35 protein-coding genes (2 of these 35 cut by a window edge) are annotated in these 57,671 nt (G+C 66.8%); 11 read left to right on the top strand and 24 right to left on the bottom strand.

Annotation, left to right across the window (positions count from 1 at the left end; translation table 11 throughout):
* Positions 1-1,989, bottom strand: partial view of a tetratricopeptide repeat protein gene (locus ACLMAL_RS28205; protein ID WP_412001858.1) — the 5' portion only. It extends 159 nt beyond the left edge of the window; the window shows 1,989 of its 2,148 coding nt (coding positions 1-1,989); its start codon is at positions 1,987-1,989; the stop codon falls past the left edge of the window.
* A 43-nt stretch (positions 1,990-2,032) separates the two neighbouring features.
* Here ACLMAL_RS28205 and ACLMAL_RS28200 point away from each other — a divergent pair, with 43 nt between their 5' ends.
* Positions 2,033-2,197 carry a hypothetical protein gene (locus ACLMAL_RS28200; RefSeq protein ID WP_412001860.1) on the top strand — a complete coding sequence of 55 codons (165 nt, stop codon included), beginning with the start codon at positions 2,033-2,035 and terminating at the stop codon, positions 2,195-2,197.
* Between the two features lie 4 nt (positions 2,198-2,201).
* Here the strand turns inward: ACLMAL_RS28200 and ACLMAL_RS28195 are convergent, their stop codons facing one another.
* From ACLMAL_RS28195 to ACLMAL_RS28185, 3 genes are read right to left on the bottom strand one after another with little or no spacing between them, the layout of a single operon-like run.
* Positions 2,202-3,389 (bottom strand): hypothetical protein, encoded by a 1,188-nt coding sequence (locus tag ACLMAL_RS28195; protein ID WP_412001853.1) that lies wholly within the window; start codon positions 3,387-3,389, stop codon positions 2,202-2,204.
* Positions 3,386-4,357 carry a glutamate ABC transporter substrate-binding protein gene (locus tag ACLMAL_RS28190; RefSeq protein WP_412001852.1) on the bottom strand — a complete coding sequence of 324 codons (972 nt, stop codon included), beginning with the start codon at positions 4,355-4,357 and terminating at the stop codon, positions 3,386-3,388. Before ACLMAL_RS28190 ends, ACLMAL_RS28195 begins: the two co-directional genes overlap by 4 nt.
* Positions 4,354-5,625, bottom strand: coding sequence for a hypothetical protein (locus ACLMAL_RS28185; protein ID WP_412001851.1), 1,272 nt, complete (start codon positions 5,623-5,625; stop codon positions 4,354-4,356). The genes ACLMAL_RS28190 and ACLMAL_RS28185 overlap by 4 nt, the downstream gene beginning before the upstream one ends.
* Before the next feature lie 148 nt (positions 5,626-5,773).
* Here ACLMAL_RS28185 and ACLMAL_RS28180 point away from each other — a divergent pair, with 148 nt between their 5' ends.
* The gene (locus tag ACLMAL_RS28180; RefSeq protein ID WP_412001850.1) at positions 5,774-6,184 is read left to right on the top strand and encodes a nitroreductase family deazaflavin-dependent oxidoreductase; all 411 of its coding nucleotides are present in this window, start codon (positions 5,774-5,776) and stop codon (positions 6,182-6,184) included.
* 4 nt (positions 6,185-6,188) lie between these two features.
* Here ACLMAL_RS28180 and ACLMAL_RS28175 read toward each other — a convergent pair whose 3' ends face one another.
* Both ACLMAL_RS28175 and ACLMAL_RS28170 read right to left on the bottom strand, forming a co-directional pair.
* The gene (locus ACLMAL_RS28175; RefSeq protein WP_412001849.1) at positions 6,189-7,562 is read right to left on the bottom strand and encodes an FAD-dependent oxidoreductase; all 1,374 of its coding nucleotides are present in this window, start codon (positions 7,560-7,562) and stop codon (positions 6,189-6,191) included.
* 34 nt (positions 7,563-7,596) lie between these two features.
* Positions 7,597-7,866, bottom strand: coding sequence for a hypothetical protein (locus tag ACLMAL_RS28170; protein ID WP_412001859.1), 270 nt, complete (start codon positions 7,864-7,866; stop codon positions 7,597-7,599).
* A 197-nt stretch (positions 7,867-8,063) separates the two neighbouring features.
* On the opposite strand from ACLMAL_RS28170, the gene ACLMAL_RS28165 reads away from it, so the two are divergent.
* The 3 genes from ACLMAL_RS28165 (at position 8,064) to ACLMAL_RS28155 (ending at position 10,933) form a co-directional block, all read left to right on the top strand.
* Entirely contained in the window at positions 8,064-10,223 is a 2,160-nt protein-coding gene (locus tag ACLMAL_RS28165) for an MMPL family transporter (RefSeq protein ID WP_412001848.1), read from the top strand.
* Between the two features lie 85 nt (positions 10,224-10,308).
* A complete protein-coding gene (locus ACLMAL_RS28160; RefSeq protein ID WP_328402051.1) occupies positions 10,309-10,578 on the top strand; it encodes a metal-sensitive transcriptional regulator in 270 nt (89 codons plus the stop codon).
* Positions 10,579-10,624: 46 nt separating this feature from the next.
* Positions 10,625-10,933, top strand: coding sequence for a DUF2892 domain-containing protein (locus ACLMAL_RS28155; RefSeq protein WP_412001847.1), 309 nt, complete (start codon positions 10,625-10,627; stop codon positions 10,931-10,933).
* Positions 10,934-10,974: 41 nt separating this feature from the next.
* Here ACLMAL_RS28155 and ACLMAL_RS28150 read toward each other — a convergent pair whose 3' ends face one another.
* Positions 10,975-11,835, bottom strand: a complete 861-nt coding sequence (locus tag ACLMAL_RS28150) for an SDR family oxidoreductase (RefSeq protein WP_412001846.1) — start codon at positions 11,833-11,835, stop codon at positions 10,975-10,977.
* Between the two features lie 400 nt (positions 11,836-12,235).
* Here ACLMAL_RS28150 and ACLMAL_RS28145 point away from each other — a divergent pair, with 400 nt between their 5' ends.
* Complete coding sequence (locus ACLMAL_RS28145) at positions 12,236-13,621, top strand: bifunctional lysylphosphatidylglycerol flippase/synthetase MprF (RefSeq protein WP_412001845.1); 1,386 nt, start codon at positions 12,236-12,238, stop codon at positions 13,619-13,621.
* Positions 13,622-13,634: 13 nt separating this feature from the next.
* Here ACLMAL_RS28145 and ACLMAL_RS28140 read toward each other — a convergent pair whose 3' ends face one another.
* Positions 13,635-14,069, bottom strand: coding sequence for a MarR family winged helix-turn-helix transcriptional regulator (locus tag ACLMAL_RS28140; protein WP_412001844.1), 435 nt, complete (start codon positions 14,067-14,069; stop codon positions 13,635-13,637).
* 115 nt (positions 14,070-14,184) lie between these two features.
* On the opposite strand from ACLMAL_RS28140, the gene ACLMAL_RS28135 reads away from it, so the two are divergent.
* Complete coding sequence (locus ACLMAL_RS28135) at positions 14,185-15,051, top strand: NAD(P)H-binding protein (RefSeq protein WP_412001843.1); 867 nt, start codon at positions 14,185-14,187, stop codon at positions 15,049-15,051.
* A 104-nt stretch (positions 15,052-15,155) separates the two neighbouring features.
* Here ACLMAL_RS28135 and ACLMAL_RS28130 read toward each other — a convergent pair whose 3' ends face one another.
* The gene (locus ACLMAL_RS28130; protein ID WP_328402061.1) at positions 15,156-15,803 is read right to left on the bottom strand and encodes a pentapeptide repeat-containing protein; all 648 of its coding nucleotides are present in this window, start codon (positions 15,801-15,803) and stop codon (positions 15,156-15,158) included.
* A gap of 176 nt (positions 15,804-15,979) precedes the next feature.
* Entirely contained in the window at positions 15,980-17,233 is a 1,254-nt protein-coding gene (locus tag ACLMAL_RS28125; protein ID WP_412001842.1) for a phthiocerol/phthiodiolone dimycocerosyl transferase family protein, read from the bottom strand.
* Positions 17,234-17,616: 383 nt separating this feature from the next.
* On the opposite strand from ACLMAL_RS28125, the gene ACLMAL_RS28120 reads away from it, so the two are divergent.
* Both ACLMAL_RS28120 and ACLMAL_RS28115 read left to right on the top strand, forming a co-directional pair.
* The gene (locus tag ACLMAL_RS28120) at positions 17,617-19,449 is read left to right on the top strand and encodes an AMP-dependent synthetase/ligase (RefSeq protein WP_412001841.1); all 1,833 of its coding nucleotides are present in this window, start codon (positions 17,617-17,619) and stop codon (positions 19,447-19,449) included.
* Between the two features lie 92 nt (positions 19,450-19,541).
* The gene (locus ACLMAL_RS28115) at positions 19,542-20,399 is read left to right on the top strand and encodes an SDR family oxidoreductase (RefSeq protein ID WP_412001840.1); all 858 of its coding nucleotides are present in this window, start codon (positions 19,542-19,544) and stop codon (positions 20,397-20,399) included.
* On the opposite strand, the gene ACLMAL_RS28110 is transcribed toward ACLMAL_RS28115, so the two are convergent.
* Positions 20,400-20,900 (bottom strand): GtrA family protein, encoded by a 501-nt coding sequence (locus ACLMAL_RS28110; protein WP_412001839.1) that lies wholly within the window; start codon positions 20,898-20,900, stop codon positions 20,400-20,402.
* A gap of 115 nt (positions 20,901-21,015) precedes the next feature.
* Here ACLMAL_RS28110 and ACLMAL_RS28105 point away from each other — a divergent pair, with 115 nt between their 5' ends.
* Complete coding sequence (locus ACLMAL_RS28105) at positions 21,016-23,388, top strand: beta-ketoacyl synthase N-terminal-like domain-containing protein (protein WP_412001838.1); 2,373 nt, start codon at positions 21,016-21,018, stop codon at positions 23,386-23,388.
* A 12-nt stretch (positions 23,389-23,400) separates the two neighbouring features.
* On the opposite strand, the gene ACLMAL_RS28100 is transcribed toward ACLMAL_RS28105, so the two are convergent.
* From ACLMAL_RS28100 to gmd, 8 genes are all read right to left on the bottom strand, one after another.
* Positions 23,401-24,750, bottom strand: a complete 1,350-nt coding sequence (locus tag ACLMAL_RS28100; protein WP_412001837.1) for a cytochrome P450 — start codon at positions 24,748-24,750, stop codon at positions 23,401-23,403.
* A gap of 11 nt (positions 24,751-24,761) precedes the next feature.
* Positions 24,762-26,051: a flavin-containing monooxygenase gene (locus tag ACLMAL_RS28095; protein ID WP_412001836.1), complete on the bottom strand. Its 1,290-nt coding sequence runs from the start codon at positions 26,049-26,051 to the stop codon at positions 24,762-24,764.
* The gene (locus ACLMAL_RS28090; protein ID WP_412001835.1) at positions 26,048-27,613 is read right to left on the bottom strand and encodes a glycosyltransferase family 87 protein; all 1,566 of its coding nucleotides are present in this window, start codon (positions 27,611-27,613) and stop codon (positions 26,048-26,050) included. The genes ACLMAL_RS28095 and ACLMAL_RS28090 overlap by 4 nt, the downstream gene beginning before the upstream one ends.
* Before the next feature lie 57 nt (positions 27,614-27,670).
* Positions 27,671-28,849, bottom strand: coding sequence for a nucleotide disphospho-sugar-binding domain-containing protein (locus ACLMAL_RS28085; RefSeq protein ID WP_412001834.1), 1,179 nt, complete (start codon positions 28,847-28,849; stop codon positions 27,671-27,673).
* Positions 28,850-28,853: 4 nt separating this feature from the next.
* Positions 28,854-30,047, bottom strand: coding sequence for a class I SAM-dependent methyltransferase (locus ACLMAL_RS28080; protein WP_412001833.1), 1,194 nt, complete (start codon positions 30,045-30,047; stop codon positions 28,854-28,856).
* Positions 30,040-30,993: a GDP-mannose 4,6-dehydratase gene (locus ACLMAL_RS28075; RefSeq protein WP_412001832.1), complete on the bottom strand. Its 954-nt coding sequence runs from the start codon at positions 30,991-30,993 to the stop codon at positions 30,040-30,042. Before ACLMAL_RS28075 ends, ACLMAL_RS28080 begins: the two co-directional genes overlap by 8 nt.
* Position 30,994: 1 nt before the next feature.
* Positions 30,995-32,215, bottom strand: a complete 1,221-nt coding sequence (locus tag ACLMAL_RS28070; protein WP_412001831.1) for a class I SAM-dependent methyltransferase — start codon at positions 32,213-32,215, stop codon at positions 30,995-30,997.
* A gap of 102 nt (positions 32,216-32,317) precedes the next feature.
* Entirely contained in the window at positions 32,318-33,340 is a 1,023-nt protein-coding gene (gmd, locus tag ACLMAL_RS28065; protein ID WP_412001830.1) for a GDP-mannose 4,6-dehydratase, read from the bottom strand.
* A gap of 85 nt (positions 33,341-33,425) precedes the next feature.
* Between gmd and ACLMAL_RS28060 the strand changes: the two genes are divergently transcribed.
* Positions 33,426-34,184: a polyprenol monophosphomannose synthase gene (locus ACLMAL_RS28060; RefSeq protein WP_412001829.1), complete on the top strand. Its 759-nt coding sequence runs from the start codon at positions 33,426-33,428 to the stop codon at positions 34,182-34,184.
* Here ACLMAL_RS28060 and ACLMAL_RS28055 read toward each other — a convergent pair.
* The 5 genes from ACLMAL_RS28055 to ACLMAL_RS28035 form a co-directional block, all read right to left on the bottom strand.
* Positions 34,162-34,887, bottom strand: a complete 726-nt coding sequence (locus ACLMAL_RS28055) for a hypothetical protein (RefSeq protein WP_412001828.1) — start codon at positions 34,885-34,887, stop codon at positions 34,162-34,164. The two genes, ACLMAL_RS28060 and ACLMAL_RS28055, sit on opposite strands and share 23 nt — an antisense overlap.
* Positions 34,887-35,300, bottom strand: coding sequence for a hypothetical protein (locus ACLMAL_RS28050; protein WP_328402094.1), 414 nt, complete (start codon positions 35,298-35,300; stop codon positions 34,887-34,889). Before ACLMAL_RS28050 ends, ACLMAL_RS28055 begins: the two co-directional genes overlap by 1 nt.
* A 15-nt stretch (positions 35,301-35,315) precedes the next feature.
* Positions 35,316-37,163, bottom strand: coding sequence for a thioesterase domain-containing protein (locus tag ACLMAL_RS28045; protein WP_412001827.1), 1,848 nt, complete (start codon positions 37,161-37,163; stop codon positions 35,316-35,318).
* A gap of 148 nt (positions 37,164-37,311) precedes the next feature.
* Positions 37,312-49,167, bottom strand: coding sequence for an SDR family NAD(P)-dependent oxidoreductase (locus ACLMAL_RS28040; protein WP_412001826.1), 11,856 nt, complete (start codon positions 49,165-49,167; stop codon positions 37,312-37,314).
* A gap of 73 nt (positions 49,168-49,240) precedes the next feature.
* On the bottom strand, positions 49,241-57,671 hold the 3' portion of the coding sequence (locus tag ACLMAL_RS28035; protein WP_412001825.1) for an SDR family NAD(P)-dependent oxidoreductase. Its footprint extends 13,463 nt past the window's final position; the window shows 8,431 of its 21,894 coding nt (coding positions 13,464-21,894); its start codon lies beyond the right edge, outside the window; the stop codon is at positions 49,241-49,243.

The raw sequence follows: 57,671 nt of genomic DNA, 5'->3' as shown, positions 1-57,671 counted from the left end.
CGAAGGCACTTTGCCCGCAGCCAGCCAGGCCAGTGCGGCGTCGAGCACCCGCATCCGAATCTGCGCCCCACGGCGTTTGGAGTCCAGCCGCAGCCGCTCGACCCGAGCGCCCGCGTCCCGCAGCAGCGATTCGGACAGCTCGGCCGCCGCACGCCCGGTCAGCATTGTTTCCACTGCCGCGATCCGGGCCTCGGAGTGCAGCGCCGATGCGGCGTCCACCTGGTCGAGTGCAGCCACCGCGCCCTCGCGGTCGCCGCGAGCCCGACGCAGGCGAGCAAGGCCGAATACGGCACTGGCAAACGAGTGATCAGTGCGCCACACCGTGTCGTAATAGCGCGATGCCTCCTGGGTCGCCGCCTCCGCACCGGCCAGTTCGGCGACGGCCGCCAATGCCAGTTTCGGCGCAGCCTCACCGGGCAGCGCGGCGTATACGGCATCGAATTCTGCCCGGGCCGTATCGAAATCCCCGGCGAGAAGCCGCGCTTGTCCGCGATACCAGGCCAAACGCCAATCGCCGGGCAGGGTTTCGGCAAGCCCGTCCAGTCGTCGTTCGGCCCCCGCCGAATCTCCCACCTCGAGTGCCGCGCGCACCAGTCGCAGCGGGATCTCCACCGACTCACCGCGCTTGGTGACGACCGCCCGCAGCCCCGCCTCGAAGGCGCTCGCCAATTCCGCAGGCGTACTCCCGGTTGTGGTGGCCAGGAGCGCGGCGCCGCTGTCGCCGGGGTCGACGAGCGGAACCGGCAGCGCCGCAACGACTGTGCCCGGTGCCACCACGGCGTCCGCGCCGACGCCGAACATCGCACGCGGCGGCCCGAAATACGCCGACATGCCCGGTCGTGGCACCCCGTCATCAGTGCTGAGCACCTCGCGCAGCACACCGGTGAGCTGGTCGGCCATCTCCTCCATCGAGGAGAATCTGGCTTCCGGTTCGGCGTCGGTGGCGCGCAGTAGGAACCGGTGCAGCGAATCGTATTTCGACAGCAGCGGTTCGGTGGCCGGTCCGGGCAGTTCGCCGAAGTGCCCGCCCTGCTGCGGCACATTCATCACCAGCACGGCGAGGGTACGTCCCACCGTGTACACCTCGGTGGCGACTGTCGGTCCGGACTCGGCGATCTCGGGAGCCTGGTATCCGATGGTGCCGTAGATATTACTGTCCTGATCGTCCATGGCGATCACGGCGCCGAGATCGATGAGTTTGAGCTGCTCATCGGTCTGCATCACGTTGTCGGGCTTGAAATCACAGTAGGCAAGGCCGAGCGAATGCAGATAACCCAGTGCGGGCAGCATCTCCAGGATGTAGGCGATCGCCTGGGCGGGCGGCAGATAGCTGCCGTCGGTGTCGCGGCGGCCGCGCAGGATCTGCTTGAGCGAGGTGCCGCCGACGTACTCCATGACGATGTAGCCGACGGCGATGCCATCGGGTCCGGTGTGTTCGACGAAGTTGTGAATCTTGACGATGCTGGGGTGCTCGACCTCTGCGAGAAACCGCTTCTCGGCCATGGCCGCCGCCATCGCGTCGACATCGCCGGAATTCAGCAACCCTTTCAGGACCACCCAGCGGTCGCTGACATTGCGGTCGGTCGCCAGATAGATCCAGCCGAGCCCGCCGTGTGCGAGACAGCCCGCCACCTCGTATTGCCCGCCGACCAGATCGCCCTTGGACAGTTTGGGAGTGAAGGAGAACCGCGTGCCGCAGTTCGGGCAGAAGCCCTCGGTACGGCCGGGCACTCGATCGCGGCCGCGGCCGACCGCTCGTTCGCACTTGCCGCAGAACCGCTTCGACTCGGCGACCTCGGGGATTCTCATGATCGCGGTGGCCGGATCGATGCGCGGTACCCGCGGCACGTCGACCATGCCAGCACCGAGCCGTCCCCGCGCACTGGCCTTCGACGACGTGGACCGACCGGTGCGCACCGAGCGCCCCGACGATCGGTTGGTGCCGGTCGAGGCGGACCGAGCCGAGGTCGCCGAGGTCGTGGTGCGCACAGCAGGCGCGGTACCGCATTCGTCGCAGTAGCCATCGACAATCGTGCCCGTACAGCCGGATTCCGCGCACGCAGCGCCCTCGGTGGACACCGGATTCGGCAGGGACACTGCGTTTTCCGACGCCGAGACCGATGTCGCCTCGACGGGCGCCGTCCCGCACACCACGCAGTATCCGTCTTCGATGGCTCCGCCGCACCCCGGCTCCTGACAGATCATGGTCGTCTCCCCGATTTCTCGCCGATGAGCTGCTGGTAATCGGCGACCGCCCGGGTGACCGCCGCCAAGTCGCACGGCTTGCGGGACAGCAGTCCCGCGGCAATCTGGGAGGCGGACAACAAATCTCGATCCTCGCCGATTCCGAGCCGAGCCGCCTTGGCTTGATAGGCGGCCAGCCGCCCGCGCAGTTCGGCACGCCGGTCGAGCAGGCCTTGCGCCAGCTGTTCAGCAGTGCCCGCATCGGCGATGGCCTCGGCAATCCGGCGGCGCAGCGCCAGCAGCGTCGCAGCCGCACCGGGATGCGCCGACAATGCCTCCAGTTGTGCGCCGAGGGTCGCGGTGTTGTCGGCGGGCACCGGCAGCGATCCCGCCAGAATCGTGCGCTCGACTTCGGCCCTGGCGTGGGCGGCGCGCTCCCGGGTCGCGCGCAGTGTGTCCCACCGGCTGCGCGTCTGCGCGACGGCCGACGGCCAATTCGCCGCCATCGCGGCGAGTTCGGCGAGGACGGTGGCGTGGTTGCGGAGCATGTCGCTCAATTCGGCGACGCGCGCGTCGATCTCGGGCGTGGTCAGCGCGAGCGGGTCGATGGCCGAGCGACTCAGCAGGTCGGCGATGCCGTGTTCGATCACACCCAGCTCGGCGATCGCTGAGCGCCCCGCCTTGTCCAACTCCTCTTGCAGCGGCGCGAGGCCGGACATGATCCGGGTGTTCACCGCATCGACCGCGTCGAAGAATTCGGCGATCTCCAAGAAGGTGGCCCGCATGCGGTCCACGGTATCGGCGAGCCCGACGAACAGCACCTGTTCGCTGGGACCGGTCAGCGAACGTTGCGCCATCGGTATCGGCGTGCGTGACGCCTCATAGGGTCGTCCACGCAGCAGCCTGGTCACCTCGGCGCGTTCGCTGTCGTCGAGCCGGGCTCGACTGCCGCGCACGGTCCGCGCCGAATCCAGCATCGAGCGCAACCTGCCGAAGTCCTCCCACATCATTGCGAGCGCGTCGCGCACCGGTTGCCACCGCTGCTCGGTGCGCCCGGTCGGCGGGAAGCGGCGCAGCAGCGTGTGTCCGGGATGCTTGTCCAATTCCAGCAGGGTGGCGGTGATGGCGTCGAGTTCGGCTGCGCGGGCGGCCAATTCGTGATCGATCTCGGCGACGGTGAGCGGCTGCATGGTCGCCGCACTCACTCTGTGTACCGGGGCGTTGGCGGGCCGGGCGCCGGGCCGAGGGCGCCGAGTCCGGCGTTGTAGAGGCGCTGCCAGGTGCCATCGGTACGGAGGCGCTCGAGGACGCCGTTGACGAAGCGGACCAGGTCGGGGTTGCCCTGCGCGATACCGACCGCGTACGCGCCGGTGCCGATCTCCGCCCCGACGACCTCCAGGTTGCGATCCTGCGCGACCAGTCCGAACAGGATCGGATCGTCGCCGCTGATGGCATCCACGTTGCCCTGTTGCAGTGCGGCAAGGCAATCGGTCCAGTTGCCTGCGCCCATGATGGTCGGCCTCTTGGGCAGTCCGAACAGTGGACCGGGCGAGGTGGTGCCGCGGGTGACGCACACGACCTTGTCCGCGAGGTCGGCAGCGGTCCTGATCCCGGAGTTCTTGGGCACGAGAATCCGCTGCGCCGCACGGTAGTAGACCCCGGAGAAGTCGACGTTCCTGCGGCGTTCGCAGGTGGCCGAGAAAGTGCGCACGACGAGGTCCACCTGTTTGTCGCGCAGTGCCGGGATGCGGTCGGCTGCCGCGACCGAACGCAGCTCGATCTTGTCCGGGTCGCCGAACAGGTCGCGGGCGATCTCCCGCGCTATATCGATGTCGAAGCCTTCCAGCTGGCCGCTGGTCGGGTTGCGGAAGCCGAACAGATACGTGTTCTGGTCCACACCCACCCGCAGGCGGCCGGTCGCGACGATCGCGGCCATCGGCGACCCCGGCGGCATCGCGCCGGGTCTCGGCAGCGGTCCGGGACGCAGGCTCGCCTCGGGGTTACAGCTGTCGTCGGCCTCTGATCCAGGCGCCGTGGTGATCTCGGTCAGGTCCGGCCGCGGGTTCACCGCCGCCATCCTGGTCGGGTCCGGAACCTTCGTACCGGAACCGCATGCGGTCACCAGTGCGCTCATCGCGACCAGCGTCGCGGCCAGCAGCAGCCTCGTGTTCACAGGAACTCCTTCAGCCGCGACCACAATCCGACGGCGACAGCGACCGCCGCAAACACCATCAGCAGCAGAGTGCCCGACGGACTGAACGCCAGTGACCCGCCGGCGAAATCGACACCCTTGCGCAATTCTGTGCGCACGTCGGCGAGTTCGTTGCGCAATGCGGCGTCGAGGTCGGCAAATCGCGTTGCCGAGCTCTCGGGCGCGGAACCGATGGCCTGCGCCACCGCCGCCGGATAGTTGGCTGCCTCGTAGGCGTCCTTCTGGCGAGCGTGCCCGACCTTCCAGCTCGCCAGCGCCCCGGCGGCGGCCGAATCCGAACCGATCGTGTTCTCCAGGCGCGCACCGAGCGCGGCGGTGTGTTCGGTGAAATCCGCTTCACCGGCGGTGATATCGCCACGGGTGATCAGCTGTAGTGTCTCGTCGGTGCGGGCCTGCTGGGCCAGCATCCTGGCCTGCGCCAGCATCTCGAATCGAGTGCTTGCCCCGGACCTGTCAGTGTCCACCCCGCTCGCCGCGACAAGGACCGCGGCCACCGACCACAGCAGGACGACGGCCGTTGCTCCGGCCGCAGTGGCGAGGCCGAGGTTGATGCGCCGATTGGTCCGCTGCAGCAGCACGTATGAGCCGACGCCGCAGGCGGCCGACACCGACAGCAGCAGCGCGATGCTCGTCAGCGGCAGCGCCCCGATGTCGTTCTGGTCGCCTCGCACTGCGGCGAAACGGTTCTTGCTGAGTTGTTCGGCATTGGGCAGCAACGAGTTCTGCATCAACATCGATGCCTCGCGCAGGTAGGCGGAGCCGACCGGGAAGCCTTGCCGGTTGTTGGCGCGAGCGGTCTCGACCAGCCCCGTGTAGGCGGGCAGGTCGGCGGTGATGCGCGCGACGATCGATCGGGTCTGCGCGTCGGAGGCGCCGGTGGTCGCTTCCGCCAGCGCGCCCGCCGCATCGGCGAGCGCCTGCTGATATCGCCCGCGCACCTCCGGCGATTCGATACCGCCGGACAGGAAGGCCGCCGCCGCAGAGGCGTCGGCGGCCGACAGCGCGACGTACAGACTCTGCGCCGCATAGGCCAGTGGTTCGGTCCGCTCCAGCACGATATCGCGGCGAACCATCTTGTCGCTCAGCTGATTCGCGGACACAAAACCCGAAAACACACACAGCACAACGGTGACGACCAGCACCGCGCCGATCGCGCCAGGAGTCGTCGTGGCGAAGCGCCGCAACCACCGTGCCCCGTTGTGTATGGCTGCCGGTAGGCGAACTGCCACACCGCCCCCCTTCATCCACCTGGCGGGTGTCCTCGCTCGCGATAGTACGGTAGCGGGTTGCACTTCGCTGCCCGTCGCGTCGGGGGCTGGAATTACCGAAGCCGCTATGGTGTTGGCCCGGGAAAAGCAGTCGAATGGACGGGAACACATGAACGACTTCAATGCCCAGATCATCGAGGAATTCCGAGCGAACGACGGCAAGGTCGGCGGCATGTTCGAGGGGGCGCACATGGTGCTCATCACGACCACCGGCGCCAAATCGGGACGCCAGATCCTCAACCCGCTGGTCTATCTGCCCGATGGTGAGCGGGTAGTGATCATCGCCTCCAACGGCGGCGCCGACAAGCACCCGGCCTGGTACCACAACCTGCGCGCGAACCCCGAGCTCACCGTAGAAATCGGCACCGAGAAGTACCCGGCAAAGGCGGAGTTCGTGACGGGCATCGAACGCGATGAGCTGTACGCGCGGATGGTGGAGATCCTGCCCGGTTTCGCCGAGTACGAAGCCAAAACCGAGCGGGTGATCCCGGTGGTCGCGGTGTATCGCCGAACGGCCTGAGGCGCTATCCCCGCCGCTGGACGGCCGCGACCGCCTTGCGCGCGGCCACCAGCACAGGGTCCCAGACCGGCGAGAACGGCGGCGCGTAGCCGAGATCCAGTGCCGTCATCTGCTCGACGGTCATCCGTGCGGTGAGCGCGACCGCCGCAATATCCACGCGCTTGCCCGCCCCCTCACGGCCGACAATCTGCACGCCGAGCAGGCGGCCGGTGCGCCGCTCGGCGATCATTTTCACCGTCATCGTCGCCGCGCCCGGGTAGTAGCCCGAGCGACTGGTCGATTCGATCGTCACGGTGACGAACTGCAGCCCTGCCGCGCGAGCGTCCTTCTCACGCAAGCCGGTTCGCGCGACTTCCACGTCGCACACCTTGCTGACCGCGGTGCCGACCACACCGGGGAAGGTCGCATACCCGCCCCCGATGCCGGACCCGATGATCTGGCCGTGCTTGTTGGCGTGCGTGCCGAGTGCGATGTGGCGTTCCAGACCCGACACCAGGTCGAACACCTCCACGCAATCACCGCCCGCCCAGATGTTCTCGTGGCCGCGCACCCGCATCGCAAGATCGGTGAGCAGGCCGCCGTGCTTGCCGAGCGGCAGCCCCGCGGCCTCGGCCAGTGCGGTCTCCGGACGCACACCGATGCCGAGCACAACCACGTCGGCCGGGTACTCGCACTCCGAGGTGACCACCGCGCTCGCCCTACCGTCCGCGCCGGTGCGGATCTCGGTAACCTCGGCGCTGCTGACGATCTCGACACCCATGTCGCACATCGCGATTCGGACCAGCGCGCCCATGTCCGGGTCGAGGGTGGACATCGGCTCGTCGCCGCGATTGACCATCGTGACCTCGAAGTCGCGCTTGATCAACGCCTCCGCCATCTCCACACCGATATAGCCGGCGCCGATCACCACGGCCCGCTTGCCGTCGGTCCGCTCGAGAGTTTCGATCAGCGCTTGGCCGTCGTCGAGGGTCTGCACACCGTGCACCCCGGGTGCGTCGATGCCGGGCAGCGGCGGGCGGATCGGCCGGGCGCCGGTGGCGATCACCAGTTTGTCGTAGTCGGTCCATGATTCCCCGCCGGACTCGAGATCGCGGGCACGCACCCGGCCGGCCGCGACGTCGATCTCCACGACCTCGGTGCGCATCCGCAGATCGATATCGCGGGATCGATGCTCCTCGGGGGTGCGCGCGACCAGCTCGTCACGCTCGGCCACATCCCCCGCCACCCAGTACGGGATCCCGCAGGCGGAGAAGGAGGTAAAGTTGCCCCGCTCGAAGACGACTATCTCCAGCTCGTCGGGATCTTTGAGCCTGCGCGCCTGCGACGCCGCCGACATCCCTGCCGCGTCGCCGCCGATGACAACCAGTCGCTCACTCATAGCGATCACGCTACGTCGGACCAGGCACGCAAGATCAACTGGTCAGCGCTGGACCACCTGATAGCTCAGGTAGATCGGGGTCGAGGATGATCGTGGTGACGGTCAGTTCCCCGTCGGCGTACTGACTGCGCAGGCGTTTCCCGTCGAATTTTCCGACGCTGGTCTTGGGGACTTCGGTGAGGAACGTCCACCGTTCGGGCAGTTGCCTAGCGCCGGCGGTGCCACCACCGCTGCCGACCGGGCTGACCCGAGTGCCCTTGGCACCACTGCGATTCCGGAATCGTAGCGCGTACTTGGTCGACATGGGCGCCGCACCCGGACCAGGTCGTTTTCCCGCAGGTATGACAGTTGACGGGGTAGCACATCAGCGGTTCTCCTCGCGCTCGTTGGTGATCGGGCGACCCGACCATGGTGTGCCGGATGCCACTCTTCACGGTTATACCCCCTGGGGTATCTTGGTGATGAATCCAATATACCGCAGGGGGTATGAAGGAGGCAGTAATGACCGACGTGGTTGTTTCCCCGGATCACGACACCACACGCCCGGTTAACGCCGGTGGGGCGCTGGGCAGGCTCGGGGCCATGATGGCGGGGCGCGCGCGGATCGTGTTCGGCGCTTGGTTGCTGGTGTTGACCATTCTCGGCGCGGCCGCGCCGAGTGTGTTCACATCGCTCGCGGGGGCGGGCTGGCAGGCGAATGGGTCGGAGTCGGTGCGGGTGCGCGAGTTGACGCAGCAGCACTTCGGCGGTAACTCCTCGGCGGCGGTGCAGGTGGTGGTGCATTCCGACACCGCGAATATCGACAGCACACAAGCGCGGCAAGTACTCGGCGACATCACCGATATATTTACCAACGACGCACGCTTCGGCGAAGTGATCGCGCCGCAACCCGGGACGTCGATCAGCCCCGACGGACACACCGGCATCCTCATCGCGGGCGCGAACGCCTCCACCGACGACATGGTGAAGGCCGTCGACGACCACAAGGACACGCTGACCGCGTTGTCCGGCAACGGGATCGAGGTCTACCCTACCGGTGCCTCCGCACTGTGGAGCGACTTCAACGAAGCCAACCACGACGCCATGATGAAGGCCGAGATGTTCTCCTGGCCAGTCACATTGGCGATCATGGTGCTGGCGTTCGGGTCGCTGGTAGCGGCCGGGCTGCCGCTGCTGCTGACCATGGCGGGACTGGTCGCCTCGGCCGGTGGACTGGTGCTGCTCAACCAGGTGACGCCGATTTCGGTGTGGGCCATGAATTTCGCGATGATGTTCGCCCTGGCACTCGGCATCGACTACGCCCTGTTCATCGTCGCCCGCTTCCGCGACGCGCTCACCAATACCCCTAGCGCCAGGGCGGCAGTCGCCGAGACGATGGATACCGCAGGCAAAGCCGTTGCGCTGTCCGGACTTACGGTCCTGGTCAGCCTGTCGGCAGTGCTGATCGTCCCCGCCCCCGCCGTGCGGACGATGGCGGTCGGGATCATGTTCGCGGTGGCCTTTGTGCTGCTGGCCACTATGACGTTGTTGCCCGCAGCGCTGGGAGCGTTGGGCAGCAAGATCAACGCCGGTTCGCTACCGCACGCCGAACACCAGCAGCATCGTTCACCGCGATTCGCGGCATGGGGCCATCTGCTGCACGACCACCCGTGGCCGTTCGCAATCGGCGCGACCATCGTGTTGATCGCCTTGTCGACCCCAGTGTTCGGACTGAAGGTGGCCATGCCCTCCATCCAGGTCGTCCCTTCCGACGCGCCGGTGCGCCAAGGTTATGAACTCGTCCAGGCTCAGCTGGGTAACGGCGCGCCGGGCATGTTACAAATCATCACCTCGGTCGATGAGTCCGCACAGGTTGCGCAGGCAGCCAAGGGGGTCGACGGGATCAGCATGCTCACCCCGCCCCAGCCCGCACTCGACCACAGTGGACTGGTGATGATGCAGGCGCTGCCGAACGTCGACCCGTCGGACTCACGGATGGGCGAAATCCTCGACCATTTGCGCGACGCTCTGCCTTCTGGCGCGATGGTCGGCGGCGCACCCGCGGAGAACCTCGATCTGCAGCAAGCCCTGAACGAGTACTTCCCGATCATCGTGGGGATCATTCTGATCCTCGGCTTCATACTGCTGCTGATCTCGCTGCAGGCACCGGTGATAGCCGCCCTCGGCACTGTGGTCAGCCTGCTCTCGACCGCAGCGGCCTTCGGCGTGGCGAAACTGATCTTCCAGGACGGACACGGGGCAAGCCTGCTCGGCTTCACCCCACAGGGCTTCCTGGATGGCTGGGGACCGGTGTTCTTCTTTGCCATGATCTTCGCGATCGCGATGGACTACACGGTATTCCTGCTGGCCACCGCCAAGGAGCACTACGAGCTCTCCGGCGACCCGAAACTCGCCCAAGTCGACGGTCTCGCACACTCCGGGCGGGTGATCTTCGCCGCCGCCGCGGTGATGATGGCAGTGTTCTTCACCTTCGCACTCGCCGACCCGCTGCCCCCGAAGGAGATGGGCATCATCCTCGGCGTCGCGGTCCTGCTCGACGCGGCTGCCGTGCGGCTGGTGCTGCTGCCGGTACTGCTGCGCCTGGCCGGGCACAGTGCTTGGTGGTCACCGCAATGGCTGCGAAGGCTGCTCCCTTCGATCAGCTTCGCCCACCACCGATAGCACCGCCACAGGCTCGGTGCAGGCCAGACCCGTGGATACCCCCAGGGGTATGATCGAATGAGGTATTCGACGAAAGGAATACGCCATGGTCGGCAATGAAGAGGCTATCTCCCTCGTGCTCAACCGGCTGCGCCGCGCACACGGCCAACTCGCCGGAGTGATCTCCATGATCGAACAAGGTCGCGACTGCAAAGACGTCGTCACCCAACTCGCCGCGGTCTCCCGCGCACTCGACCGCGCGGGCTTCAAGATCGTTGCCACCGGCCTGCGCGAATGCCTCACCGGCGACACAGCCGACGGATCCGAGCCCATGACCGAAGCCGAACTCGAGAAACTCTTCCTCGCCCTCGCCTGAACAACCGCGAAATCCGGGGGCACCGACATGATCGGATGACACGCATATGGCGCAACTACCACGACATCATGGCTGGTCCATCGCGCGCATTGTGCCACTGCTGGCAGGCACCGTCGTGCTCATCAGCACGCTGCTGGCCGCAATGGTCTCACCATGGTGGCTGATACTCACCGGATTCGTCGGCGCGAACCTGCTGCTCTACGGCGCCGCGGGCTGGTGCCCGGCAACGCTGCTGCTACAGCGACTCGGCGTTCCCGCCACCGCGACCAGCTGTGCGCTGCCACAAACCCGACCTCTCGTCACCGCAGCCGAACCCGCCAGAGAACAGGACCACACCGTGCTGAACCATGGGTGATGCTTCGTCGACGGGAGGCCGCTCGAATGAGCGGTGGGTTATCAGCGTGCGCCGACTGCGGCTTCCTGGTCGAAGTAGCGGGTCATCGCCCAGTTCATGCCGCGCATTGCGAGGTTGTAGGAGGGCGGGAAGTATCGCTGGGCCCAGTGCCCGACCCGGATGTCGGGCGAGGTGTAGACCAGATACCGATTGCGCTCCACACCGCGCACGATGGACCGTGCAGCGGCTTCCGGGGTGACCGCATGGCGCATGAAGAGCCCGATGGCGCGCTGCACGGTGGCGTCGGCGCGGTCGACACCGGCGATGTCCACGCTGTCGACCATCGGCGTCGACATCGCACCTGGCACGGCGAGGCTGACGCCGATGCCGTGGCGGCGCAGATCGAAACGCAGTACCTCCGAGACGCCGCGCAGGCCGAATTTGCCGGCGCTGTAGGGCGCATGCCACGGCAGGCCGAACAGTCCCGCGGCCGAGGACACATTCAGTAGGTGACCGCCGCTGCCCGCCTCGATCATGCGCGGCACGAATTCCTCGATCACGTGGATCGGGCCCATCAAATCGATATCGATCGTCCGCCGCCACTGGGTGTGGGTGAGCCGGTCCACCGCGCCCCAGGTGGCGATCCCCGCCACGTTCATCACGATGTCCACGCTGCCGACCACGGCATGGGCTTCGGCCGCGAGCGCGACCACCGCGTCGTAGTTGCTGACGTCAGCGGGGGCCGCGAGATGCACGGTGCCACCGGCGGACTGCACGTCGGCCGCGGTGCGTTGCAGACCGTCGTCGTCGATATCGGTCAGGATGACCGAGGCGCCCTTGGCAGTGACCGCCAGTGCGATGCTGCGGCCCAAGCCACTTGCGGCCCCCGTGATCAGGCAGCGCTTGCCGCCGAACTTCGTCATGGATCAAGACGATAGGCGTATATGAACAGCGTTGTCTACAGATCGGCCCGTACTGTCTCGGACACAAGACCGCCACGGCAACTCGGGGCGCGCCGCAGCATGACCGCGATTTCCACCCACCAACGGCCTCCTCGGCCCAGGCCCGAGTGCCCGAACAGGGACCTATTCGCCCTCGCTCGATAAGCGGGCATAGCCATCGGGTGTGCAACCGCGCATGCTGGAGCAATAGCGCAGGACAGCGTTAACACAAATCGTTTCCATAGCGAAGGAATGTTCGAGAGCCTGTCACATGTTCGGCATAGTGTGGCTTCGGTACAGGATCATCAGGAGGACCAAATGGGGAACCTGTTCGTGAATGTGCGGCAGACGCGGACCCGACTGGCCCAGATGGGGTACCGGCGTGGCTGAGGAGCGGCAGACAGCGGCACCGAGCCTGACCACGCTTGCCGGGTACCGGCAAGCGACCTTCACCGCGACACCTGCTGTCCGCCCCATCCTGACCGCCGCATTGCTACTGCTCAGCGCAGCACTCGTGTACGAAGCCGGGCTGGCGACGCAGGAGGGCGTCGATCACAGCTGGTTTGTCGCGGCCTCGATCGCCGGACTGTTCGTGGTCCGTGGCCTGCACCTGCGCAGGCCGATCACATTGCCGCATCTGACGATCGCGGTGTTCGTACTCGCGGCCGCCAATGCCGCCTATCGCGTCTCCCACCCCGGGTTCGGGTTCGCCTTCCTCGCCTCGACCGGTTTCATTCTGATGCTGGCGCAACCGAGCAGGCCACAGCCACAGCAGCTGTATCGGGTGGCCGAGCTGGTCGGACGGACCGAGCGCGATCCGCTGGCCGCATTCGCCCTGCATTCGTCGAAAAGCTACTTCTTCAACACGAATTCCTCCGCCGCGATCGCCTATCGCACCCGCTTCGGCATCGCGGTGGTGGCGGGCGATCCGATCGGTGAGCGCGTCGCATTCGCCGAATTGATCTCGGAGTTCTCCGACTTCGCCGCCAACAACGGCTGGCGGATCGCGGTGCTCGGCGCCGGTCCCGAAATGGCGGGCATGTGGCGGCGCCGAGCCATCGAGCATCGTGGGCTGCACGCGATCCCGGTCGGGCGCGATGTGGTGATCGAGGTGGACAGTTTCGCCATGGTCGGACGAAAGTTCCGCAATCTGCGCCAAGCCGTGAGCCGCACCCACAACTTCGGCGTGACCACCGAGGTGGTCAGCGAAGCCACGCTGAGCGAGCCGCTGCGCGCCGAACTGCTCGACATCGTCGACGAATGGCAGCACGGCAGGCAGACCCGCGGCTTCTCGATGATCCTCGATCATCTCCTGGACGGCCGAAACCCCGGGATGCTCGTGGTCATCGCCCGCGACGCGGACGGGCGGGTCGCAGGTTTCCAGCGCTACGGTGTGTCCGGCCGCGGCCGAGAACTGAGCCTCGATGTCCCGTGGCGGCGCAAGGACGCCCCCAACGGCCTGGACGAACGGATGGTCCTCGATCTGGTCGAGTACGCCCGCACCCAGGGTATTCAGCGAGTTTCTTTGGCCTTCGCGCCTTTCCCCGAGTTGTTCGCCGACAAGGACCGCTCCCGCACGGCCACGCTGATCTATGCGTTCGTGCACCTGGGCGATCCACTGATTCGACTGGAATCACTGTATCGGTTCCTGCGCAAGTTCCGCGCGCTGTCCGATCAGCGCTTTGCCCTCATCCGCTGGCGCGAGATCCTGCTGGCCGCGGCCGCACTGCTCACGCTGGAGTTCGTTCCACACCGCAAGGAGTACTGAGCGCCAGCGTCACTCAGTCGGCCGAACCGTGCAGCAGATCGGTTGCGGCACGGTGAATTTTCGCCAGCGCGCTCAGCAGGTGCTCGCGCTCGGTCGCCGTGAGATCCGCGGTGATCACTTCCTCCAGCGATCGCCGTTCGGCCTCGACCGGCTCCCGCAGATCATGGCCGGCGTCGGTGAGCCAGAGGCGCACGAGGCGGTTGTCGTGGTCGTCGCGCTGACGGACGAGCAGCCCGGCGTCGGCCATCCTGGTGGCCATTTTGACGACGGTGGGCGTCGTGACGTGCAATGCGGCGGCCAATTCGCCCGGCGTCTGCCCATCCTGCTCCCACAGCGCTGCCAGCAGGTGGTTCTGCCCGAGGTGCAATCCGTGCCGTCGCATGCCCGCGTCGGCCACCGCGCGCAGCGCCTTTGTCGTCTTGCTGTGCAGGTCCAAGAACTCGGGCATCGTGGTCTCCATGGTCGGACAAAATAGGTCGATTGACGGCTAATCATTAACCGGCTAACGTCTCTGTCGAGACAGTTGATAGTCGGCTAATGAACTGGGAGCAGCAATGATACTGATGACCGGAAGCACCGGAAATGTGGGGCGAGAACTGGTCCGGGAGCTCGATGGACGCGGCGCCGCATGCCGGATCCTGGTCCGCGATCCCGCACGCGCCGCCGGGCTGCCCGGTCGCATCCCCCGCGTCGTCGCCGATCTCGACGACCCTGCCACCCTCGCGAGCGCTTTCGACGGCGTCGACGCACTCTTTCTGCTCGCTCCGGGCATCGGCACCGAGCAGACCGCCCACGCCATCGCGGCCGCAGTACGCGCAGGCGTCCGCCACGTCGTGCACCTGTCCTCCCTCTTTGTGCTCGGCGATCCCATGCCCGCGATGGGATGTTGGCACCACGCGCGGGAGGAAATCGTCCGGGCCAGTGGCATTCCCGCCACCATCCTGCGGCCGGGCGGCTTCATGACCAATGCGCTCGAGTGGGTACACAGCATCCGCAACGAGGGTTTCGTCCTCGACCCCGTCGGTCCAGGACGCTTCGCGCCGATCGATCCCGCCGATATCGCCGCGGTCGCAGCGCACGTCCTGACCGAAAACGGCCATGAGAACACGGAATACGCTCTCACCGGCGACGAGACGCTCACCGTCACCGAGCAAGTGCGGATCCTCGCCGCGACGCTCGGCCGGACCATCGAAGTCCGCGCGGTGCGCACACCCGAGGAAGCTGTTCGTTCCCGCTTTCCGCACGGTGCTCCCCCGGCGCTGGCCGCCGCCATTGCGGAAGGGTTTGCGCTGCTGCGCGCCGATAGGACCGGGTTTCGCACCGACACGGTCGAGCGGCTGCTCGGTCGCACGCCTCGAACCTTCGCCGAATGGTGTGCTGCGAACACTGCCGCGTTCCTCGGCGGCACCGTAGACGCCTCCCACCGGTGAAAAGCACTGGGGCGCAGCTGGTCTCCGAGCACCACCCCGTCGATAGCGATGGAACTACGAACCTTCAACAGTTCAGCCTGGGCGATGACACACGAGAACCGCGGTCAGCTGTCGACGACGTTGATGCCGATCGCGCGGGCGAAATCGGGGGCAAGGTCCATCAGTTGACGACTGCTGATGGTCGCGCCGCGCAACGCGTCGATACCGTCGGCAATGCCGATGCTCACCGCGTCGCGGAGGTCGAACTTCTTCAGGCGCGCCCGGTTCAATAGCAGTCCTTGCACCACCGTGCCGGGGAAGGTCACATTGGTCAGCTCGGCGTCGCCGAAATCGGTGTGCCGCACAACGCAATCGACGAACGACACGTCGCGGAACTTGGCGCGGCGGAAGTTGACGGAGTCGAACTTGCAACCCTCGAATCGAACTCGCCGCAAATTGGCACCGCCGGCGTCCACACCGGACATGGCGCCCTCGATCAACTCCGCGTCCTGCCACGAGGTGTCGGCCAATTCCGTGCCGACCCATCGCACGTTGCGCACCCACACATCCGTGAATCGCGAGTACCGCATGCTGCCGCGATTGATCGAGAGCGAGGTGAACACCGCCTCGGAGAACCGCGCGTGGCCCGCCTCGACATCGTCGATGTCCGCGCCGCTCACCTGTACGCAGTCGTAGTCGCCTTCCTGCTCGAGCGGGCCTTCCAGCGGTTTCAGGTAGCTCGCGTAGGGCAGGTCTGCCAACTCGCGGGGCATCTCGCCCACCTCCCGGGTTCAGTCGTCGACGTCGATCTCTGTCTACCAGGCGGGGCCGACACACCCTCGATACGCAGGTAGGCACGAGCTCAGCCGCACCCGGGCAAGCGGCCCGGGCGCGCATCATTCGATGGCGAGCCCGAGCCGGGTTCGCTACTCGCGCGACGACACTCGCGTCACTGCGGGGAGCGGATGTCGGCGGCCGTGTGCAGTGTCGTTGTGAGCAACTCGATGCGACGCTGCTCCTGTGCGGCGGTCTGCGGCGGATGATGGATTTCGATGCTCAGCCGGTCGTCGAAGGTGCTGATAATGCAGGTGTTGGCCGCTGGCCTGCGCCCGGTTCGGTCCGGTTTCGCGATGAAGATCGAGCGAAAGTCGTCGATCCGCAGGTCCTGCTGCGCGGGCAGTTGCGGCACCCGGCCCCAGTTCGTCGCCATCACCATCCCGGGGACCCTGGGTGGTCCCGCCGCTACCACATCGGGGATCTGCAGGGGCGTCTGCTGCACGAAACCCGAGTCCACGGCGGCCTGCAGGGCATCGCAGACGCCGCGGGCCAGGCCGATCAGCGTTGTCCCCGCGTCTGCACCGGGCACATAGTTCGTGAATCCCAGGACGTCGGTGCCGTCGGTCAGACCGATCGGGGGGCTGACCCTGGTGCGTAGATCGACGGAGTACAAGTACATGAGCTCGGTCAGCGGCAGTGCCCGAATCTCGGCCTCCATAAGTAGGATCGCTGCGGACACCAGCCCGTGCACCGTTACCTGTTCGCGGTGCCCGAGATCGACCAGCTGCGCGGTCGCTGCCTTACTCAGCCGGCATCGCGTCGTCTGGGACATCTGATATCCGGGGTCGATGGTGTCCGGTGCGGGCGTTGAGGTCACCGCGAGCCCCGGCGCCGGTGCGGCGGCCGCCGGATTCGGAAACTTCTCGATGCCGCGGGCGGCCAGCAGTGCCTCCACGGGCTCCGGATAGGGATGGATCTCCGGTTCGGGCAGGCGGCCTTCGGTCGCAGCACGATAGTAGAACCATAGATCGCCGAGGATGGCAAGGGCGTGGTACGCATCTGCCACGCTGTGATGGATCACCAGCGTGACGCTCGCGGAGTCGCCGTCGCGGACCACGCACAGCGCACCGACCGCTACGCTCTGGTCGAACTTCGCTGCGGTGAGCAGTTGCTCCGGATCACCGTCGACCACCGAGATTCCCGGCGCCGCCCCCGCCGCAGCCACCAGGACATGCCCGCCGGCCTCGACGGCCTCGAGACGAGCGCCCAGGATGGGGAAGGCGCGAACAATGGCGTCGAACGCCGTCGACAACGCATTCAGGTCCAATCGACCGGACACGCGAACCGAGTACCCGACGAAGACCTCACCGAAGGCGAACATCTGTTCGCTCGGCGCCAACGGACGGATGACGCTTGCTGTGGACATGTAGTTCCCTTCAGATGTTGCGTATCGCCCCGGAGATCGAGCCACCATCCACATGTCCGAACCTGCGGCCGCTCCCGACGTCGCTACCCTGAATCCCCGGGTGCTGCCGAGTCTTTCAGGTCTCGGCGCTCGCCGTTGCCGCAATTCGCGCATCTCATGGGATGCTCCGAGACTTCCCCGATGCGCGAAATCAGGTTCGCACGTAAGCCACCTCATGACCCGCGGACCTGACTACCATGAGTGAGCCGCGCCACTCTTGGCGCGCCGACTCGCGCGAAGTTGACAGAAGCACCGTTGCGTTCTGCCGACATCGGGTCTCGGACCGGACCCGTGCGGACGCCGCGAGATTCGGTTCATGCCAGAGAAAATCGGGAAACAGGGATATGACGACAACACTCATCGGATATGCGCACGAATCGGGCAAAACGGTCTACACCGTGCCGGAGGCGTTTCAGGAGACCCTGACGTTGCGGCCCGAGCAGGTTGCGTTGCGGACGGTCGGCGGCACCCAGGAGATCACGTGGCGTGAGTACGGCGAACGTGTGAAGTCGATCGCCGCGGGCCTGGCCCGGCTCGGCGTCGGGCACGGCGACACCGTCGGCATCATGCTCACCAACCGCCCCGAGTTCAATCTGGTCGACACCGCAGCGCTGCATCTCGGCGCGACTCCGTTCTCGGTCTACAACACCAGCTCGTCCGACCAGATCGCGCACGTGTTCACCAACGCGGCCAACAAGGTCGTTGTGACAGAACAGGTTTTCCTCGGTGCGGTGACCGGCGCGGGCGTGGACCTCGCGCACACCATCGTGGTCGACGGTCCGGCCACCGGCGCCATCACGCTCGAGGAGGTCGAGGCCAACCCCCTCGACGACTTCGATTTCGACACGGCGTGGCGCGCAGTTGCCGCCGACGATCTCGCCACCCTGATCTACACCTCGGGCACCACCGGCCCGTCCAAGGGCGTGGAGATCACCCACCTCAACGTGCTCGCCCAGATCATCGCGCTGGTCAACGGCCCGCTGCAGGTGGGTATGGACCACCGTACGGTGTCCTACCTGCCCGCCGCGCATGTGGCCGACCGCATCTCCGCACATGCCCTCAGCCTGACCACCGGCATCCAGATCACCACCGTCACCGACCCGCGCGAGGTGGCGGCCGCGCTGCCCGACGCCCGCCCGACCACCTTCTTCGGCGTGCCACGGGTGTGGCAGAAGATCAAGACCGGCATCGAGAACAAGCTCGCCACCGAACCGAGCGCGGCCAAGAAGGCACTTGCCAACTGGGCCATCGGCACCGGAATCGCCGCTGCCCGAGCCGATCTCGCGGGGAAAGGCCGCGGCCCGATACTCTCCGTACAGCACAAAGTGGCCGAGACGCTGGTGTTGTCGAAGCTACGACACGCCCTCGGCCTGGACGAGCTGAAGGTGGCGGCTTCCGGCGCCGCACCCGTGCCGCCGGAGACCCTCGAGTACTTCCTCGGCCTCGGCTTCGCCGTGACCGAGGTGTGGGGCATGTCGGAGACCACCGGCGTCGGCACCTACACCGAGTTGGACAAGCCGCGCCCCGGCTCGGTGGGCCGCACCGTCGAGGGCATGGAACTGCGCCTGGACGCCGACGGGGAAGTCCTGGTGCGTGGCCCCATCGTCACCCGCGGCTACCGCAACATGCCCGAGATAACGGCCGAAGCGATCGATGCGGACGGCTGGCTGCACACCGGTGACGTCGGAACCATCGACCCCGACGGCTACCTCCGCATTGTCGACCGCAAGAAGGAACTCATCATCAACGAGGGGGGCAAGAACATCGCCCCGAGCAATATCGAGAACGCGATGAAGGCCGCCTCCTCGCTGATCGGTCAAGCCATCGCGATCGGCGATGCCAAGCCCTACATCACCGCGCTCATCGTGCTCGACCCCGATGTCGCGACCCTGCGTGCGAAGGAATTCGGCGCCACCGACGCCGACCTGGCCGCACTCGCCACCCGCCAGGAGATCGTGGACGAAGTGCGCGCCGCGGTGCAGGCGGGTAACAGCAAGCTGTCACGAGTGGAGCAGATCAAGCGCTTCACCATCCTCGACGCGGTATGGGAACCGGGCGGCGACGAGCTGACCCCGAAGATGTCGCTCAAGCGCGCCCCGATCGCCAGCAAGTACGCGGACGGGATCACGGCTCTGTACGCAAAGGAGCCCTCGGACAAAGTAATCAGCGTCAAGTAGCAGCCAACGCGCCGGCCGAAGGCGACCTCCGTGCGGGATGGAGGTCACCTTCGGCACGCGGGGACGGCCACCGGAGCAGGAGCACAACGACCATGACGAAACCGGGATCGAAGTCACTGGCAGGCAAGACCATGGTCGTGACGGGCGGCAGCCGCGGCATCGGTCGGGCCATCGCACTGCGCGCCGCCGCCGACGGCGCGAACATCACGCTGCTCGCCAGAACCGATCAGCCGCATCCGAAGCTGCCCGGCACCATCCACACCGCGGCCGCGGAAATCGAAGCCGCAGGCGGCCGGGTGCTCCCGTTCGTCGGCGATGTCCGCGACGACGATACCGTGGCGGCGGTGGTGCAGGAGACGGTCGACCGGTTCGGTGGCATCGACATCGTGGTGAACAATGCCTCGGCGATCGACCTGACGCCCACCGACTCCATGACGATGAAGAAGTACGACCAGATGCAAAGCGTGAACACGCGTGCCGCGTACCTGCTGTCCAAACTCGCGATTCCACACCTGCGGGCGGCGTCGGCCGCCGGGCGCAACCCGCACATCCTCACGCTCTCCCCACCGCTCAACCTCAACCCGGCATGGACGGGCTCGTCGTTGGCCTACCTGGTCTCCAAGTACGGGATGAGCCTGACCACGCTCGGGCTCGCCGAGGAATTGCGTGAGGACGGCATCGCCGCCAACTCGCTGTGGCCGCGTACCACCGTCGCCACCGCCGCCGTGCGTAATCTGCTCGGCGGCGAGGCAGCGATCGCGAGGTCACGCACGCCCGAAATCTGTGCCGACGCAGCACATCTCGTGCTATGTTCGCCCGCGGCCGACGTGACCGGTAATTTGTTCCTCGACGACGAAGTGCTCACCGCGCACGGCGTCACCGAGCTGGACCGGTACCGCGTCATCCCAGGCGGCGGGCCGCTCGAACTCGATATCTTCGTGGACGCCTGACTACTCGGGTGCGCGTTCCACCTGATTCGGGAACACCACCCGCACGAAGGCCCAGAACCGAAACACCATGCCGAGCGCGGTACCGAGGAGCTGCGCGGCCACGAAATCGGCTACGTTCTGGGTGAACCGGGAGACCTCGGGCACCTCGAGGTGGAGCACGTAGCGCGACACCCACAGTGGTGCGGTGTTGATCGCGACGGCGAGGAAGCTGACCGAATAGAACAGCGCTGCCTCGTGGTGCCCGCGCCGTCCGCCGCGCGCGGCGAAGGACCACTGCTTGTTCAGGATGTAGGACAGCGTGATCGCCGCGAGCACCGCCAGCACCTTCGCGATGATCGGCTGCGTCTCGAGCACAGTGCTCTTTAGAGTCAGAAAAACGGCGGTGTCCAGTGTGAACGCGGCCACCCCCACGTAGGCGAAGCGAATCAGTTCACGACGTCGTGCCTCGCCTCCGAGCACAGAAGTCACCCGAGTGAAAACGGGGCGAGCGGAAAACAGCACAGGTAGAGTCTCGTCCGTATCTCTTTACCTCACAACAAGATCAGCGGAATTGCCGAAAGGCACCTGTCCGCCGGACACCTGGTCGGACGGAATCCCGGTAGGTGAGTAGGCGTTTGTGAAACGGAAGAAGCCGCAGCGGCGCACCAACCGCGACCAGGCGACGACCACACCGAGCGCGCAGCCGATTGCCGTGGTCGGCATGAGCTGCCGATTCGCCGGCGGCGCGGATTCGCCGGAAGCCTTGTGGCGCTCGCTGATCGGCGAGGTCGATGCAGTCGCGGACGCGCCGCCGGCAGGTCGGTGGCCGGCAGGGAGTTACCACGACACCGAGCGCAACGCTCCCGGCAAAACCGTCTCGATCGCGGGCGCCTACCTGCCCGATGTCGAGCTGTTCGATGCCGAGTTCTTCGGGATCACCCCGCGCGAGGCCGCCGATATGGACCCGCAGCAGCGGCTCGCCTTGGAACTGTCCTGGGAAGCGTTCGAGGACGCGGGAATTCGACCCGACGCGGTCCCCGACACCGGCGTGTACTTCGCCAACAAGTTCAACGACTACCGGGCGGTGAAGTTGCGGCGCGGCCCCGCCGCAACAACACCCTTCACCAGCACCGGCGATGTGGAGGGCATCATCGCGAACCGGGTGTCGTATTTCCTCGGTTTCGACGGGCCGAGCATGACGGTCAACGCATCCTGTGCGGGTTCGTTGGTCGCGGTTCACCTGGCCTGCCAGTCGCTGCGCGCGGGCGAAAGCGCGGTCGCGGTGGCAGGCGGCGTCCAGCTGAATCTCATCCCGGACACCGCGATCGGCCTGTCCAAGCTCGGTGTGCTCTCCCCTGGCGGCCGCTCCCGCGCCTTCGACGCCACTGCCGACGGTTATGTGCGCGGCGAAGGCGGCGCGGTGGTCGTGCTCAAGCCGCTGTCGGCGGCATTGCGCGACGGTGACCGCGTCTACTGCACCGTGCTCGGCAGCGCCACCAACAACAACGGCCACCACCATCGGGGGACGGCATCCGACAGGGCGGGTAAACACAGCATGCCCGCCAGTAGCGCTGCCGGGCAGGAACAACTGTTGCGCCGCGCCTGTGCCCGCGCGGGCGTGGACCCGTCGACCGTCGACTATATCGAAGCCCACGGCACCGGCACCGCCATCGGCGACCGCGCCGAGCTGACTGCTCTGGGTACCGTCTATGGAGCGGCCGAGCGAGGTGGCACCGCACTGACCGTCGGTTCCGTCAAGACGAACATCGGGCACACCGAGGCGGCCGCCGGAATGGCCGGACTGCTCAAGGTCGCGCTCGCGCTGCGGCATCGCCAGATACCGCGCAGCCTGCATTTCGACCACGCCGCAGCGGATCTCGATCTCGCGGCGGCCGGCATCCGGGTCGCGAATACCCTACTGCCATGGCCCGAACGGAAGGGACCGGCCCGCGCCGGGGTGAGTGCGTTCGGCTTCGGCGGATCCAACGCGCACGTGATCGTTGAAGAAGTCGCGGCAGAGATCGCGGATGGTCCGTCGCCGAATGTGCGCGCAACCTCGAGTGAGACGGAGCTACGCTACCCAGAGCGTTTGATCGTATTGTCCGCACGCACCGAACCCGCACTGCGCGAGCAGGTTCGCCGGCTGCGCGACCACCTGTCGAGCCACCCCGGCATCACGCTCGACGATCTCGCGCACACGCTCTGCCGCACGAGAAAGCCTTTCGAACAACGCTTTTCGCTGGTGGCGACCACCATGGCAGAGGTGAACAACTTTCTGAACGAGAGACTCGGCGACACCGTGCCGATCGGTGCGTCGACCGAGACGGCCGATGCATCCCAAGCCTCGGCCTTGGTGGTTGCTGCAGCCCTGCGACCGGGTACAGTGCCGCGCCACCGGCTGCTGCAGGCGTTCGGCGCACTGTTCGAACGTGGCGTCGACCCGGAATGGTCGGCCCTCACCCCACCGGGCCGTGTGGTGTCGTTGCCAACGTATCCGTTTCAGCGGCAACGCCATTGGGCCATCCCCGCAGAGACCGAACCGATGCGGGACCAACGCTCCGAAAGCACTGTGGTAGCGGGTAATTCGACGCAGGATCACGGGCGAGGCCACCGTGTCCGCCGCGCCGCGCTGAGCGACACGGTGGCCAGGGAACTGGCCGAGGTCGTCGGTGTCACGCCGGACCGCATCGGCCGCACCCGGAACTTCGATCAGCTGGGTGTCGGTTCGGTGCACGCCGTCGAACTCAGCTCCCGTCTCGCCGCCCGCCTCGGCATCACCGTCCCCGCGGCGATCATCTGGGGCCACCCCACCGTCGAACTCCTCACCGCCGAACTGTCCACCCGCCTCGAAGCGACGAACCACCCCGCAGCGCCACCGACAATCGGGGCACGTGAGCTCCCGGACGGCATCGAGCCCGCGCTCCTCGCCCGCCCGCCGCGGACATCGGCGGACGAGGAGGTTCTCTCCACAGCCGAACTACTGGCGCTGGGCCACGAACTGCTCGGCTGATCGCGACCGCCGTCAGGTCAGTGCCGGCTGGGTGGCCCTGCGCACGGGTCGGATCCGAATGCCGAACTCCGGGCGCAGGTTCACCGACGCCAGCGGCACAACCAGGTGCGCGCTGTCCAGCTCGAGCCGGAAGCGTTGCACGGTCATGGCCAGGATCAGCACCATCTCGGTCATCGACATGTCCTTGCCGAGGCAGATCCGCGGGCCGCCGGAGAACGGAAAGAACGCGAACTTGTGCCGTTCGGCCACTTCCTTGTCGGCGAAGCGCTCGGGCCGGAACTCCGCCGGGTCGTCCCACAGCCGCTTGTCGCGGTGAATGTAATACATGCACAACGTGACCCGGGCGCCCGCCGAGACCTGATACCCGCCGATCTCGTCGTCGGCGATCGGCGTGCGCTCGACGATCCACGCGGGCGGGTACAACCGCATCGTCTCCTCGATGACCATCCGGCAGTAGCCGAGCTGCCCGAGGTCGGCGAAAGCCGGGGTACGGTTGCCGAGCGCGTCGCGGACCTCGCTTGCGAGGCGTTCCTGGATCTGTGGGTGCGTGGCCAGCAGATAACACGCCCACGACAGCGCATTGGCCGGTGATTCGTGACCCGCCACGAGCAACGTCTTGATCTCGTTGAGCAGGTCTTCCTCCCGCATGCCCTGCCCGCCCTCGTCGCGGGCGCGGACCAGCGCGGTGAGTACGTCCGAGGTGTCGCCGCCGCCCCTACGTTCCTCGATGAGCTGCCGTACGACGTCGTCGAGTTCGCCCACCTTGTGGGCGACCCGCCGCGCCGCCGGCGTCGGGAACGACTGCGGCAGCTTCACCGGGGCGTTGACCCGCTTCATGATGAACGCGAAGGCGGCTCGCATCGCATCGGTGACTTGCGTTGTGTCCGTGGACAAGTCGATGCTGAACAGAATCCGTCCGGTGACCGCGAGCAGCAGCTCGACGTAGTCGTCGTAGATGTCGCGATACTCGCCCGCCGCAGCATCCCAGCGATCCAGCATGGCCGCCGTGCTGCCGGTGATGTCGTCGGCGAATCCCTTGACGTGCGTATGGGAGAACGCCGGGCTGATCAGCTTGCGCTGCTTGCGCCAGTAGTCCATGTTGTTGGTGGTCAGCTGGCCGTCGCCGAGCAGGATGCTGAACTCGTCGTAGATCGGGCTCTTACGATAGTTGGTGTAGTTGTCCTTGAGCACGTATTCGGTCAGCACCGGATCCGCGACCAGGTAGACCAGCATCGGCCCGGCCTTCACCCGGACCACGTCGCCGTAGCCGTCGAGCAGACTGCCTACGGTGGCCAGCGGGTTCTTCGCCAGTTTCGGCAGTATACGGCCGGTTTCGACCAGTCCTGGACCAGGGGCTTTCATGGTGGGACCTTTCACTTCAACAGCTTCGCGTGCTTGCGCAGCTGGTTCACGTAATCCTGTTTCTCCACCACGAGCGGGTACTGCTCGGCGTGGTAAAGACGCAGTCCGGCATACAGATCGGGCTGCGCACCGTGGGTCGCGCGGACGAAGCGCTCGATCCGTTGCGGCCCGGCCGCTTTCGCCTGCACATAGTCGGCGACGAGTTCGGCCTGGTGGGTGTAGACATCCCAGTGGGAGCCGATCGGGCGCACCATCCCGACGACGAACAAGCCGAGCGCACCAGGCGGAAAGATGTTGAGGTACAGCCCCGGTCGCAGCGCCCCCTCCGCCCAGTTGAGGTGCACGCGGTCGACCACCGGATAGTTCGGCACGAAACCCGTTGCCAGGATGACCATGTCGACTTTCTCCTCGCTGCCGTCGGTGAAGGTCGCTCGGTCGTCCTCGATCGCGGCGATATCGGGTTTCGGCACGATGTCGCCGTGCGTGTAGTAGTGGTGCAGCTGATCGCCGAGCATCGGAATGACGATGCCGTTGTCGAAGTCGGGCACCGGCAGTCCGAATGATCGGGATCGGCGGCGCAGGTAGGAGAACAGCGTTTGGAACGCTCGCTTGCGCATCGGCCGCCACATGTGTCCCTGCAGCATGCTGTCCGTTGGCTGCCCGAGCAGATACTTCGGCATGCAGTAGAACCCACGCCGACTGCTGTGCAGAGTCAGTGCCGCGTTCACCGCGCAGTCGGACAGGATGTCCGCCGCCGACTGCCCGGCGCCCACCACCAGGACGCGCTTGCCGATGATCTGTTCGGGATGTCGGTACTCGCTCGAATGCAGCACAGGCACTGTGCTATTGCCCGGGATCTCGATGCGGCGCGGGGTCCGGTCGTGCCCGGTGGCGATGACCACGCCTGCGTACGGCTTCCTGGTGCTGTCACCGAGGGTCACGTCCCATCCGGCCTCCGGTCCGTCCGCGGCGGGCTCGATCCGCCGCACCTCGGTGTTCAGCCGGATATGGGGTGCGAGTTCGTTGGCGTCGACGTAGTTCTGCAGGTAGCGCAGGATCAACTCATGACCGGGATAGTCCGGATAGTCTTCCGGCATCGGAAAACCCGGAAACGCCTGCACGCCTTTCGAAGCGATCACATGAGTATTGCGACTGACCGGCGAATCCGATCTGCGCGCGTCCCAGATCCCGCCGATCCCGTCGGTCGCCTCCAGCACCTCGAACGCGATCCCGCGCGCGGCGAACGCCTGGGCGGTCACCAATCCGGCCGCACCGGCGCCGATCACACAGTAGGTGTTCATGCCGCACCGACCGGTTCGGGTTCCGGCGCCGCGACGTCGCGGGCTTCCCCTGCCTCGGTACCGCCGCTCGCCCGCCAGGCCACCGCGAAGCAGGTGACGTAGATGATCGTCTGCGCAACCAGGGTGAAGTACACGTTCTCGTTGTAGACCGCGACAAGAAGCCAGGCCACGGTCAGCAGCGCGGTGTTGCGCTTGCTCCCCCGCATCAGGCCCGCGTATACCGCGAACATCCACACCGCGCCGACCGCAATGTACACCCACGGCCCGAACGGCGCCCGGAACGAGGCCAGCGTGAGCACCGCCAGCCAGATGGCGAGGTTCTCGGCCCGGAACCTCGCACCTTCCGCTCCGGCGCGCAGCCGCCGGTGGATCCGCACCGCGGTGACTGCGACCAGGATTACCAGCAGCAGCGTATAGATATTGGTGATGAGCCGGGCCGGTCCGGTGGGATCGCCGATGTCCCAGCCCATGATGTTCGCCTTGTACGGCAGCCCATAGGGCGAATAGTTGACGAGCTGATTGGCCCGTTCGACGAGCACGAACTGATGGAACTCACCGCTGGCCAGCTTCTGCCAGGTGCCGTCGGACAGGAACAGCCGCCACGGCTCACGTCCGAAGATGAGCAGCGTTGCGAGCGAATAGATTCCACAGAATGCGGCGGTCCACGCCGCGGGTCGCCAACGTCGTTGTACGAGTAGATACACCAGCAGGATCGCCGGTGATACCTTGGCGATGATCGCGAATGCCAGTGCCGCGCCGCCGAATATGTTGCGACGCAAGTGGAACAGCACCATGGCGCCCGCACCGCCGACATACAGGATCAGCACGTGGATATTGCCGATCTGCAAGGTCGCCAGGGTGGGTAGGCTGAGCCACACGACCGGCGTCAACGCGGCGAGCACGCCGCCCTGCTTACCGCCCACCCAGCGGGCGATCCCCAGCATGCCGATCAGCACGATGGCGACGTACAACGAGTAATACAGCGCCCGCAGTGTGCCGAAATCGTGACTGAACACCAGCAGCAGCCGTGGCAGCAGCAAGAACGGCGGCGGGTACAGATAGGCGTCCCGGTCCTGCGGCAGCACGCTCGGCAGCACCGAATCCGCCTGCGGGGACTCGTACCGATGCCGGTTGTACAGGTTGGCCGGGTCGTGCTCGGCGACCAGCGCACCGCTGACATAGCCGGTCAGATGGGACTTCTTCACCAGGAAGTCGTCCTCGGCCGACAGCGAACTGTCCACGTTGTTCGCGTCGAGAATGAACTGCGTCAGCCGGGCGAGCACCAGCACCACGGCGAGGATGACCACACTCCACAGCACCCGCACCACGATCGGCTTACTGCGCACCACGTGCCGCCATTCGACGGGAACCGACGGTACGAAAAGGACGAACAGTACTGCCGCGCAGAGGATTCCGAGCAGCGCGGTAACCGCACCCGGTAGTCCGGTGAGCGACAGTGTGATCATCACGATGGGGACGAGAATGCCGACGACGAACACCGCGTACATCGCAGCGTAGTAGTCGAGTGCGCCACGGAACCTCGTCCAGGTCCTGGATATCATGTACAACCTGCGCTTTCCAACTTCAGCATGGTCCTGCCCGAGGACGTCGCGGTGGTCTTATCTGATCTGCGCGCCGATGCGATCGGCGAGCTCCGGGACGATCTGCGCCACTACCTCGTTGGGCGTCGGCGCGTCACGGATATCGGCCCCGACCTGTTCGGCGGCGGCGCGGAACCCGGGTTCACGCAGCAGCGTCCCGATGGACTCGGCCAGCCCGTTCGTATCGGCTTGCGCGGCCGAATCTTCGGCTCCCTGACCCGCGCCCGCGCGCACTATGCCGCGGGCATAGTCGAACTGGTCGAACATCTGCGGCAGCACCAGTTGCGGCAGGCCGTACCAGCCGGCCGTGAGGCCGGTCGTCGAACCGCCGTGGTGCACCAGGAGATCGCATCCCGGCAGGAACAGTTGCAACGGCACCTCTTCGACAACGCGGATGCGATCGGGCAACTCACCGACGAGCGCCCGATCGGTGGCGGAGAGCGCGACCACGATCTCGGCGTCCGCGACCGCGGACAGCGACTCGACAATCGCACGCAGTGGGCGCGGCCCGGTCAGGCTCAGCGTGCTGCCGCCCAGACAGACCGCGATCCGCTTGCGCCCCTGGTCATTTCGGTGCCAGTCAGGTAGCACGCCGGTCCCGTTGAACGGGATGAATCGGATCGGCGTGCCGGGCGGCGCGTCCGGCGCCTGCACACTCGCCGGGCAGATGTCCAGCACGGCGACGGGGTCGGCCAGCTCACCACCCGCCTGCGCGACCAATGCCGCGGTACGTTCCATGAACGGCCCGCCGGTCGGATCGATGCCCCACCGGTGCACCAGCACAGGCAGATCCAGGACGGCTCCGAGTGCGCGACCGACGGTCGCCAGCGGGTCGGTGAGGACGACGTCGGCACCCCAGTCCCTGGCCACGTCGGCGAACACGTCGAGGTACCGGGTCGCGTGGTTGCACCAGTTCTGCGCGGCGATATGCCACAGACCCTGACCTGAGGCCTGATCCCGGTCGGCGAACAGCGGTAGCGGGAACATACTCGGGTTCACCTGGGTACGCAGCTCGTCCATCGGCACGTTCAGTGCCGCCAACTCGACTGCGTTCAACCCGGAACGCCGCGCAGTGGCCGTGACGTCGCTGCGCGAGGCGACGAGCACATCGTGACCGGCCAGCCGCAGCGCCCAGCAGAACGGCACCATCGCCAACAGGTGCCCGGACGACGGTACCGGGACGACGAGGAATCTCATACCCTCACTCCTTCGGCTTCATCCACTCCATCGGATTGGTATGCCGCGGCACCCATGCTGGAGCGGATTGCTCGCTGTTGCGGCGCTTTTCGATGACGACGATGTTGTGGTAGAAGTGCACCGCGCCGATCCACTCGTCGTGCGGGCGAGGCTGCCGCCCCGCATCCTTCTCGAATTCCTGATGGTGCAGCGCGTCGACAAGAGTCTTGAGATAGCCGACTGTGGTCGCCGGACTGTCGAGTTCGGTGCTGCTGCCGCCCCAGCCGGTCCAATACGAGGTCTGAGTGTCCTCCACCACATACAACCCACCCGGACGCACGTGGGCGAACAGTGCCTCGAACGAGGCGATCACATCGCCGCTGATATGGCTGCCGTCATCGATGATGATGTCGAACAGACCGAGCGAGCCACCGAGTTCGGCAAGCAACGCCGGATCCCCCTGGTCGCCTTGTAGCGGCTGCAACCGTGGTTCGGCGATGCCGGACTTGTCGAAGTAGTCCAGTCCATACACCATGCCGCGACGGAAGTACTGCTTCCATATGCGCAACGAGGCGCCGCCGACGTTCGGTGCCTGATAGCCGCCGATACCCAGCTCCAGCAGCCGCACGCGACTGTTGCGCAGCGGTGCGAAATGCCGCTCGTAGTGCTCGGTGTACCAGTGGCCGCCCCACTTGTCCGAGCCGAATCGCAGCGACAGCGCGCCGAGGTCGTAATGATGTGTGGCGCAGGCGGTCACGATGCCGTCAGCGGCGCGCGCCGCGGCATCCCGCGCCATCCGCCACAGATCGTCCGGCGCGAAACTGCCCGGCCCCGGCTCGTCCTTCAGCGCGATCGAGCGGGTACCGATCTCGGCGTCGGGCGGCCCGTACACCACGCGCAGCAACTCCACCAGATCCTGCTGCACCACCAGCCACGGATCCTCCAGAGTGCCGGGGGCGACGGCCGGGTCCTCGGCACCGAAGGTGACCAGGTAATCCAGTTGCTTACCCTCGTGGGTCAACTCGAATACCGCGGTGACCGGCCGACTCGGCGGCACGCCGTCGCGGGCCCGCCAGGCGATTTCCTTCAGCACCGCATCGATCACCGTCTCGGTGCCGATCTCGCCCAGTCGTGCCGCCGTCTCCTCGTAAACCCCATCCGCGATGGAGATCAGTTGCGCGGCAAGGAGATTCTCGTCGTTGAGGTTCACATCATCCATCCGTTCCGCCGGTGACCACCGGCCTCGCTTCGTCGACCAGGCACACCCCTTCAGCCGCGAGCATGGCTCGAACCAGGCCGCGGAAATCCACTGAGGGCCGCCATCCCGTCCGCTCGCGCAACCTGCGCGCGTTGCCCACCAGTGGCTGCTGGTGGCGGGTCAGCATGGCGGGGCGTTCGCGAACATGTTCTCGCCAGTCCAGTCCGGCCATACCGAACGCGACCGCGCAAAATTCCGCGACCGTGTGATATTCACCGGTCGCGACCACGAAGTCGGCCGGTTCGTCGAGGGCGAGGATCCGGGTCATCGCCTCGACGTAGTCCGGCGCATATCCCCAGTCCGCGCCCGCATCGAGCCGGCCGAGTACCAACTCCTCCGCTGCGCCCTGCTGGATCCGGGCGACCGCTCGCACGATCTTGCGACTGACGAATTTCTCGGCCCGCAACGGTGATTCGTGGTTGAACATGATCCCGGTCGACACGAACACGCCACGGGCCCGATAGGCCCGGCAGGCCAATAGGCCTGCGGCCTTGCTCACCCCATAGATCGACTGTGGCCGCAACCCGCTGTCCTCGTCCCGGTCGGCGCCGTCGCCGTCGCCGGGACCGAACATATGCGAGGAGGCCGCATAGAACAGCCGGGTGCCGGTCTCATAACGATCGATCGCCTCCGCAAAGTGCTGCACCGACAGCGTGTTCACCCGGTGCGAGTCGCGGGCCAGCTCGCGCGGATCCACCGGCGGATCCTGCGAGGAATGCTGGACTGCCGCAAGCAGATACACCTGCCGCGGTCGCTCGGCCGCAATCAGCCTCGCGACCGATTCGGCGTCGGTGATGTCGACCGGCCCAGCGCGACTGAGCGGAACCACCTGATGGCCACGCGCGCCGAGCAGGTTGGTCAGCAGCGTGCCGTCCTGTCCCGATGCGCCCGTGACGACGATGGTCATCTCATACCACCTCCAGCTCGGGCAGTGGGAATACGAGATGCCCACCGGCGGAACGGAACTCGTGCTCCCGCTCGACCATCATCGAGCGGAAGTGCCAGGGCAGCACGAAGTACTGGTCCGGCGCTTGCTCGCGCGCCTGCGCCTCGGACACGATCGGGATGCCGGTGCCTGGCGTGCACTTGCCGAACTTGTCGTCGTTGACCTCCGCTATGCACGGCAGATCCGATGGCCCGATCCCGCAGTGTTGCAACAGCACATTGCCCTTGGTGGAGGCGCCGTAGCCGAGCGTGCGCAGGCCGGCCCGCTTGGACCGGTCGAAGAACGCCCTGACCTGCTCCCGATGCTGATCGACCCGCTTCGCGAAGTCGGCGTAGATCTCCGGTGTATGCAGGCCGAGACCGGCTTCCTGGGTGCGCATCCGCGCCAACTCGGCCGCATCAGCGGCGGTCGGGGCGTCCTGCTTGCCGAGCGTCAGCGCGAAACTGCCACCGTTGATGGTGTTGCGCTCCACCTCCAGCACCACGAAGCCACATCGCTGCGCCATCCACTCGATCTGGTCGAGGGTGTAGTACTCGAGGTGCTCGTGACAGATGGTGTCGTAGGACGTGGTGGCCAGCATGGCGGGCAGATAGCTCTGCTCCAGTACCCAGATGCCGTCATCGGTCAGGCTGGCGTGCACGTCGCGCATGAACTCCAGCGGGCTCGACACGTCGTAGAACATGGCAATCGACGTGATCACCTTGGCGCGCCGGCCGTTCAGCAGCGCGGCAACCAGCTCGCGGGAGAAGTATCCGGTCGCCAACCGCACATGCGGGGGGTAGAACTCCCGGAATTTCTCTCCCAGCGGATCGATGCCCACGACGGTGGCGGCGTCGGCCGGGTACCACTTCAGCAATGTCGCGTCATTGCTGCCGATGTCGATCACCACATCGTCGGGTCCGAGGTCGACCCTGGCCCGAATCCGCGCCACCCGACGACCCAGATGGTCGATCATCGAGCGATTCAGGCCGGAGCGGTATCCGTAACCAGCGGAATACATTTCGTCGAAGTTCGCAGTATGCCGCAGCTGCACCAGCCCGCACTCCTCGGCTCCGGTGCGCACACAGCGCACCAGCTCCAGCGGATAGCGCGGCACCTCGAGCGGGTCGGTAGCCGGGAACACCCCGGTCAACGCCATCGTGCCGAGATCGACGACCGTTTCCAGCCGGGTGTTCTCGCACACCCGGCAGCGTTCAATCTGGCATGATCGGGGCCCTACGTGGTTACACATGCTGCCTCCTCCGGGCCTGACCTCTCATGCAGCGGTGCACCGCCAACGCTTCCGTCACACGTTCTCCATATCGTGGGCAACCATCAACTCCACCAACTCCGTGAAACTCGTCTTCGGCTCCCACCCGAGCTTCTCCTTGGCCTTGCGCGGATCGCCGGTCAAATGGTGTACCTCGGCGGGCCGGAAGTAGGTGGGATCCACCTCGACGAGCACCCGAGAGGTGCGCCGGTCGATCCCCTTTTCCCCGAGTCCTGTTGCCTCCCAAACCAATTCGACACCAGTTGCCAAGAACGCTACCTCGCACAGCTCGCGAACGCTGTGCGTTTCTCCGGTCGCAATGACGTAGTCGTCCGGCTCCGGCTGCTGCAGCATCAACCACATCGCCTCGACGTACTCCTTGGCGTAACCCCAGTCCCGTCGCGCGTCGAGGTTGCCGATGAAAAGCCGATCCTGTTTCCCCTGCGCGATTCGCACCGCACCGCGAGTCACCTTCCTGGTGACGAAAACCTCCCCGCGCCTGGGTGATTCGTGGTTGAACAAGGTCCCGTTGACCGTGTACATCCCGTAGGCCTCGCGATGGTTCACGGTGATCCAGTACGCGTAGAGCTTCGCCACGGCGTATGGCGAGCGCGGGTGGAACGGCGTGTCCTCACTGAGTGCGACATCATGCAAGCCGCCGTACAACTCCGACGACGACGCCTGGTAGAACCTGGTCGCGATGCCGGTCTTGCGGATGGCGTCCAATATCCGCAGCGTGCCGATCGCATTGGTCTCCGCGGTGAATTCCGGTATCTGGAACGAAATGTGCACATGCGACTGCGCGCCGAGGTTGTAGATCTCGCTCGGCCGCACCACCTCCAGTATCCGGTTGAGGCTGCTGGAGTCCATGAGATCGCCGTAGTGGAGAAACAATCGGCGTTGCGAGTGCCTTTCGGAATAAAGGTGGTCGATACGATCGGTATTGAAATTCGACGCACGCCTGACTATTCCGTGGACCTCATATCCCTGTTGCAACAGGAATTCGGTCAGATATGATCCGTCCTGGCCGGTGATGCCGGTTATCAAAGCCTTCCTCATCAAACCTCCAACCAGAGACTAACGGTTGTAGAAATCATGGGCAATACCTATATTTCGGTCGCCGGACATACTAAAATTGGACCGCATGAGCACGGCCTCCGAAAGAACTCTGATAATGATTCCGACGTACAACGAGCGTCGCAACGTCGGGCCGTTGCTCGGTCAAATACTCGACCAGGGCACCGATTTCGATGTGCTCTTCGTCGATGACAACTCGCCGGACGGCACCGGCGAGCTGCTGGAGGATCTGGCGAGGGAGCACGCTCCGCGGATTCACGTGCTGCACAGGCCGGGTCGCAAAGGCGTCGGCTCTGCGCACCAGGACGGTATCCGATGGGCCTATTCCGAGGGATACGACAACATCATCACGATGGATTCGGATTTCGCACATCCGCCGTCGTATCTGCCGGCGCTGCGAGCCGCCTCGGCCGGATTCGATATCGTGGTCGGATCGCGGTACCTCAAAGAGGACAGCCTGGCCGACTGGACTCCCTTCCGTAAGATCCTCACCCGGGTCGGGCATTTCCTCACAACGACACTGTTGCGGATGCCCTACGACGCCACCGGTGCTTTCCGATTCTACCGGCTCGACGCCGTTCCGGTCGGCGCTTTCGACCGGGTGCGGTCCACCGGATACTCGTTCTTCTTCGAAAGCCTCTACATCATGAACGCCAACGGTTTCCGCATCCAGCAGATACCCATTCACGTGCTCAACCGCACGGCGGGCGCGTCGAAGATGCGCACCCGCGACGTGGCGACCAGCGTTCGATTTCTGCTCGTGTTGTGCGCGGAGAAGTACCTCCGGCCGAGCAGGCACCGCCTCAGTTCGCCGGCCCACCATTGATCCGCCTCCTCGAAAGCCAGTCGATCACCATCGCCGCGTCCGGCCAATCGGACTCGGTGACGGTGGCCGGGAATTGGTCGTCGACGTAGTCCTTGGCGAACTCTGATCGCGACCCCACCGCATCCCGCACCTCGGCCAGCGTCACCGTGTTGCGTGCGCCCACCTCACGCAGACCGCTGCTGCCCGAGTGGCGGGCGATCCATTCGGCGCACCACTCCACCGGGGCGAAGCTCTGCCGGGATCGCCCGCTGGCGAACACCGGACGGCCGGCCGCCATGTCTGCCAGCACGCCTTTGCGGTAGTCACCGCCATACATCGGGCCGAGCCGGACGATGAAAGTGTCTGTGCCGGTGCATAACTGCTCGGCAGCGGCGCGATTGCGGCCGTACACGGTGTCGAGTTGGGTGCGGGCCGAGATGCTGCTGATCTGAACGAACCTGTCCCACCTCCACGCATCCCGCAGCCACTCGGTCCTGGTCACCGTCTCGTCCCGGTCGGCGGCCGGATTGTGCTCGGCCCAAAAGCGTTTCGACGGGCACGCCGCATTGACCAGCACGGAGTAGCCGCCCGCGGTGCGCAGCCGCTCGTGGTGCGCGCGGACCACGGGCACCACCTCGTAGTCGGGGTGCTTGCCGAAAGCCTCGACCAGCGCCGCGCCCACGTAACCCGCGGCGCCGACGACGGCCACCCGCAGCCGGGACATCACCCGTTGCCTTCCAAGGTGTGTGGCAATGGCGCCACCTGGACGATCGGCGGATCGCACTCGTCCCACGGTTTGGTCAGCATCGCGATGAACGTCAGCGGCGTGATCGAGTACACCGTGTGCATCACCCCGATCGGCGTGCGCGTGCAGATCCCCTTGGACACGTGGATGAATTCCTCCGGGCAGTCCGGATCCTCGTGGTCGTCCTTGGTGACCAGCACGCCATTGCCCTCGACGAACAGCAGATACTCGACGAAATGCGGGTGATAGTGCAGGCCGCGCACCTTGCCCGGATGCATGTAGATCAGATTGAACTCCAGCAGCGGTTCCGGAGGCACCCAGGTGAATATGCCGCCGCGGCCGTCGCGGACGGTGTCGAGATTGCAGGACGGAGTGAGGACTTCGACCTTCATGGAGTGATCCCTTCATCAGGCGGGTACCGCGTTCGGATAGACGGTGCGCAGCTTGTCGGCGATGGAGTGGACCAGCGCGTCGCGCTGGTCCAGGAGGAAGAAGTGACCGCCCGGCAGCAGCTCGATGGAGCGAACCCCCGGCAGCACATCGCGCCAAGCCTCGAGTTGTGTGGCCGCCACCTGGCGATCGTCCCGTCCGCCGTAGAGGTGGACCGGGCAGGTCGGCGGCGGGTGCGGGACGAACCGATAGTCGTCGAAGATCTCGAAGTCGCTGCGCAATGCGGGCAGGAACAATGCCATCACCTCCGGGGTATCCAGGACCTCGGGTGGGATGCCACCGTAATGCCCTACCGCGGAGAGGAATTGATCATCCGACAGGCTCGACAGACGTCCCGGTCGCGGTAGGTGCGGTGCCACCGACGCGGCGAGGAACAGAACCTCCGGAGTGACCCCCGCAGGGAGTCGGCGCGCGACCTCGAAGGCGGTCAGCGCGCCGAGGCTGTGGCCGAAGAAGGCAAACGGCAACTCGGCGAGCGAAACCACCTGCGCCACTGCGGCATCCACCAATTCCCCGAATCCGCGCATCGGTGTCTGCCCGAGATGCCGGTGCCTGGCCGGCAATTCGACGGCGCACAACTCCACCCAATCGGGCAACCGGGTCCGCCACGGCGTGTAGGCCGCGGCCTTCCCACCCGCGAACGGCCAGCAGAACAGGCGCAACCGCGCAGGTGTGGTCTGCCGCCGTTGCAACACCAGCCGATCCGCGGTGTCGCCCGCACCGAATGTGATTGATACGACCGGCTGTTCGGGTGATGGTGTGGGCCGTCCACTCGGCGTGGGCGGCGGGGCCTGCGTCGTCGGCATGCTCGCCGCTGGTGGCACCGGCCGCGCACTCGGCATTCGCGCTGGGGTCGGCTCCGTGCGCACAGCCGCCTGCGGTGGCCCGGATCGGAACATCGCGAGATCGCCAACTGTCACCAGTCGCGACACCTCCACCCCGACTGCCGCGAAGAACTTCGACAGGGGCGCCGAAGGGCCGATTTCGACGATCGCCGTTCCGGTGCGACCGAGTGCTCGCATATTGTCCTGCCAGCGCACCGGCGCGCTGATCTGGCGGACGAGATGATCGGCGAGTGTCTCGGGCTGGTGGAACTCGCCGGTGAAGTTCGAGGTCACCGCGGTCGCACGGTCCACACGCAGCCTCGGCGCGCAGTCGGCGACGTACCCGGCGAATTCCGATTCGATCGACCGCATCAACCGGGAGTGGAAGGGTGCACTCACCCGCAGTGGAACGAACCGCAGCTCCGGAAGACGCTCGGCAAGCAGCACTCTGGCGGCCGCGACGGCCTCGGTGGCGCCGCTGATGACGAGCTGCTCCGGCGAGTTGTCGTTGGCGACCTCGGCGCCGACGCCGGCGACGAGTTCGGCCACTCCGTGCGCGGCGATGTCCGGCAAGATGAGCGCCGCCATCGCGCCACGGCCCTGCGCCACCGCCCGCTGCATGAGCGCACCGCGGGCTCGGACCAGTCGGACCCCATCGGCGAACTCGAGGACCTCGGCCGCGACCAACGCGCTGTACTCGCCGAGACTGTGTCCGCCGAATGCGACCGACCGCACACCGCATTCGGCCGTCAGCACCCGATGTGCCGCGATCTCCATGGTGAGCACACAGGGCTGGGTGTACTCGGTGCGATGCAGCCGCTGATCCCGTTCGACGCAGATCCGCAGCAGATCCTCCCCTACGGCCTCGGCCGCCTCGTCGAAAATCGCACGCGCGAGCGGGAATTCGGCGCAAAAGTCCGCGCCCATCCCGACCCGCTGCGCGCCTTGACCAGGAAAGACCAGGGTGCACTCGGCATTCATCGCCCTACCTCCACGGACCCCATCGGCAAGACGAACGCCGAATATATGGGTCTCATCAGCCCCGCCCCTCCAGCCGCGACTCCCCCTCGTCGGGGACCGACCTGTGGACTGCTCGAGGCAGGTGGACTCGGGACGGCGTAATGCCCACTCATCGCGCAGCCTCGACAGTCGATTCGGCCGTCTTCGGCGCCGGGATGTAGCCGACCTCCGCGCAGTGGGCCAGATAGACCTGGACCAGCCGCTCGGTCGGCGGACAGTCGATGCCCGCCGCGCCGAGCACCCGCCGGGTGTACGCGCCATCGGCGTAGGAGCTCTCCTCGTAGTGGATGAAGCCGAAGAGCTCGATGCCGTACTTGAACATCTCCAGGGTTTGGCTGTCGTAGACCTCGTCGGTGCCGCGGCGATAGATCTGCCGTTCGGTGGCCCGGCGATGGAATTCCTCGAGCGGCACGAGATCTACGTCGTACCCGGCCCGTTGGACGTAGCGCACGACGTCGTAGTAGCGCCGGATGTCCGGGTTGGTCAGGTGGTAGGTCTCGCGATAGGTCGGTCTGCGCAACCCGATGTGCACGATGGCCGCGCTGACATAGTCGACCGGGGTGATGTCCCAGTGCACCGGCGTCAGCATCGTCTCGCCGGTCTCGATCATCGTCTTGAGGATGTCGTAGTAGGCACCCTTGACGCTCACCTCGGAGAACGGGTATCGCCCGGTGACGCTGTCGCCCATTATGTTTCCCGGACGCACGATGTCCCACAGCAGGCCACGCTCGCCGGCCGCCCTGATGAGTTTCTCGGACTCGTATTTCGTTTGCTGGTACGGCAGATGGTCGTAGCCCTGGCCCAATTCGAGGTCGCGCTCGCTGAACGGCGGGTTGTTGAAGTTGAGCCGGTCACCCAACGCACTGAAGCTCGAGATGTACACGAGGTACTTACCACGCGACTGCAGCGCGAAATCAACAGCGCGCCTTGTGCCTTCGACGTTGATCGGTGCGAGCGCGTCGTAGAAGGTGACAAGCGTGGTGCGACCCGCGGCATGGATAGTCAGGTCGACCTCTTGCGCGATGCGGCGCCAGGTCACCTCGTCCAGGCCGAATCGGTCGTTCGATACATCACCGAGCACTGGCGTGACCCTGGCCGCGAAGGCGTCGTCGAGGGCGCCGTCCGGGTCGTAGGTGGCAAGGAAGTGCTTGATCCGTTTCTCGGCCGCGGCCAACGAGGTGCCACGCACCAGGCAGGTCACCCGAACGTCGGTGTGCACCAGCAGATCGTGCAGCACCTTGCCGCCGAGCACACCGGTGACGCCGGTGATGAAGACCGACTCCACTGCGATCGGTGCATCCACGGTGACGACGGTGATGTCGTCCTGTGCAGCGGCCGCGCGGGCGGTTGCCGTGCTCTGCGGAGCGCCGATCGGCGGGGTCGAGGAAGCGATGATCCCTTCGGCAACAAGGTAGTCGGCCAGTGACCTGATCGTCGGATACAGCTCGATCGACTCCGCCGGAATCTTGACCTCGTGCAGCTTCATGAGCCGGTTGAGCATCCGCACCGTGGCCACGGAGTCGAAGCCGAAGTCGACGAAATCCGCGTCCAGCTCGAGTTCTGTCGGATCCGTTTTGGTGAGATCGGCGAAGATATCGCGGATCTGCTCCTGCAGTAGGGCGCGCAGCTCTTCGTCGGGTTCCGCAGACGCTGCGGGTTCCGGGTCGGCCGCAATCGGGAAGGCAGCCACCGCAACGCCGTTGCCATCCTCGGTATCGGTGTTCGCCTCGCCCGACTCCGGGATACTCTGCGCGGCAGCACTATTGGGTCGGTGGCCGTTACGCGGGCCGGAGTCGGCCAGCTCGGGGCTCTGCGCAACAACCGTCTTCGCCACCAGTTGCGGCATCCCGGTGGGCTCGGTGCGGCGACGGTAGTCCTCGGGCACGATCCAATGCCTGCGCCGCGCGAAAGGGTAGGTGGGCAGGCTGACGATGCGCCCGAAGGGGCGCTCGTAGACCCGTTCCCACTCCACTGTCCACCCGGCGGTCCACAATTCGGCCGCTCGCGGCAGGTTGCCGGAACGCAGCAGGCCGCGCAGCTCGGTGCGGTCCGCCTCGGATTCACCGGGCAACTCGTCGAGATCACGATGGGTGTGGGCCACGCCTCGGAACACCAGCAGCCCCGCCGCGGGCACCCGCGCAGCGGGATCGGCCGCACTCTCCAGCAGCGCGACCAGTTCCGCCGTCGAGGTGGCCACCACGGCGAGCCGATGCTCGAACGGCGCACGGCCGACGGCCAGTGTCCAGGCCACATCAGCGAGTGGCAGCGGGTTCTCCCGCAGCCGACGAGTCAATCGGCCGACTGCATCGGTCAGGCGATCGGCATCGCGCGCCGACAACACCACAAGCCGCGGCCGGCCATCCGGCTCGAATGGTGGGAGCTGGTCGGCGTCGGTGAGAATCACATGGGCATTGGCCCCGCCCGCACCGAACGAGCTGACCGAAGTGATCCGCGGTGTGCCGTCATCCGGCCGCGGCCATGCGGTAGGTGTGTCGATGATGCGGAACGGGGTCGCGGCGAAATCGATCGCCGGGTTGGACGGGTCGCTGTGCAGGTTCGGCGCCATCGTGTGGTGGCGCAGTTGCAGCAGCGCCTTCACCACGCCCGCGGCACCCGCGGCCGCCTCCAGGTGCCCGACACTCGATTTCGCCGAGCCGATGCCGCAGTAGCCCTGCTCGGTCGTAGACCGGCGGTAGGCCCTCGTCAGCGCCGCGATCTCGATCGGATCGCCGAGCGCGGTACCGGTGCCGTGCGCCTCGACGTAGCCGATGTCGCGGGCATCCACCCCGGCCGTGGTCAGTGCGCGGCCGATGAGATCGGCCTGGGCCGTCGGATTCGGCACCGTGAACCCATTGGTGCGGCCGCCGTGGTTGACGGCGCTGCCGCGGATCACGCCGTAGACCCGGTCCCCATCGGCGCGGGCATGTCGTAAAGGCTTGAGCACCAGGGTGACCACGCCCTCGCCCGGCACGTAGCCGTCGCCGCCTGCGCCGAACGAGCGGCAGCGGCCATCTGTGGAGGCCCACCGTCCGTAGCCGAGCAACAGGTACTTCCCCGGGTGAATCGACACATTCACACCGCCTGCGAGGGCATATGCGGATTCACCGCGGCGCAGACTCTCGCACGCGAGGTGCAGGGCGGTCAGCGAGGCGGAGCACGCCGTGTCCACCGCCATGCTCGGGCCGCTGAAACCGAGGTGATACGAAACCCGGTTGGGGATGGCGAAATAGCCGGAGATCGGCACACCGACGAAGGCTTGGTACTCGGCATACCCGACACCGGCGAAGACGCCGGCATCGACCAATCCGCGTGCCCGCGCTCCGGCCCGCACCCGATCCGGCGAGTAACCGGCGTCTTCCAATGCAGCCCAGGATGTTTCGAGGAACAGCCGCTGCTGTGGGTCCATCTCCTCGGCATCTTTCGGGGTGATACCGAAGAATCGTGCGTCGAACTTGTCGACATCATCGATGAAGCCACCCCAGCGCGCATAGGTGGTGCCGGGCTCGTCGGGGTCTTCGGAGTGGAAAGCACGATGATCCCAGCGGTCCGGCGGCACCTCGATGATGCAGTCGCGGCCGGAAACCAGGTTGGCCCAGAATTCTTCGATGTCCTGCGCCATCGGGAATCTGCCCGCCATACCGATGACGGCGATTTCGTCGTCCACGTCGGGTCCGGGGCTGGTGGCTACTGCATCGACAGTGGCTGTGGCGGCGGAGGCCATGCCGGTCCCGTAGCCGGTCGGCTCGGATGACGGGGTAGCGGTGGCGGAGGCCGGTGCGTCGGGCGCTACCGGCCGCGCGGCCGCGATGCTCAGCGTCGCCAACCGTTCCGGGTGTTCCTCGCTGAGATAGCCCGCCAGCTCCCGGACGGTCTGGTACTCGAAGAACAGGGTGCTCGGCAGTGCACCGAAGTCCGACTCGAGCCGATCGTTCATCCTGCTGATGAGTACCGAATCGATCCCGTAGTCCTGCAACGGAATACGTGTGCGAATCCGGTCGGCATCCAGTCGGCAATACACGGCGAGCAGACCCTTGAGATACTCCTGCACGCTCTGCTGGAGGGGAGCATCGTCGGTGGACGCCCCGGGCCGAGGCGCCGGTTCCGCAGTGGGTGCCGGTGTATCGACGTGCGTCGGTCGAATCGCCGGCTCCGCAACTGTTGGCGCTGCGGTGGTGATCTCGGATGCGGCGCCGTCGTCGGGCACCCAGCACCGTTCCCGCTCGAACTGGTATCCCGGTAGGTGTACCCGCTGTGCGAATTCCGATGACCAGCCTGCGAATTCGACTCGTTCTCCTGCGACCCATCGCCGCGCGGCCGCGTTCGGATCAGCGACCACCGTCGCGGATTGCTCCGCAATGATGGTGTCGGGGATCAGACCGGTGAAAACACGTGTCGGAGTGTCGCCTTCGATATAGTCGGCCAGGCGGGCCGCGAGGCCGTCGACGGAATCCGCGACGATCGCCAAGCGGTACTCGAAGGCCGCTCGGCCGAAGGCGAGGGTACGCGCGATATCCGGGAGCGTGACCTCAGGGTGCGCGGCCAGATGCCTGCGCAGCGCCCGCGCCGCGCGACCGAGGCTGTCCGCAGAGCGAGCCGAGAGCACCACCACTTGCGCTCCACCGCTGCCGGTGTCTCGATGGGGTGCCCGAACCGGCGGGTGGCCGTCTACGACGAGATGGGCGTTGGTGCCGCTGAATCCGAAGGAGCTGACGGCGGCGCGCCGCGGCCCGTCCGGCCACGCGCGCAGGTCGGTATTGACGAAGAACGGCGAATTCGCCAGATCCAGTAGCGGGTTCACCGAATCGACGTGCAACGAGGGTGGAATCTGCCCGGCACGCATGGCCAGCAGCACCTTGAACAGGCTCGCCATCCCGGCCGCGTGCGACGCGTGCCCGATGTTCGACTTCACCGAGCCGACCGGGATGGTGCCTAGCGTGTCGGTGTAGTGGCGGAATGCCGAGGTGAGTGCCGCAATCTCGATCGGGTCGCCCAACCGTGTTCCGGTGCCGTGCGTTTCGATGTAGCCGATGCTCGCCGGGTCGATTCCGTTGGCCCGATAGACATCGAGTTCCAGCTCGGTCTGGGAGCGGGTACTCGGTGCGGTTATGCCGTTGGTGCGACCGTCGTGGTTCACTCCGATGCCACGAATCACCCCCTGGATCGGGTCGCCGTCGCGTTCGGCAGCGGCCAGGGGCTTCAATACCACCACCCCGACGCCTTCTGCGATAACGAACCCGTCGGCGGAAGCGTCGAAGCTCGCGCAGCGGCCGAGTGGCGACAGCATCCCCATCGATGCGGCCAACAGGTGGTACTCGGGCGTCACGAAGACCGCCACCCCACCCGCCAACGCAAGCTCGGATTCACCGGTGGCGAGGCTGCGGCAGGCCTGATGCACCGCGACCAACGCCGACGAGCATGCGGTGTCGAGCCCGAGACACGGTCCGGTGAGATCGAGGTGGTAGGCCACCCTGGCGGGCAGGATTGCCGGGCTGTTGCCGGTGAACATATGGTGCGAACCGAACTCGGCGCGGCTGCGGAGCAGGGTCGCGTAATCGGATCCAGGCGACCCGGCGAATACGCCACATCGGCTGCGCCGCAAAGACTTGGGATCGATCGCGGCGTCTTCCAGCGCCAGCCAGCTGTGTTCGAGGAACAACCGCTGCTGCGGGTCCATGTAGTCGGCCTCGGCGGGCACCAGATCGAAGAACATCGGATCGAAGCGGTCGACGTTGTCGAGGAAGCCGCCCCATTTCGAGTAGGTCTTGCCCGGCGTCACCGGTCCCGGCCGGAAATAGTCGGTGATCGGCCAGCGCGACGGCGGAACCTCGGTCACCGCATCCCGTCCGGCGGCAAGATTTCGCCAGAATTCTTCGAGGTTCGCGGCGCCGGGGAACCGCCCCGACATTCCGATGACAGCGATATCCATCGACTGCGGTGCCGTCCTTCTCGCAGGAATCGACGGTGCAATCGCGGGGCGGGCGGATGCCGGCGTACCGGGTGTTGTGGCGACCGGTGCGGCGGTGTCGGGTGCCGAGGCTGCGGCCGCTGACGACGCGTCGGTGGGTGCCGCGGCGGCGATTGCGCCGTCGTCGGCGATCCGTCGGGTCAGTTGCCGCACCGACGGGTGATCGAAGACCGCTGTCGGCCGCAGTGACAATCGGTAGCGGGCATTGACCCGGTCGATGATCTTGACCGCGAGAATCGAGTCGACGCCGTACTCGGACAGCGGTAGCTCCGGATGAACGTCGGCACCCGACACCCCGAGCCCCTCTGCAACCATGCCGGTGATCTCGGCTTCGAGGCTCGAAATGTCCACCGAGTTCACAGGATCAGCCGACGCGGGCGGCGTCGCGATGCCAACCGCATCCTGCGGCGGGAAGGCGGCCACGAGCGCGGGCGCGGCGTCGCTCACCCCCGCCAGCAGGCGGAAGCTCGGCTCCGTGTCGGCGAATAACCCGGGACCCCAAGCCTGCACACCGGTGAAGCCTGCGTTCGTCAGCGCGACGTGCCACTGATCCTCCGAAAGCAACGGCGAGTGCGCGATCCGCAGTTCGGGATCCCGATACCCGTGCCAGCCTTCGAGCAATCCGAATGTCAGCGCGAGTACCTCCAGATCGGTGGTCGCCTCGGTGAACGCCAGCACACCCGCCGGCGCGAGCAGACGGCGGACATGATGCAGGGCAGGTCCGATAGCCCGCACCGCGTGTAAGACGTTGGCGCACACCACGAGATCGGCACCCTCGACCGGAAACCCCTGCCGCTCCGGATCGACCTCGATATCGAGCACCCCGAAACGCATTCCGGTCTGGTCGGCGAAGGTACGCCGGCCGTGTGCGACAAAGCTCTGCGCCACGTCGGTGTAGTGGTACTCGAACGGCACTCCGGAAGCCACCAGCGCGGCTACCACGGCGTGTGTCGAGCCGCCGGTGCCCGCGCCGACTTCCACCACCCGCAGCGGCAGCGCATCGCCTGTCCGCTCCTGGTTGTCGGCCCGCTCCCGCGCGACCGCCGCCACCAGATCTGCGAGCAGACCGTTGGCGAAGTCATAGGCCGCGTTCCCTCGGTAGATCGCGCCGACCAGCTCGAGTTCGCCGCGCGGGAACAGCACCTCGGTCGCAGCCAGCTCGCCGCGCAGCACCTGTGGGTAGGCGGTCAGGCAGGCGTCGAGCAGCGTCACATACGGTTCGGTCTCGGGGAATCGGGCGAGCAGATCCGCGCGCATCCAAGTCGCTCCCGGCGCTGGCCCGGTGACCACGATCCCGGCACCTGCGTCCCGCACCAATCCGTGCCGCAGCAGGATGTCGAGGCAACTGGTGAGCAGTCGCTCGAAGCGGGCCAGCACACCGAGGCGCCCCCGCATCGATGCGGCCGACCACTCCCCTGCCGCAAGTCCGAGGTCGGTCAGCACGCCGAACAGGCGTATCGCCGCGTAGCGCGCCAGCTCCGCTTGTCCGGGCTCGCCGATCCCGCCCTGGCGCGGGCTGGACTCGAATCGTGCCACTGCCGCGTCGAATTCGGACTTCGGTGGCGCGCTGATCCAGTAGTCCCGTTGATCGAAGGGGTATCCCGGCAACGGTACCCGTCGGGCTGGTTCGGTCCAGTCGACGGCGGTTCCTGCGACCCACTGCCGTGCCGTCTGCTCGGGGGAGGTCACCGGCCCGAGTTCTGTCGACCGCGCACCGGCGCCCAGTGTTCCGGTCACCACGGGGCTCGCCTGGTCGCAGAGGTACTGCTCGAGCGCGATTACCACCGCATCGGGGCCGGTCGCGACGACAGCGAGCCGATGCGCGAGTGCGGGCCTGCCGACCTGCAGAGTGCGCACCGCATCGGCGAAATCGCCCGGATCCAGTGCGCGGAAATGCCGGGCCATCGTCTCGGCGTAGCGCCGGAGTCGGTCGGACGACCGCGCCGAGAGGACGAAAACCTCCGGCTCGCCGGTCACCGCGGGCCGCGCCCGCTGGTCGATGAACTCCGCGAGCACCACATGGGCGTTCGCACCGCCCGCACCGAAGGCGCTGAGCCCCGCACGGCGCGGCCGCGCAGCGCCCTCGACGATGGCGCGCGGCCAGTCTTCGAGCTGCTGTGGCAGATGGAACGGCACCGTGTCGAACGCGATCGCCGGATTCACCTGTGCGGCATGTAAGGTCGGTGCGATGCGGCCGTGCCGGAACTGCAGCAGCACCTTGGTGAGGCCCGCTATACCCGCGGCCGCCTCCAGATGCCCGATATTCGATTTCGCAGAGCCGAGTGCACGCTGAAGCCCCTCGCCGATGGGCCGCCCGAATGCCACTGCCAGGCCGGCGATTTCGATCGGATCACCGAGCGCGGTTCCAGTACCGTGCGCCTCGATGTAGTCGATCGTCCCCGGTTCGACTCCGGCCGCGCGTAGCGCCTCGGTGATCACCTCGGCCTGCGCGCCAGGATGGGGCACGCTATATCCGGCGGTCTGCCCTCCGTGATTCACCGCGCTGCCCAGCACCAGGCCGTGGATGGTGTCGCCGTCGGCGAGGGCGGTAGGCAGCGGTTTGAGATAGATCGCACCAACCCCTTCGCCTGGCACGTACCCGTCGGCCCCCGCACCGAACGACCTGCACCTGCCGGTGTCCGACATCATGCCCAAACTGCTCAGCAGTAGAAACTTGTCCTGGTGCAGCAGCAGGTTCACGCCACCGACGATCGCCGCGTCGCACTCGCCCTCCAGCAGACTGCGCCGGGCAAGATGCAACGCGGTCAGCGATGCCGAACATGCCGTGTCTACGGTGAGGCTCGGCCCGCGCAGGCCGAGGGTGTACGACGTCCGGTTAGCGATGGACGACGGAATCGATGCCACCGCAACGGGATCGCCGGTGCGTGTGGCCTCCACTCCGAGTAGCCGGTAGTCGCTCCAGGTCGCGCCGACGAATACGCCGACCCGCCGATCCCGGACAGCCGGATCCTCGTGGTGGTAGCCGGCGTGTTCGAGCGCCGCATACGCCTGCTGGAGGAACAGCCGCTCCTGTGGATCCATGAGTGGGGCGTGCGCAGGCGGGATGCGGAAGAATTGCGGGTCGAAACCGGCCACGCCCCGCAGAAACCCACCCGTCATCGGTGGGGAGCCTGCCGAGCGATGGGCGGCGGTGAGCCACCACCGCTGGGCCGGGACGGGTCCGACCGCGTCGTGCCCGTCGCGCAGGTTGTGCCAGAACTCGTCGAGGGTGTCGGCATCCGGATATCGACCGCTGATGCCGACAATGGCGAGGGCGGTGTCGCTCTCGGCGCCGCTACGCTGCTGTGCGGGTTCGGGTTCGGCGGGGTGCACGGAGGGAATCTCGGTTGGTGTAGCCGCAGAGGAGGTCGGACCCGGGTGTAGTCGTGCACGCACGGCTTCCGCGTCGCCCCAGACACAGGCCACTTGGGCACGATCGGCCGACGCGGCCGACATCAGCAGGTCCAGCCCGATGTCGGTGGGCAGCAGACCGATTCCCGCCCGCCCCAACGCCTCGATCTGCTCGGTGGGCGCGCGCATCCCGCCCTCGGCCCACAGCGGCCAATTGATGCTGATCACCCGCGGTGATCCCGCGGTGTTGTCGTGCAGTTCGGCGAAGGCATCGAGATACCGGTTCGCCGCCGCGTAATCCGCTTGTCCCGGATTGCCCAAGACCGCGGAAACCGACGAGAACAGCACCATCAGACGCGCCTCCGGAACCGCCCGGATCAGCCACTGGGCACCGCAGAGTTTCGGGGCGAGAACCGATCTCGCCACATCACCTGTCGTGCTGGTGAGCAGACCGTCGTGTAGCTCTCCGGCGCCGTGGTACAGCGCATCGACACGCCCGAAGGTGGCGCGTGCGATAGTCGCGACTCGTTCGACTTCGGCGGCGACAGCGATATCGGCCCGCACATGAACGGCTTCGCCGCCGAGGCCGGTGATCTCGGCGAGCAACCTTGCCCCCGACTCGTCGAGCGGACTGCGAGACACCAGTAGCAGCCGGGCCCGGTACTCGCGCGCGAGCTTTCGGGCGAGTTGCTGACCGATGCCGCCGAAGCCGCCGGTCACGATCGCCACCAGGTGCTGTTCGAGCAGCGGGGCGGCCGTTCTCGTTGCGGCAAGGGAAATTTCCCCTGGTGTGCGGACCTCGCGGCGGCCCGCGCGATAGCGGATCTCGGTCGCCGCGTCGTGGTCGTCGATGGCGAGTTCGGCAGTGATCGCGGCATCGAGATCGGCGGCGGTGTCACACAGCACGGCCCGGACGATCGGCCGCGGCAGCTCGAGCCGGACGGTGCGCGCGAAGCCACCGATCAGCGCGCTGCTGAGCTTTCCCGGTGTGGACGCTGTGGAAAGGACCAGGATCCGTCGCACGGGCGCGTCCGGAACATCCGCCACGGCCCGCACCAACTCGCGTAACGGGAGGTACACCTGCTCCGCGATCCGGTGCGGGTCGGCCTCGGTTCCCGTGTGGCGCTCACTCCACAGATACACCGCCGCGTCGAAGGTTCGGCGGCGGGTGGACAGCTCGGCGAGCAGTAGCCGCAGATGCCGCGGGTCGGCCGGATCGACAACGAATTCGGAGGAACCTGAGACAAATTCACCACCGGGCCGAACGCGGACAACCGTCGCCCGCCCCTGGTGCCGATACGGCTGATCCGCAGTGTCGAAGACGAGCAGGCTGTCGGGCTCCCGTCGCCGGTACGGCGTATCCGCCTGCTGCCAATCGAATCCGAAGGTGACCAAACTGTCTCGGCGCAGTGCGACCGGCGCCGCCGCCACCGGCGCCGTCGCGGCTGCACGGTACCGCGCGCCGACCGTGTCGGCCAGATACCCGGCGAGCGCATCGATGGTCTGGTACTCGAACAGCAAGGTCGGATACAGCGGTTCACCGACCCGGGCTTCCAACTCCGCGGTCAAACGCAGTAGTCGGCTCGAATCGAGGCCGAGCTCATAGAAACCCACGTCGGTCGCGACCCCGGTGGGGTCGATGGCCGTCTCGGAGGCGACAAGCACCACCAGGTCCGCGGTGATCACCGCGCGCGGATCCCGCGTATCCGCCTGCCGGCTCGGCGCGAACCCGGTCTCGGCCGGTGCTGGCCCGCTCGGACCGGTCGAGGCTGGCGCCGCCGGCGGTGCCGCGTAGGACTCGGTCAGTAACCGATGGATATCTGCGCTGCCCCGAACGCGTTTGGAGGTCAGCCGATAGTCCGCGACCGGACGGCCCGCCTCGTTGTATAGCCGCACCTCGGCTCGCAATAGATCCTGTGCGTGGCCGGGGCCGCGAACCGCGGCATGCACCAACACCCGCTCCGGCGTCGGGCGCCACGCCCGAACCTCGCTGAAGTGGATCGGAATGAACGCGCTGTCGTCATCGATGCCCAGTCGATGCGGATCGACGAACGGCACGATCGTCGACGCATCCAAGAATGTCGGATGCAGCAGGAACCCGGGCAGGTGCGCCGCCCCTTCGGCACCCAGCGTCAGCTCCGCGGTCACCACATCCTCATGACGACCGAAAATGCCTGCGGCGCGCATGAAATCGCGATGCTCGATGCCGCGGCTACCGCTCTGTTGATACATCTCGTCCAGGCCACGGGCCGCGACCAGCGCTGCCCGAACTGCATCCAGGTCCATGGGTTCCGGATCCGTGACTGAATCAGACCGTGCGACAACACATTCCGCAACCAACTCGATCGGCCCGGTCGGTTCGCCCGAGTCGAGCCGCTGCACATCGATCCGAACGCGACCGCTGCTGGCCTCCACCCGGAATGCGATGCGGACCGCGCCGCCGGAGTCCAACGCGACCGGCCGGTGAAAGAACACCTCCCGGATCACCAGGTCCGCCGGCGCGTAGCCGGCTGCCATCGCGGCACGCAGAATCATGTCGAGATACACCACACCGGGCAGAATCCGCACCCCGTGCACCCGATGGTCCCGCACCACCGGATCGTCTGCGAGAACAGTGGTGGCGAAACTGTCCAGCTCGATCCCACTCATGCCCGCGCCTCGCTGACGCTCGGCTGCGACATGCGCGAAGCGCACCGGCACACGACTCCCTCACTTCGCTCGTTCATACCAGTGGCTCCACGCGTAGGAACGACGCGGTGGGCACTGTCGGCGCGACCGTGGTGGGCACCGACGAAAGCACGAACCGGGGCCCAGGATCGGTCGGTGTGCTCGGAACCGTTTTCGGCAGCATGAAGCTCCTCTTGCGGAAGACGGGGGGCGACAGCGGGTTACGCACCGGACGGTGCGCCCCAGGTGCCTCTTCGACGATCAGGTGGGCATTGGTGCCACCGAACCCGAACGAGCTGACGCCCGCGGCACGGGGCCTGCCGTCGTCGGTGCGCCACTGGCGCAGCTCGCGGTTGATGTACAGCGGCAACCCGGCGAACGCGAAACGCGGGTTGAGGTTTTCGCAGTGCAGCGAAGGCGGCAGCGCACCATGGTGCACCGCGAGAATCGTTTTCACCGCGCCGGCAATACCGGCCGCCGAAAGTAGATGGCCGATATTGGTTTTCACGCTGCCGACCGCACACGGTTGGGGTCCGCGCGAACGGTCGCCGAGTACGGTCGCCAAGGCCTTCAGTTCGATCGGGTCGCCGATCATGGTCCCGGTGCCGTGCGCTTCGATATACGACAGCGCGTCGGGCGACACGCCCGCCGTGTCGAGGGCGGCGGTGATGACCTCGATCTGCGCGCGCATATTGGGTGTGGTGATGCCCATCGTGTGCCCGTCGTTGCCGATCGCCGAGCCGCGCAGCACCGCGTAGATCCGGTCTCCGTCGTGGACCGCGTCGTCCAGACGCTTGAGCAACAGCAATGCCGCGCCCTCCCCCGGCACGAAGCCGTCGGCGTGCTCGGAGAAGGTAGCGCAACGGCCGTTCGGCGACAGCACACCGGCTGCGGCCAGGGTCACGAACGGTGCCTCGTCCAACAGCACCTCGACGCCACCGGCCAGTGCCGCGTCGAGTTCGCCTGCGCGCAGCGCCTGGCAGGCCAGGTGCACCGATACCAGCGACGACGAGCAGGCGCTGTCCAGTATGAGATTGCCCGCATGCCAATCGAAGTAGTCGGAGATGCGGGCGGCGATGAAGTTCTGCCCGATGCCGACGATGGTGTGGCGGTCAGCGACCGGAATGCGGTCGAAGTAGTTGGCCGCACGACTACCCGCGTACACCCCGATCCGGCGGCCCGCGAGCTCGTCGCGGTGATAGCCGGCATCCGCGGTCGCCAGCACAGATGCTTCCAGCAGCAGCCGCTGCAGGGGGTCCATCTGCCAGGCGAGCGCGTCACTGATCCCGAAGAACCCGGGATCGAACAGGTCGACGCCGTCGACGAAGCCGCCCCATTTGCTGTTGGTCGATCCCGGACCTCCGGTCGGGTGGTAGTACCGCGCGGGATCCCAGCGTGCCGGATCGACCTCGCGGATACCGGATTCGCCTGCCGCGAGCATGCGCCAGAACGCGTTCGGGTCGTCACCGCCCGGCAGGCGGCAGCCGATTCCGACGACGGCGATCGGCGCGACCGAGCCAATACGCTGGTTGCCCGATGCCGGCAGTGCGCCGGTGCGATGCGGGCCCACGCCGTTGGTCGCGCCACCGTCGACTGCGCCCCGCGGATCTGGATCGCCATGGGGTTGCGCCCGCTTCGGATGTGATGGGGCGGCGAACAGATCCGGATGCTGGTCGGTCAGTAGATCGGCCAGTGCGTCCAGGGTTGGGTACTCCAGCACCAGTGCCGGATCGAAAGGTTGTCCGGTCACCTTCTCGATGCGGCGTACCGCGGAAGCGATGAGTACGGAGTCGGCGCCGTACTCGTCGAAACGCTTGTGCCCCTCGAAACGGGCGGGCGCGAGCTTCAGCTCATCGGAGAAGATTCGCAGCAACTCCCGATAGGCCCGACTCGATCCGCCATGTGCGCCCGCATCGACGGCAGGCGTAGCCACGGCAGGCGTAGCCACGGCCGGACCGGAGACCGCGTTGCGCTTCGACCGGTGGAGCGAGAGCTGCAGTGGCGCACCGTGATAGGGCAGGACGACCGGTGCGTCGGGCAGGCCGAGGATGCCGTCCAGGAGATCGAAGCCCTCCGCTGCCGTCATCGTCGGCAATTCGGTCGACCGATAGGCCGACGTCGTCACCGCACCGAACCCGGTGCCGCGGAAAGACGGCCACTCGATCGAACGGAACCACGTGCGGCCGTTGGCGTGCTGGGCCTCGGCAAAGCGGTCCAGGTGTGCGTTGGCCATCGCGTAGTCGGACAACCCGACTGCGAGACCGGGCAGGACGGCCGAGACCGAGGAGAACAGCACGAAGAAGTCCGGTCGATCAGCGGCGAGCACCGCGGCGAGCACCGCCGTTCCGGCGATCTTCGGCGCCAGAACGTCTGCCACCGCGGGCGCGGTCTTGCGGACGAAGGCGGGACTGTCCACGGAAACAGCGCCCGCGCAGTGCAATACGCCGCCGATCGGGCCGAGCTCACGCCGGACCTCGGCAACGAAATGGGTCAATGCCGCCTCATCGGTGAGGTCGCCGAAGTAGGTGCGTATCGCGATACCTCGGTCGCGCAGCGCGGACAGCCGCCGCACCTTGGCCGCGTGCGGCCCGTCCGAGTCGGCCAGTCCTGGCCATTCGGATTCGGGCGGCAGCGCCTCCCGTCCTAGAATGGCCAGCCTGCGGGCGCCGCGCTCCACGAGCATGGCCGCGAATTCCGCACCGAGGCCGCGGGTTCCGCCGGTCACGACATAGGTGCGGGCGGGATCGACGACGAGTCCGCTGCGCGGTGCCACCGGTTCGAGCCCGACGGTCGAACGTCGCCCGCCCTGGTACTGCACGCGCGGGGCTTCGTCACCCACGGACGCGCACTCCGCGCCGAGGATCTCGATCAGCGAGTGCGGATCGGCGCAGACGGCGCCGCGGTGGGCGACCAGATGCACACTGCGGGTGTGTACATCGCCGATCTCATCGGCGAGAGCCGCGACCAGTCCGGCGAGCGGCGTGCACTCCGGCCCGTCTGTGCCCGGGGTGCCCGCCGCCACATGCAGCAGTAACAGGGCACGCGAACGGCCGTCGATCACGCCCTGGTACAAGCCCATTCGGCCGAGATCAGCAGTCGGTCGGTGACCGGAGGGCAACGGGGCGAGATCGCAGAGATCGATCACGCTGTCGGTGTCCGAGTACCGAGCCAGCAGTGCACGACCGAGTTGGGCGCCCGCTGCGAAGTCGGTACGGTCGAGGTCACCGTCTCGTGGGGCATCGGTGACCCGGATCAGGCGCCGCTCCCCGAGTGTTGCCCGCAGTGCCTCGACGAAGGATGCGGGTGTCCGGGAGTCGTACAAGACCAGCGGCAGGCGGTCGCGTATATCACCGCGGCCGGGTTCCGTGGGCCGCCACACGGGAACGAGTGCACGCCGTTCCGCGCGCACGGCAACCGCTTCCGCCCCGGTGGGGATGGTTTCGAAGGTGGCGCTGCGGGCCTGCCCATTCCTGGCACGCGTTCCGGCATCGACGGTGGTTCCGAGATCGGCAACGCTTGCTGCCGGCGCCGCGGAGGGGGTTGCGTCGTCCGCTGTCGGACCATCGTTTCGGTCCACGACGTCGGGAATCCAGTAGCGTTCGCGGGCGAACGGATAGGTCGGTAGCGGGATCTGACGATGGGATTCGTTGTTGCACACGGTCTCCCAATCGATCTCGGCACCGTTGAGCCAGTTCGCGATGCGCTGATCGGCGGCCGCTCGCGCTGAACCGCGCGCGCCGGGCGCGTCTTCGACCCAGGTACGAACCGCTGCCCGGAGTTCGTCCAGATCGCGCGCTATGAACGCGGTTCGCGCGCTGCCCGCCAGCCTGCCGACCTGCATTGTGTGCGCAAGATCGGCCAGGTTCGGCCGTTGGGTGGTGAGGAAACGATCCAGTGCCGCAACGTATTCGGTGAGACGATCTGCATCCCGCGCCGACACGGGCACGATCTGATCGTCGACCCATCGGGTGACCGGGCGCTGGTCCACGTATTCTTCGAGCACGACATTCGCATTGGATCCTCCGGCGCCGAATGAGCTGATCGTCGCCCGGCGCGGCTGCCCAGGACCACCGGACGGCCACGGCAGCGGTCGCTCGGGAATTCGGAACCGAGTGCTCGCGAAGTCGATGTTCGGGTTGGCCGGCGTCGCGTGCAGTGAGGGCACGATGGTCTCGTGGCGCAGTTGGAGCAGCACTTTGGTCAGTGCCGCCACACCTGCCGCGGCCTCCAGATGCCCGACGTTGGACTTCACCGAGCCGATGGGCAGCTCGGCCCGCTCGGTTCCGCCGAATACCTTGGACAGGCCGGCAATTTCGATGGGGTCGCCGAGTGCGGTTCCGGTGCCGTGTGCCTCGATGTAGGACACCGAATCCGGATCGACGTCGCCGGTGCGTAGCGCCGAACGGATCACTGCCGCCTGCACCGTCGGGTTGGGCACCGTGAAGCCGTTCACCCGGCCGCCATGGTTCACCGCGGTGCCCTTGATGACCGCGTGGATGGTGTCGCCGTCTGCCTCGGCGTCGGCCAGCGGCCGCAGCACGAGCGCGCCGACCCCCTCTCCGGCCACATATCCGTCGCCGCCCGCCCCGAAGGATCGGCAGCGCCCGTCGGTGGAGGCGAACTGCCCCTGGCTCAACGCCACGAACTTGTACGGGTGCAGCGACAGGTTGACCCCGCCGACCACGGCCATCCGGCACTCCCCGGTGCGCAAGCTCTGACAGGCTAGATGCAGCGCGGTCAGCGAGGAGGAACACGCCGTGTCCACCGCCATGCTCGGCCCCTGGAAATCGAGCGCGTGCGACACCCGATTGGCGACACTCCAGAAAGTCGAAGCGGGCAACGTGCCGCGTCCCAGCCGCGACTCCTCCGCGCCGAACATCTGGTAAGTGCCCCACATGATGCCGACGAATACCCCGGCCTCTTCGGGGCGCAATCCACGCCGCGCCAGATCGGCCCTCGTATGTCCCGCGTCTTCCAAAGCGGACCAAGCTGTCTGCAGAAACAGTCGTTCCTGCGGATCCATCACCTCCGCCTCACGCGGCGAGATCGCGAAGAACAGCGGATCGAAACAATCGACATCGTCGAGGAACCCGCCCCACTTGGTGTAGGAGGTATACGGGTTGTGCCGATCCGGAACGAAGTATCGCGAGTGATCCCACCGCTCCCGCGGAATCTCGGTAATGCAGTCGCGCCCCTCCAGCAAGACCCGCCAGTACTCTTCCAATCCGTCCGCTCCCGGATACCGACCGCTCACACCCACAATGGCGATATCCCCGACGCCCTCGTCCGAGCGCTCCCGCCTGGCCGGCGCGAGACCGGTGATCCGTAGCGCCTCCGTATCGGCCGGGCTCGGCGCGGAGACCTCATGCTGTCGCGACACCGCTTCATGAGCTGGTGTGTTCACAGATCCGGGCGAACTGCGAACGAACCCGCTCGCGGACAACTCACCCCGCAGCGCAACCGAGGTGCGCCCTGGCTCATCCTGGGCAGCCGACGAGTAATGGGCGGCACGTTCCGCGGACACTTCGTACTGCTGCACAACCGAATCCCGTGCCGACACACCCACCGGTGCGATCGGGTATACGGCAGATACCCCGTCCCGCCGCGAAACCGGCTCTTGCACAGCCGTTCCCAGCTGCACGAGCAGGTCGATGACCGCACGCGGGGTCGGATATTCGAATGCCAGCGTGGCGGGCAGGCGGTGCCCGACGGCGCGAGACAGCTCGTCCCGGATCTCGATGGCCGCGACCGAATCCAGGCCGAGTTCGTGCAGTGGACGATCGAGGTCGGCGTCGGGAGCCAGGCCGATACAGTGCCGGACCAGCGCCGCCATCTCGGCGTCGAATCCGGTCCGATCGTGGATGACCCTGCGCTCCACCGCGACGGAAGTCGGGGCCGGCGGCAGTGTGCCGCCGGCGGCGAGGCCCGCCAGCACCTCGGGCACCTCAACACCGGACCGGCGCAGGGCGGGCAGGTCGAGCGGCAGTGCCATCAGGGCGCCACTCTCCGAATCCATAGTGTGCGAAAGGATTTCGAGTGCACGGCGCTCGGAGAGCAGGTAGTAGCCGCGGCGGGCGAGGCGTTGCACATCGCCGGCGCCGAGCCGGTCCACCATGCCTGTTCCGGCCCAGGGTCCCCAGGCGATCGACAGTGCGGGTAGGCCAGCGGCGCAGCGCAGCTCGGCCAATCCGTCCAGGAACGCGTTGGCCGCACTGTAGCTCGACTGGCCGGGCAGGCCGACCACCGCGGACGCCGAGGAGAACAGCAGGAAAAACCGCAGTGCGCGTGGTGCGGTCAGGTCGTGCAGATGCCAGGCGCCGTGCAATTTCGGCGCGAGAACGCGGCCCATTCGGGTCGCGGACTGCTCGACGATCACCCCGTCATCGAGGACACCCGCCAGGTGAACAACCCCGGCCAGCGGTGCGAGTTCACGGTCGATCCAGTCCAGGGTGGCCGCTACCGCAGCACGATCGGCCACGTCGAGAGTGCGGATCTCGATATGCGCGCCACGTTCTCTGAGCTCGGTGATCAGCTGGAGTGCCATGGCGTCCGGGGCATTGCGCCCGGCCAGGACCAGGCTTCGGGTGCCGCGGTCGACGAACCAGCGGGCCAGGGTCCGGCCGATTCCGCCGAGCCCCCCGGTGATCAGCACCGTCCCCTCGGTGCTCAGCACCGTCTGCGTGGTGGCCGCGCTGTCGAAACCGTTCCGTCCCGGCTCCGGCCGGGATCGCTGGGCGGGAACAAGTCGCGGCAGCAGCCGCTTTCCGCCGCGCAGCGCGAGTTGTCGACGAGGTGTGGTCGAGAGCAGCTCGGCAACAACAGCTTCCGCATCTGCTGCCGATCGATCATCGAGATCGATTATTCGGCAACCGATTTCGTGCTGCTCGAGGTGAGCACTGCGGGCAAAGCCCCACAGTGCGGACTGATCCGGCGCGACCCGATCGGCTGCATCCACCTGCTGGCCGTTGCGGGTGAGCAGCCACAGTGCCGGTTCACCGCTCACGGCCGCTGCCTGCACCAGGTGCAGTGCGCCGAGGACTGCCTGCTGAGCCCGGTCCGGCGTCATGTCATCGGCGGCCGACACCGGCGTCGTGTAGACAATGCCGCGCAGCGGCGTTCGCCCGTCGCTTGCCGCGCCGAGCAAGGCCCGCACCGCCGCCGGGATGCCGAGGTCCACTTCGAACTCGTCGTCCGCGAGGAACCCGAATCCGGGGCCGGGCCGCGCTACTGCGCAGTGTGCGCCCGATGCCCGCAGACCGGCCGCGACCGCGTCGCCGGGGCCGCCCACGGTGCCGACGACGAGCCAGCGGCCCGCAGCAGCGACTTCTGTGACCGGCCCGGCATCCCGCCAAGCCATGCGGTAGACATCCTGAAGGGCTGCCTCGCCGTGGGTGGTCGGCGACAGCTGGACTGCGGGTCGGGCGTCAGAGCGGTCGGTGGCCGTCTGCACCACTCGCAGACCGTCGGCGATCAGCACGGGAGCACCCTCCTCATCGAGCAGCAGAACGTCGGCGACACACAGCTGCGGCGTCTGCTCGAGAACACGCACATGGCCGTATCGGATTCGCCCGCCGACGGCCGGAACGCTCACCCGGTCGATGGCCATGGGCACCCAGGTGTGCGTCCCCGCCTGCGGCGCCATCGCGGCATAGGTTGCCTGGAAGGCCGCATCGAGTAGGACTGGTTGCAGCAGGTCGGCGTCGGGGTCGGCGTCGGGATCCGACATCCTGACCACAGCTTCTCGATCACCGGTCCGAACCTCGACGACACGCTGGAACGCCGGACCGTAGTGCAGACCGGCGACGGCGAGCATCCGGTAGAAGTCGTCGGCGGATTGCGCTGCGGTGCAACGATTCAACAGATCGGTGACGGTGAACTCGACAGTGGTTCGGATAGCGCCCGTGGACACCTGCGCACGAGCGTGGGTGTGCCAGCCGTCCCCCACGCGGCTCGCGACCTCCACGATGAAACCGGCGATCTGCGGCGCGAAACGTAGCTGAACGAGATGGTCCGCCGTCAGCATCAGACCGCTGGCGATCACGAGATCTTCGATCGTGACGACCTCGGCACCGGTCACCTCCCGTGTCGTCGCCACGATGGTCGCGACGAACCACGCGGCGGGAACCACCACGTCATGATCGACCACGTGATCGGACAGATAGCGTGGTGCGACCGGCGCAAGGGTCATAGCGAAATGCGTGACGTCGCCGGGCAAGTCGAGACGGCGCGGAAGATACGGAAGCGGCGTGTGTACTGCTGCAGTAGACGTGGCGGCAGTCGGTCGATGAAGATCATCTCCGAGTCGGTGCGCGGCCGCGTCCGGCTCGTTCGGACTCGGCGCCATGGGCTTGCGTGGCTGGTCGACCCAGTACCGCTGCCGCTGGAAGGGGTAGGTCGGGGCGAGGACCCGTCGTGGCGCATGCGGCCGGTGCACGCGTTCCCAATCGATGGCGACGCCGCCGACGTACAGCTGCGCCAGCGCATCC

Origin of the sequence: Nocardia sp. CWNU-33 (genome assembly GCF_046764895.1) — a bacterium.
Lineage (GTDB): Bacteria > Actinomycetota > Actinomycetes > Mycobacteriales > Mycobacteriaceae > Nocardia.
Note: the sequence above shows the minus strand (reverse complement) of the source record. Positions and strands in the feature narration are given on the sequence as shown.

Excerpts from the sequence above, each read along its gene's own strand:
- ACLMAL_RS28180 (WP_412001850.1), top strand. The coding sequence starts at position 5,774 with ATGAACGACTTCAATGCCCAGATCATCGAGGAATTCCGAGCGAACGAC.
- ACLMAL_RS28175 (WP_412001849.1), bottom strand. The coding sequence starts at position 7,562 with ATGAGTGAGCGACTGGTTGTCATCGGCGGCGACGCGGCAGGGATGTCG.
- ACLMAL_RS28170 (WP_412001859.1), bottom strand. The coding sequence starts at position 7,866 with ATGTCGACCAAGTACGCGCTACGATTCCGGAATCGCAGTGGTGCCAAG.
- ACLMAL_RS28165 (WP_412001848.1), top strand. The coding sequence starts at position 8,064 with ATGACCGACGTGGTTGTTTCCCCGGATCACGACACCACACGCCCGGTT.
- ACLMAL_RS28160 (WP_328402051.1), top strand. The coding sequence starts at position 10,309 with ATGGTCGGCAATGAAGAGGCTATCTCCCTCGTGCTCAACCGGCTGCGC.
- ACLMAL_RS28155 (WP_412001847.1), top strand. The coding sequence starts at position 10,625 with ATGGCGCAACTACCACGACATCATGGCTGGTCCATCGCGCGCATTGTG.
- ACLMAL_RS28150 (WP_412001846.1), bottom strand. The coding sequence starts at position 11,835 with ATGACGAAGTTCGGCGGCAAGCGCTGCCTGATCACGGGGGCCGCAAGT.
- ACLMAL_RS28140 (WP_412001844.1), bottom strand. The coding sequence starts at position 14,069 with ATGCCCGAGTTCTTGGACCTGCACAGCAAGACGACAAAGGCGCTGCGC.
- ACLMAL_RS28135 (WP_412001843.1), top strand. The coding sequence starts at position 14,185 with ATGACCGGAAGCACCGGAAATGTGGGGCGAGAACTGGTCCGGGAGCTC.
- ACLMAL_RS28130 (WP_328402061.1), bottom strand. The coding sequence starts at position 15,803 with ATGCCCCGCGAGTTGGCAGACCTGCCCTACGCGAGCTACCTGAAACCG.
- ACLMAL_RS28125 (WP_412001842.1), bottom strand. The coding sequence starts at position 17,233 with ATGTCCACAGCAAGCGTCATCCGTCCGTTGGCGCCGAGCGAACAGATG.
- ACLMAL_RS28120 (WP_412001841.1), top strand. The coding sequence starts at position 17,617 with ATGACGACAACACTCATCGGATATGCGCACGAATCGGGCAAAACGGTC.
- ACLMAL_RS28115 (WP_412001840.1), top strand. The coding sequence starts at position 19,542 with ATGACGAAACCGGGATCGAAGTCACTGGCAGGCAAGACCATGGTCGTG.
- ACLMAL_RS28100 (WP_412001837.1), bottom strand. The coding sequence starts at position 24,750 with ATGAAAGCCCCTGGTCCAGGACTGGTCGAAACCGGCCGTATACTGCCG.
- ACLMAL_RS28095 (WP_412001836.1), bottom strand. The coding sequence starts at position 26,051 with ATGAACACCTACTGTGTGATCGGCGCCGGTGCGGCCGGATTGGTGACC.
- ACLMAL_RS28090 (WP_412001835.1), bottom strand. The coding sequence starts at position 27,613 with ATGATATCCAGGACCTGGACGAGGTTCCGTGGCGCACTCGACTACTAC.
- ACLMAL_RS28085 (WP_412001834.1), bottom strand. The coding sequence starts at position 28,849 with ATGAGATTCCTCGTCGTCCCGGTACCGTCGTCCGGGCACCTGTTGGCG.
- ACLMAL_RS28080 (WP_412001833.1), bottom strand. The coding sequence starts at position 30,047 with ATGGATGATGTGAACCTCAACGACGAGAATCTCCTTGCCGCGCAACTG.
- ACLMAL_RS28075 (WP_412001832.1), bottom strand. The coding sequence starts at position 30,993 with ATGACCATCGTCGTCACGGGCGCATCGGGACAGGACGGCACGCTGCTG.
- gmd (WP_412001830.1), bottom strand. The coding sequence starts at position 33,340 with ATGAGGAAGGCTTTGATAACCGGCATCACCGGCCAGGACGGATCATAT.
- ACLMAL_RS28060 (WP_412001829.1), top strand. The coding sequence starts at position 33,426 with ATGAGCACGGCCTCCGAAAGAACTCTGATAATGATTCCGACGTACAAC.
- ACLMAL_RS28055 (WP_412001828.1), bottom strand. The coding sequence starts at position 34,887 with ATGTCCCGGCTGCGGGTGGCCGTCGTCGGCGCCGCGGGTTACGTGGGC.
- ACLMAL_RS28050 (WP_328402094.1), bottom strand. The coding sequence starts at position 35,300 with ATGAAGGTCGAAGTCCTCACTCCGTCCTGCAATCTCGACACCGTCCGC.
- ACLMAL_RS28045 (WP_412001827.1), bottom strand. The coding sequence starts at position 37,163 with ATGAATGCCGAGTGCACCCTGGTCTTTCCTGGTCAAGGCGCGCAGCGG.
- ACLMAL_RS28040 (WP_412001826.1), bottom strand. The coding sequence starts at position 49,167 with ATGAGTGGGATCGAGCTGGACAGTTTCGCCACCACTGTTCTCGCAGAC.